We start from the raw sequence: 55522 nt of genomic DNA, 5'->3' as shown, positions 1-55522 counted from the left end.
AGCGCGATATAAATGGATATATGCCTAAAGGCGATATATAGGGGCGTGGATGAAAAAGAGATTGTTCCATAAAACTTATTTTTTTCACGGGATTATGCTGAAGAAAGTAAGTAAAGCCTAAAAAAGGCGAGTAGCCCTGCTGCGCCGATGGTACTGGTTCATCGGGGCGCACGGGTGAGGAGAGCCTGTCCCGTATCGGGATCGCCGCCACATTATTATAAAGCCTTTCAGGAAACTGAAAGGCTTTTGGCGTTTATAGGGGCAAGCCGGAGACAAAGTGCTTTCGAAGTTCATTATTCGATGTTCGCTATTTCAAAATTTCGAACAATAAATAATGAATCAAGAAGTTTTAGAAGCGAGTGACAGGAAGTGAAAAATAGAAAAGGTATCAGAAGACCCAAGGGCCTCGTAAATCGTAATATTAGAAGTGATAGATAAGAGAAATGGATGGAAGTGTAATATGGCCTTAATTATTTAATCAGGTAGAGCGAATGCCACATAGGCATCTCCAGACTTGGTTCCTTTACCTCCTCCACAAGCGATAACAACATATTGTTTTCCCTTGACTTCATAGATTGCAGGAGTAGCATGGCCTGCGGCAGGTAACTTGGCTTCCCAGAGTATTTTCCCTGTATCTTTATCAAAGGCTCTAATCTTTTCATCCTTGGTGGCTGCGATAAATACCAATCCTCCAGCAGTGGTTACAGGGCCTCCATAATTTTCAGTTCCTGTAGGAGCAAAACCTTTCTCACTTAATTCATCAAATTCCCCCAACACGGACTGCCACTTGATCCTACCAGTATTCATATTAATTGCAGTCAAAGTACCCCAGGGAGGTTGAATTCCTGGGTAACCATCCTCTGTTAAAAGCCTGGAGTACCCTTCCATATAGTATTTTGGATATAATTGTTCTGTTCCTCCTTCAAGTTCTTTTTTTTCCTGTTCCGCAGTTATTTCAGAACCCAACAAATAATCTGTCAACAATTTTCTCTCAGATTCAGAAATATGGGAAAATGCGGGCATAGCACCTTTCCCGTTTCTGATGATTTCATCCAAACCTTTCCAGTCGAATTTTTTATTGAGATTTTCTAATGATGGAAAAGCTGGCGGATTCCCCTTCCCGTCTATTCCATGGCAGTTTCCACAATAATTTACATAAATTTTTTGGCCTATATTGTCAAAACTTGGATTCAATTTCATTTTAATTATCCAGGGAATTTCATTTGCATTTACATAAAGTGTCTGTGTGAAGGGGTCAAAAGATGAACCTCCCCACTCAGCCCCTCCATCCATTCCTGGAAATAATACAATTCCATGCTTGTCACTGGGAGGTTCCCACATGTCACCATATTTTACATTTTCCAACTTACCTCTTATGTCCTTTTCCCATTCCGGAGTAAGATTCAATATTTCCTTTTCCGTGTAGGACATCCTCATGAATGGTTCTGGGAGGGTAGGATGTGGCTGGGTTGGCCAGCTTTTTTCTCCTTCCAGTTCTGACTGTGGTACAAAGAGTTCTTCCATGGGCCAAATAGGCTCTCCAGTCTCTCTGTTGAACACAAAAACAAAACCCTGCTTAGATGTTTGAGCTACTGCATCGATCCATTTACCTTCTTTTTTGATTCGGATTAAATTGGGGTTGGCAGGAAAGTCTCTGTCCCACATGTCATGGTGAACTCCCTGAAAATGCCAGATTCTTTCTCCTGTATTCGCATTTAGCGCTAAAAGTGTGTTCGCAAAAAGATTTTGTCCATGCCTGTAGCCTCCCCAAAAATCATAGGTTGCCGAACCCGTAGGAACAAAAACAATCCCTCTGTTTATATCCACTGTCATTCCTGCCCAATTGTTGGCTCCTCCGATTTTATCCCAATATTTTTCATCCCATGTGTCATGTCCGAATTCTCCAGGATGTGGAATGGTATGGAATATCCATTCCCTTTCGCCTGTGAGGACATTGTATGCTCTAATATGGCCTGGAGCTGCATCCAATCCTTCGGAAAGTCGCATTCCAATGATGATTTTATTTTCGAAAATCACTCCAGGACTATTGCTTATCAATAAAAAGTCTTCCAAATCTGTGTCTAAGTCTTTTTTTAAGTCTACCATTCCTTTTTCCCCAAAGGACTCAATGGGTGTTCCGGTTTCAGCATCCAAGGCGATGAGAAAATTACTCGCCGAAGTGAAAATCCTTTTATCATTACCATCCTCCCAATAAGTAAGTCCTCTATTCAAGCCTGCCCAAGAGTTCTCACCGCCTAGAATTTGAAATGGATTGAATCGCCAGACGGGTTTCCCAGTATCAGCTCTAAGGGCAAAAACATTAAGCTGTGGACTTACTCCAAATAGAATATCCTCGACAACAATGGGTTGGCTTTGGATTTGACTTCTTTCTGTAGCATCTCCAGTATTATAAGTCCAAACTACTTCCAGGTTTTTAACATTTTCTTTGTTTATATGACTTAAGGAGGAATACCTAGCGGCATCAGGACTTCCTCCAAAAAAACGCCACTCTGAATAGTTGGGTAAATTATACTCTGAATTTTCTGAACAGGATGCAAGAAAAATGAAGAGTAGAAATAGATTAATGATTGGTTTTAATCGCATAGCTATAATTTCAAAATGGTCCAAAAATCTTCCATAAAAGCAATATTGTCAATTTTTGAAAAAATCTTTATGGTAAATGTTTTGTTTTCAGGGGGGCTGTTTACCATTAGTGTTTCTGAGAATTCAGGAAGCAGGTAGGCCTGTACCAAAGCTAGATCCCACATAACCCTTGTTCTGTCTTGTGGGTTTTGCTCTCTCCATCGATCAGCAAGGATTTTTTCTATAGGGATGCTATCATCTGTTTTTTGATATGTCTCATCCCTATCAAATTTTAATGGAAGGGCTGTTTCTAAAGGCATTACAGTAAAATCCAGCTCTTTGAGGTCTAGTAAATAGTCAAAAGCATTGAGGTCATTTCGGATATTGAATTCATTTTTACTCCATGCCCGAGTATTTTGATCGTACTTTGCACCTAATGCATACACTCTTATTTTGGGGAGAATTTCAGGGGAAATGATGATCGCGGATGCTATATTAGTCAGGGCACCTAAGGTTAATATGTCAAGTTTTTCTCCTTCTGGAAGAGATTTGGCAATTTTGATAATTTCTTGAGCTGCCGGAGAGTCTCTAGGTTCGGAACCTCCCCAAGCTCTGCCTATTTGTCTGTCAGCACCTTTTGGATGCGGGATGCTTACCATCCCCATTGTTTTAAGGATAAGCTCATTGAGTCTTTGGGAGTCTTTCATGGTTTCAAGACCCTCTGTATTGTATGCGTTCCATTTTTCAAAAACCAATAGGTCAGGGTTATTGAAATGGGCTGAGCTGAGTCCGACAACATCGATGCTGGGGTCTTTTAATAATCTTACAATTGCATACAAGTCATCCATTTCATTTCCTGTGTCGGAATCCAGCCATACTTTTTGCTTTTGGGCAAGTGAGGAGTGTGCTGTGAAACTCATTATTGTTAAAATAATGGTTATAAATGACCATTTTTTGAATCTTTGGCTTCTATTCATTTGAATTTGACTTTTCTTAAATCTAATGAAAATCAAGTTCACTGCTTTATTTTTTTAGAGCATTTCTTTTAAATATCCTGTGTAAAATGAAAATAACCAAACCCAAACCCGTCCAAATAAAAGTATCCCAAACCTCTTCGGTCTGACTTCCTGAAAGTAGCCAAAGAGTAGCTATAATGCCAATAACAGCAAGGTAGTTTCCAAAAGGCACCTTGAAATGATTGCCTCCTGGTTCTTTTTTTCGCAGCTTGATTAACGATGCAGCTACCATAGCATAAAGGATTAACCTTGAAATCACGGATACAGCTAAAGAGCTCATAAACCCCCAAACTATCGCTACAAAAGCAACTAAGCTAGCAAAGAAAGCAATTGAAACTACAGGGGTAGCAAAATGAGGATGTACTTTAGAAAAAAATCTGGGCAACTGGTCTTCCAAGCTTAGGGCAAAAGGCAGCCTTGATCCACTTAGGATCTGCACATTCAATGTGCCCATGATTGATATGACAGCTCCTATGGTAATAAAGACACCACCCCACCAGCCCATAAATCCAGTTGCTGCATCTGCAATGGGTTTTTCTGAATTTGCAAGATCTGGTAATGTGCCAATTGAAACTACTTGTATAAGAATATAAAACCCTGCGATCACTCCAGCTGCTGTTAGAAGCCCAAAGGGCAGATTCTTTCTTGGATTGACAATTTCTCCGCTATTGACCAGCCCAGCTTCAAATCCTCCAAATGCAAAAATCAATAACAATGTAGAAGCAGAGAAGCTTTTTATAGTAGGGCTATCGCTTCCTTTGAATAAATCAAAATCTATAAAAAAGAGGCCTACTCCTATAAATACGATAAGTGGAAAAAGCTTTGCTACCGTCAGTACATTACTAACCTTCGCTGTATTTTTGACACCTATCCAATTAAAATAGGTAATCAATCCGGTAATGGCTAGAATCATACCTACCCGGACAGCTTCCAGAGTGAAAATATCTGAAAAAAACGACAGGTAGAGGACCATCAAGTTGATCAAGGTTGCATAACTGAATAGCCTTGTCAGCATGAGTAGCCAACCTATAATGAAAGCAGGAATGGGGCCAAAGGCTTCAAGAACATAGACATAAGGTCCCCCTGTTTTTTCAAATCTGGAACTGACTTCTGCAAAGACCAGAATCAATACAGCCATCACCATGGCGCAAGTGAAAAATGCAAGAATTGAATATGCTCCTGAAAGAGCAAACACCTTTGCAGGAAGGGCGAAAATTCCTGCTCCAATGACTGAATTGATAATCAGGAAAACAAGGTCCCAACGCTGTATGCCTCTTTTGAGTGATTTTTCAGGTACTTTCAAAAGTATTTTTTATTTAAAGGAAGTCCACATCCACACTGAATGGATATTTCATTAAATATTGTAAAGCCTCCTCTATTTTCAAATCTTCAAAAAGAACCTTATAAAGATTCTCTGTAATAGGGGCACGCATACCAGTTCCTTCCACGAAAGCTTTCATCAACCTAACCGTATTGATTCCCTCAGCCACTTCTTCCATAGTGTTTAGAATGTCTTGAAGTTTTTCTCCTCTTGCCAGCCTGTAACCTACAGTGTAATTTCTTGACAAGGTGGAATTACAGGTAGTTACTAGATCTCCTATTCCTGCCAAACCTATGAATGACTTTAAACTGCCTCCAAGTGCATTTCCTAAATATACCAGCTCTACCATTCCTCTTGAGATCAATAGACCCTTTGCATTTTCTCCTAGTCCTAGACCTGCCAAAGCTCCTGCTGCTATTGCTATTATATTTTTTAATACACCACTAAGTTCTACTCCCACTATATCTGAGTTCCCATAGACCTGAAATTTATCATTTCTCAATAGCCGCTGCCCCTCCAAAATAACTTCATTAAAGCGGCTCGCCACTACTGTAGCTGCCGGTTGCCCTAAATATAATTCTCTTGCAAGGTTTGGACCCGCGAGACATCCGACGCGTATGACCACCGTTTCCTTCAAGATGACTTCGCTCATAGTCAGGATGTTTTTCCTGGAGATTTTTTCCAAATCACCCAGAGATTTGCCTTGGGGAAGGTTCAGGCAAAGTCCCTTCGTGCCGTGTATTACGATGTGATAAGGGTAAAGGTAGGGAGCAAATGCTCGGATTACCTCCTGAAATGCAGCAGAAGGCACCATGAAAAAAATTGTTTCACAGGACTTGCAAAGTAATTCGGGATCTTGCGTTCCAACTATATCAAGGTGGATTTTAACACCATCTACGCTGTGTTTTTCATTGATCTCTTCTACTACTTCAGCTCTTCGGGCGTAAGCGATCACCTTGTTTTTGGTTGCAAGAATATTTGCTATTGCAGTTCCGAAACTGCCCATACCTACTACGCCTATGGGTTTTTCAGTTGAATTTTCTTTCAAGCTCATAGCCTAATAGTCTGTTATGGTAAAAATATAATAAGGATAAATCCTGGGTGACAATATTTCCGGATTCATTTTTAACCAATGGTCGCTTTGCATGATACATTCCTACATTTTCAAGTCCATGGTTGATTATAGCATTGATGTCATTTCGCATATGCGGAGCAACCTGTACCTTGCCTTCTGCCTCCAGTTCCAAGATGCACTGAAGGATCATTTCGCAGGTTGATTTGAATTCTCCATATGGAATTTCTATATCCTCCTCCGGTAGTCTAAGCAAACTGTAGAGGTCCATTTTTTTATTTTCTTTTTTGATCAGCTGAAATGCAACGAATGCAACAAAGTGCGAACTGAATACCCGGTTGATTTTGTGAAATTCCTCCACAATTCTTTTTCCAAGATGGTGAGTATATTCCTCTTCTCTTTGGGCATCTATTGTGATTTCCCCGTTCGAAATGAAATAATCACTGGTATTGATAATCCTGCCATGCTTGTCCAGACTTTGACCATCCTGATCCACATAATTGCCCAACACATCCATCGCTTTGCCAATTGAGACAGAAATATCAGATCCCTTGGTGAAAAACTTAACTAGGAATTTGGAGATCTTGTAGGAAGTGGAAAACTCATCCGACTCCTTATAATAGCGCTCTTGCCCAGTCATGGATAAATGCTCTTTGATCAGACTTGGGGCTTCCAATACGAAGTGATAATTGATTGTTACCGGTACGATAAAAATTTTTCCTGCTACATCTTTTACACCTTTTTGGAAATTGGCTCTTTGAGCTTCTACAGCAGTACTGAGCAACCCAAGTTTAAGCTTTTTCTCAATCATTCCAGACCTTGACCTAGTGCCTCCTGGAAAAAACAAACTGTGTACGCCAAACTGTATTGCCTCTGAGGAATAGGTTTTCAAAGTTTCCAGGTAGGGAAGGTTTTTCTTCCTTCTGTCTACTTTATATGCCCCTAGTGCATTCATGAAATAAGCAAAGATGCCTATGTTGAACAGATTTAAACCTGCACCATAAATAAAAGGAGGTAATCCCAAAACTGAAATTATCCAACCAATAAGAATACTGTCAAGGTTTGAAAAATGGGTAGGCACCATGACTATAGTTCCTTTTGAGGCCAGATTCCGTATTTGATCAGTTTCTCCTACAATTTGTATTTTGTCTTGTAAAGTGTACTGATTGCTGAAAATGGATTTAATGCCTTTCACTCTTGCTGCATTGAGCAAACGTGAAAATCCATAAGTCACCATTCTTCTGGTAAGTTTATAATGCGAGTGTATAAAGTTACTGGCGATCTCCTCTGCGTAACGCATGGTGATTTCATCCAGGATTTCCACGTAAGCTTTCTTTTTTTGGCTTTTGTTTTTGTTGCCTTCTGCACTTAATTGTACAAGCTTTGACCTTACACTTCTCCAAAATTCCTGTTCGTCGTCAGGGTCCACAGCCCAGGGGTTTTGTTTGATACGGAGTTTTTCTCTGTAAAGTGTCGTTTCCAACTCTTCTTTTAGTAGGTCTATATTATTGTTGGTGACCTGCAAAACAGATTTCTTACTTGCTTCAGCTACTTTTTTTACAAATTCCTTCCTGCTTTTACTAAGCTTTACAACGGGCCATTCATCCTTCTGAGGAAGGATAGGGTCATATTTATGTTTAATATAGGTCTCAGCCAAGATTCTCTAGGTTTAGCATAAAAGACAAAGATAATAAAAAACATGAGGGCAAATCGGATTAAGACTTAGACTTAAATTTACCTAATTGTATTCGAGTAAGCTTGGTTTTTAAAAAAGATAAAAGAAAAAAGCCAAACGATTTTCTGTATGCAGTGTTTCTTTATGGAATAATTGAAAATGCGTTTTGTCCTAGTACGAAAGCATTGTATTATTGTGTCCTAATTGTTTTATGAAGCCTGACCTCAAACAGATACAAGCACCCATTGCCACAGAGATGGAGGAATTCGAAAAGAAATTCCGTGACTTTATGAAAAGTAAAGTCAAACTGCTTGATCATATTACCAACTATATAGTCAAAAGAAAAGGAAAGCAAATGAGGCCAATGTTTGTTTTCCTGACGGCCGGGGTTAGTGGCGGTATTTCCGAGTCCTCCTACAGGGGGGCAGCCTTGATAGAACTCCTGCATACGGCTACGCTGGTCCATGATGACGTGGTCGATGATGCAAACTATAGAAGGGGTTTTTTTTCAGTCAATGCCCTTTGGAAAAATAAAATAGCGGTTTTAGTAGGAGATTATCTTCTTTCCAGAGGACTTTTATTGAGTGTAGACAACGGAGATTTTGAGCTTCTTCGAATTGTCTCACAGGCAGTAAGAGAAATGTCAGAAGGAGAACTGTTACAGATAGCTAAAGCTAGGAAACTAGATATAACAGAAGAAGTCTATTATAAAATCATCAGGCAAAAAACAGCAAGCCTAATAGCCTCTTGCTGCGCAGTTGGGGCAGCTACTTCGGGAGCTGATGCCGTTTTAGTGGAAAAAATGAGAGATTTTGGAGAAAAGGTGGGTATGGCTTTTCAAATAAAGGATGACTTGTTCGATTATGGAGAGGATGAAATCGGTAAACCTGTGGGAATTGATATCAAAGAAAAGAAAATGACTTTGCCTTTGATATATGCATTGAATAACGCCTCTTGGCTGGATAAGAAGCGGATTATTTATCTGATCAGAAATAAAAACGAAGATAAAAAAGCTGTCAATGAGGTGATTGATTTTGTGAAAAGCTCCGGGGGATTACAGTACGCCACAAAAGTGATGAATCAGTATTTTGAAGAAGCCTTGGAAATATTAAATACATTTCCTGAATCCACATACAAAAGCTCTTTGGAAGGTTTGGTAAGATATACGATTGAGAGAAAGAAATAATCTATACAAGATACTTACTCTGCGAGTAATTCTTTTATAAGTTGATTATGCTCGTCTACCCACCTTTCGTAGTAAACCCCTGTGCCAGGACCATTGAATCCTGTATGGATGTGCCTTACTTTTCCCTTTTTATCCAAATAAATAAGCGTAGGAAAAGCAATGACCTGATTCAGCGCTGGTAGTGCTTCAGAAGCTTTTTGTTTATTGCTTTCTCCTGCAATCAAAAATGTGTAGCTGGCATTGAGTTTCTCCATTGATTTCTTCACTCTACTGCTTGCGTAGTCAAAATCAGGTTTGCTTTCAAAGGCAAGCCCAATGATTTCTACGCCTGCATCTCTGTTTTTCTCATACCAAGGTCCAAGAAATTTTGTTTCGTCCATACAATTGGGGCACCAAGTTCCAAAAAGTTGCACCAAAACTACCTTGTTTTGAAATTGTGGGTCGGTTATAGAAACCTTGTTTCCATTGACGTCAGGAAAGGTAAATTCCAGTTTCTCATAACCTTCTTTCAGATAATTTAAAGAATAAGCATCTGGCAATTCAAAATTATCATTTCTCTCTGCAGAAAAGCTTTCTGTATATTTCGGACCACTTCGGAATCGACCTGTAATGCTGCCGTCCTGCTCCATTTTTCCTGTAAATAGAAAAGCATGGCTTCCATCAAATGCACTCATTTGGAAGGTGTTTCCACTTACATTGCCATCAAGAAATCGATAGTCCCCAAGTTTTGTCATGAATGTCCCTTGAATTTGATTTCCCTGTTGTGTAAATATGCCTATTGCATCGTAGCTGTCATCTTCAGTTTGAAAAAGAGTTTTCCATCTTCCAGAAAAATCAGCCTCCACTTCATCCGATACAGGGAATCTGCTGCCCCCGAAGCTTTCAGCTGTAAAGGGTACCTTGTAATTGTTGAGATAATTTTTGACAAAAAACCCATCCAATGAGCCATTCTTTAAGATCTTCGCTCTGAGCTCAGCATCAAATATTCCCAATGAAACTTTTAAAGAATCATCTTCAAAGTTGACTTCATCAAAAACAAGAACTTCTTCAGCATTATAAACCTCTGCATACCAATTTTCCCCACTTCTGATGATTGACATTTCAAAAGGAATAAATTCAGAGTCTACGGCGAGATTTACAAGATATTTATCTGGAAGTGTTGTTTTTTGAGGATTGCTTTGGCAGGAAAAGAATAAAACAAGCAAAGTAAGGAAAAAGAAGTTTTTCATCAGGAGAAATATATTTTGGGTGAAATAGTCAGGGACATGGACAATAGCCTATAATTTAGATAGGCTTAATTACAATAACTTCATTTAAGTTCCAATTTGTTTGAAAAAAGAAGTGATTAGCAAAAAAAAGCAATAATCATCAGTTGATTTTGTTCTCTTATTTGAGAATTATGGGAATTTCTCCCACTTCTTACCATCTTCGCCGATATTAGGTGAAAAACCTCTGATTTGATGTCCGTACTATTCTATTTTTCGATTTTTTTGGCCAAAATAAGCCGTTTTTTAATTGTTCTAATTGTTTTTCAACTACCTGATCTTCAAGTGAAATAATTATCATTTTTTTTTAAAAACATTGTGATATTTCAAACTTTTGGATAGTTTTATAAAAAAGTGGAGAAAAGTGGGGGGAAGTGGTGGGATGTGTAGAAGCTTTTCTTACTTTTGTGTTTATAGCAAACTCAAGATAAGCCCATGGGAATGTTCAACAGTCGGTACGAATGTAAGGTCGACGCCAAAGGTCGTCTGGCTTTGCCTGCCAAAATGAAGGCGGCAATCCCAGAGTCTAATGGGGTGGAGCTCATTCTTCGTCAAGGAGACGACGGCTGCCTGGCGCTTTATACCCAGATTGAGTTTAAAAAACTTTTACATAAGGTCTCTGCATTATCAGACAGGGATCCGGTACAAAGGCTTATCAAGAGGAGCTTTTTCGAAAGTATGACTGAAGTAGAATTGGACAGTGCGGGGCGTTTTTTGATCCCGAAGACTTTTAGCAGCTGGGCCGGAATAGAGAAGGATGCCATATTAATTGGTGTGGGAGGTTTTGTAGAGATATGGAGTCCTGAAAAATACCGTCAAAATATCGTAGCAGATCAGGCGGAGTTGTCAAAACTGATGGATCAATATCTCTCTTAACACATGGCAGCTTCTAATTACCATATCCCAGTAATGCTAGAACCTTGCATTGAAGGCTTGGCTATAAACCCCAATGGAGTCTATGTGGATCTGACATTTGGGGGAGGGGGACACTCCAAAGAAATATTGAAAAACCTTGAAGGAGGGCATTTATATGGTTTCGACCAAGACAGTGATGCAGAAGCCAATATTCCCAATGATGGCCGATTCACCTTTATACAGGCCAACTTCAGGGATTTCAAAAAATACCTGAGACTGTATGGAGTCTCCCAAGTTGACGGGATATTGGCAGACCTGGGGATTTCTTCCCATCAGATAGATGAACCCACAAGGGGTTTTTCAACAAGGTTTGACGGGGATCTGGATATGAGAATGAGTGATGCAATGAATGTTTCCGCCAAGGACATACTCAACACCTATGAGGAGTCCCAACTACACAAGGTGTTGGGGATTTATGGTGAAGTTAAAAATGCCAAAAGCCTGGCTCAGGCAATTACTTCTCAAAGAGCAGCGAAGCCATTCTCTACAACTACAGAGTTTAAGGAATTTCTCAAAGGTTATGCACCTAGGGGTAAGGACTTTAAATATTATGCTCAGGTTTTTCAGGCTTTGAGAATTGAAGTGAATGATGAAATGAAAGCCTTGGAAGAAATGCTTCTACAGACTGTAGAAGTGTTGAAGCCAGAGGGAAGACTAGTTATTATGAGTTATCATTCTCTCGAAGATAGGTTGGTGAAAAATTTCATCAACAAAGGTAAGTTTCAGGGTGAAGTAGAAAAGGATTTCTATGGGAATCTCTTGAGGCCTTTGGAACCGGTCAGCCGCAAAGCCATCACTGCAGGTGCGGAAGAAATAGAAAAGAACAATAGAGCACGTAGTGCAAAATTGAGGATAGCTAAGAAGAAATAGGATGCGCCAGAACACTTTCAAGAAAAAAATCAAGAAAGAGAACTCCTCCAAAGGGGTAGGCAAAAATCTGTTTACGCTGATTGAAGAAAAGCTCAGTATGACAGGTATCCTTGGCGATGGTATACCGGTCAAATTTGTGCCGCCTTTTTTATATGTGGCTCTTCTGGCTCTTATTTATATATGGAGTAATCACAGGGCGGAGAATATGATCCGGAAGATTGAAGTCATTCAACGTGAAGTGGAAGATATCCGTGCAGATGTGACCACACTGGAAGCGGACTATATGCTTAGCAGTAAACAGTCCGAAGTAGCTAAAAAGATAGCTCCTTTAGGAATAGAAGAAATCAACGAACCACCGATCAAGATCAAACTGAAAAAGTGAATATCAAACGTTCCATAGTGCTTAGAGTAAGGATAGCCTTTTTGGTAGTATTCCTTATAGCTGGGGCAATCTTTTATAAGGTTGTCCATTTGCAGTTTGTGGAAGGGGAGAAATGGGCTGCCAAGGCTGAGTCGCTCAATTTTCAATATAGACAGGTAAGTGCTACAAGAGGTAATATTTATGCAGCTGACGGAAGCCTGTTGGCTACTTCATTGCCATTTTACCGAGTGGTACTTGATCCAGTGGTAGCTAAAGAAAACATTTTCCATTCAGGGATAGACTCATTGAGCTATTTGCTCTCTTCTTATTACAAAGATCGCTCTGCCGCTTCCTACAAAAAACTTATTTCAGATGCTAGGACCCGTGGCAAGCGGTATGTGATTTTGAACAGAAAGCAGATAGGCTATCAAGACATGCAGAAAATGAGCAAGTGGCCTGTATTCAGAAATGGGAGAATGGGTGGTGGAGTTATTTTCGAAAAAGTAGAAAAAAGATACAGGCCTTTTAACAGCCTTGCCAGTAGAACTGTGGGTTTTGTTAACGAAGACAGATATGGGGCTGGAATTGAATATAGCTTCAATGATTATTTAGAAGGCAGAAATGGGCAGGCGTTGTTTCAACGAATTGCAGGGGGATCATGGAAGCCGGTTTTTGACGCAGAGGATGTCAAGCCTGATGATGGATATGATGTGTTGACCACTTTAGATGTCAATATTCAGGATGTTGCAGAGTCAGCTTTGCTAAAGCAATTGATAAATAAGGATGCTGAATTTGGGACGGTTATAGTCATGGAAGTGGAAACAGGCCATATCAAAGCCTTGGCAAATTTGCAAAAGAATAAAAGTGGTAGGGGGTATGGTGAAAACTACAATTTTGCTATCGGAGATCAAGGGCTTACAGAGCCTGGATCAACATTCAAATTGCTTTCCATGCTGGCATTATTGGAAGAGGGGCAAGTCAGTCTCAATGATGTAGTAGATACAGGGAATGGGGTTTTTCAGTTTTATGATCGCAAGATGACCGATGCCAAAACAGGAGGCTATGGGAAAATCACAGTCAAAGAAGTTTTTGAAAAATCCTCTAACATCGGTATTTCAAAGCTGGTAAGCCAAAGTTTCGGGCATAGCCCCAGTAAGTTTGTTAGTTATATTGAAAAGGTCGGATTGAATAAGCCTATGGATTTTCAATTGAAAGGCGAAGGAGCTCCATATTTCAAAAATCCAGGTGACAGGGACTGGTACGGCACCACTTTACCTTGGATGTCTATAGGTTATGAGTCCAAGCTTACACCGATTCACACGCTGATGCTTTACAATGCAGTTGCCAACAATGGGAAAATGGTTAAGCCTATGATTGTACAGGCTGTAGCAAAAGGCAATCATGTCAAAAAAAGTTACCAAACTGAGGTAATCCGTAAAAAAATTGCTTCTGAAAAAAGCATCAAACTTCTTCAGGAACTATTGGAAGGGGTAGTGAAAAACGGAACTGCCAAAAATGTGCACAATGAACAATATAGAATAGCAGGAAAGACAGGTACTGCTCAAAAACTGGAAGATGGAAGATATACCAAAAAGTACTACACTTCATTTGTAGGATATTTTCCGGCTGATAATCCTAAGTATTCGGCGATTGTAGTCATTGACAGTCCTAAAGGCTTCAATGCTTATGGAGGGGATATTTCCGCCCCTGTTTTCAAAGATATTGCTGATAAGATTCATGCGCAGGATCTCAAGCTCAATAAGAGAACTCCAACTGATATTTATATGGCTCAAAAAGATGTGGATTTCCCCTATATCCAAGCTGGTAAGTTTGATGAGCTACAACTGATCTGTAACAAACTAGGTCTTTCAAATCATTCCGATGGTATTTCTGATGGTTATGTCAAATCCAGGGCTTTGGATAAATCTATTCAATGGCAGGCCAATCAGGTGGAATCACCTGTAGTACCGGATGTTAGTGGGATGCCTTTGAGAGATGCGCTTTATGTTTTGGAGAACAAAGGACTTAGAGTAATCTATCAAGGAAAGGGAAGGGTTAAAAACCAATCCATAGTGCCTGGTTCTCCGATTCAACAAAACCACGTGATTAATTTGATTTTAGGATAAATGAAGGTGTTAAAAGACATATTATATAAAGTTTCACTTACCTCAACCGTGGGAGACATGGAGAGGAATGTCAGTGAAATAGTCTTTGACAGCCGAAAAGCCAATAAGAACGCAGCTTTTGTAGCCATCAAAGGCACACAGGTAGATGGACATCAGTTCATTCAAGTTGCGATAGAAAATGGAGCCGACACCATCGTGTGTGAAGAGCTTCCGGAAAATCTTGACAAAGAAGTGACCTATGTTCAGGTTCAGAACGCTTCCTTGGCATTGGGAAGAATGGCTTCCAATTATTACGAAAATCCATCTGAAAGGCTGAAGCTAGTGGCGGTTACTGGTACCAATGGAAAGACCAGTACCGTCACGCTTCTGTTTCAGTTGTTTATGGAGTTGGGTTACCAAGTAGGGTTAATATCTACTGTTGAAAACAAGGTTAACGACGAAGTAATCCCCTCCACCCATACCACCCCAGACGCTCTTACTATTCAATCACTTTTGAAAAAGATGGTTGAAAAGGGGTGTACACATTGCTTTATGGAGGCTTCTTCACACGCCATTGTGCAAGGAAGAACCTCAGGTTTGGTATTTTCCGGAGCAGTTTTTACAAATATTACCCATGACCACTTGGACTACCATGGCACTTTTGATGAGTACATCAGGGCAAAAAAAATGCTTTTTGACCAGTTGCCGAAAGATTCATTTGCGCTGGTCAATGCAGATGATAAGAGGGGAATGGTCATGCTACAAAACTGTAAAGCCGTACACCAGACTTTTGGACTGAGATATCCATCAGACTTTAAGGCAAAGGTGCTTTCTAATACCATAGAGGGTCTTGAACTGGATATCAACAATAAACAGATTTGGTTTAGGATGATCGGTGAGTTCAATGCCTACAACTTGCTGGCTGTATTTGGAACTGCGGTCCTCTTAGGAGAGGAGGAAGAAGAGGTCTTGATGCAGCTTTCCAAAGTTAAAGGAGCTCAGGGTCGTTTTGATAAAATCTCCTTGTTTGGAGTGACTGCTATAGTAGACTACGCTCACACACCAGATGCTTTGGAAAATGTTCTGAAAACCATTTCAGGTGTAAGAACTGGGGGAGAACAAGTGATCACAGTAGTAGGGTGCGGAGGGAACAGAGACAAAGCTAAAAGGCCAATTATGGCAAAAATTGCTGCCAAGTACAGTGATAAGGTGATTTTGACTTCTGATAATCCCAGAGATGAAGAACCGATGGACATTTTGAGAGAAATGGAAGCTGGTGTCAATCCTGTGGATTTCAAAAAAACCGTAATTATCGAAGACCGAAGGGAAGCAATCAAGACTGCCGGCATCATGGCGAAAAAGGGAGATATCATTTTGGTAGCTGGAAAAGGACATGAAACCTATCAGGAAGTCAAAGGGGTAAAACATCCTTTTGATGATAGGCAGATAGTAAAGGAAATGCTCAATCTATTGAATAAAGAATAAAGTATGTTATACCCGATTTTTGATTATTTGGACAGTGTGATGGATGTACCTGGAACAGGCGTATTCCGCTATATCTCCTTTAGGGCAGGTATGGCAGCACTCTTGTCTCTGATAATTACGGTTACTTTTGGAAAAAATATCATAGACTGGATTAGAGCTAAGCAAATTGGTGAGACTGTTAGAGATTTAGGCCTTGCAGGTCAGACAGAGAAGAAAGGTACCCCGACAATGGGTGGGCTTATGATCATTGCAGGTATCGTCATACCGACTCTTCTTTTTGCCAATGTCAACAATATATACATTATTCTCTTGCTGATCACTACTGTTTGGTTAGGAGCGATTGGCTTTTTAGATGATTATATAAAGGTTTTCAAAAAGAACAAAGAAGGACTTGCTGGGAGGTTTAAAATAGTAGGACAGATCACTATTGGAATAATCGTTGGCGCTACACTTTACTTTCATGAAGGAGTTGTGGTGAGAGAATTTACCAACCCGGTTTCGATTGAAGAGGGAGTGGTAGAAACGCCTGCTTTTAGGGACGTGAAAGTAGCGAAAACCACAATCCCATTTATGAAAAATAATGAACTCAATTATGAGAATTTCTTGGGTTTTTTAGGGGAAAGTGTAACTCCTGTTTTATACATCCTTTTGGTGATTTTTATCATTACAGCAGTATCCAACGGGGCCAATATTACAGATGGTATTGATGGACTGGCGGCAGGAACATCGGCCATTATCGGACTGGCAATAGCTATTTTCGCTTACATCTCAGGTAATGCCATTTTTTCACAGTATCTGAATGTATTCTTTATTCCCAACTCAGGAGAGTTGGTGATATTCTGTGCGGCTTTTGTAGGTGCCTGTGTAGGGTTTCTTTGGTATAACGCATTTCCAGCCCAGGTATTTATGGGAGATACAGGAAGCTTAATGCTAGGGGGAGTGATTGCAGTACTGTCTCTAACCTTAAGAAAAGAATTATTAATTCCCGTACTCTGTGGTGTTTTTGTAATTGAAAATGTATCTGTGATCATGCAGGTCAGCTATTTCAAATACACAAAGAGAAAATATGGAGAAGGCAGAAGGATATTTCTCATGTCACCTCTGCATCATCATTATCAAAAGAAAAATATCCACGAGTCCAAGATTGTAGTCAGATTTTGGATTGTGGGAATACTTTTGGCAATCATCACATTGGCCACATTGAAATTGAGATAAATGGAGAAAAGGGTAGTCATATTGGGAGCTGGAGAAAGCGGAGTAGGGGCAGCGATGCTGGCTAAGCAGAAGGGCTATGCGGTATGGGTATCTGATTTGGGATTGATCAATGAGGATAAAAAAGAACTTCTAAGGTCCAACGGGATACCTTTTGAAGAGGGGGAACATTCCGACTCTGAAATACTGAATGCCTCAGAGATCATAAAAAGTCCTGGTATTCCATTGACTGCTTCGATAGTGCAGAAAGCCATCTCAAAAGGCATCAAAATTATTGATGAATTGGAATTTGCAAGTAGGTACTCAAAGGGAAATATTATTGGTATTACCGGTACCAATGGAAAAACAACCACCACGCTTTTGACCTATCACTTGCTTAAAAAAGGAGGATTTGATGTGGGATTAGCAGGGAATGTAGGACAAAGCTGGTCCGGTCAACTAACTGTGGGAGACAAGAACTGGTGGGTAATAGAAATGAGCAGCTTTCAGTTAGATGGTCTTTACTCCTTGAAACCTAAAATAGCAATATTGACAAATATTACTCCTGACCATCTGGACAGGTATGGATACCAAATTGAAAATTATATCGCATCAAAAGTCTCTATTTTCAAAAATATGAAAACCGAGGATTCAGCAATATTCTATGCTGATGATCAATTGATCGGTAAAGGTTTAGAAACTGTCGATTTAACGGCAACTCCATATCCTGTGTCTCTAAAAGCAGCACAAAAAAGAGGAGGGTACTATTCCTCAAAAAGCATGGATTTAAGGGTTTCTGGCAAAAGACTTGAAATTGATCCAAAAGCTGTAGCTGTAAAAGGCAAGCATAATGCAATCAATACAATGATGGCATCACTGGCGGCCCTCTTGGCTGGAGTAGATGAAAAAGCCATCAAAGCAGGTCTGTCTGATTTTCAAAATGCATCCCATAGAATGGAAGAGGTTTCCGAAATAGAGGGAGTAAGATTTGTCAATGATAGTAAAGGAACTAATGTAGATGCCACAAAGTATGCTTTGGAGGCATTTGATGGCCCTTTGATCTGGATTGCCGGAGGGGTGGATAAAGGAAATGATTATTCTGTAATAGAACCGTTGATCAGCGGGCGTATCGAAGCCTTGATCTGTTTGGGCAAGGACAATATGAAACTCAGGGAGGCTTTTGTAGGAAAAATTGAAATCATTAAAGAAACACAAGAAATCGCACAGGCGGTTAGATGGGGTTTGGAATTGGGCAGAAGTGGAGCAGTGGTCTTACTTTCTCCCGCATGTGCGAGTTTTGACCTTTTCAAGAATTATGAAGATAGAGGAGAGCAGTTCAAAAAAGCTGTTCAAGAATTAAAAACAGCAGCCATATGATAGTATCACTCAAGGCTTGGATAGATAGAAATCTAAAAGGAGACCCCATGATTTGGGGGATCGTGATCATGCTTTCTATCATCAGTATTCTTGTGGTCTATTCAGCTACAGGTTCCTTGGCTTACAAGTACACAGGAGGAAATACTGAGAAATACCTTTTGGATCACTCCATGATGGTTTTTGCAGGTCTGTTTGTCATGTGGGCCGCGCATAAGATTCCTTATAAATGGTTCGGCCTGATCGGTAGGTTACTGCTAATGGCCTCAATTCCTTTGTTGGTCATCACTTTCATTTTTGGTTCTACAGTCAATGAAGCCAACAGGTGGTTGACTATACCTTTTATCAACAAGGCATTCCAACCTTCAGACATTGCCAAATTGGCTTTGATAGCCACCTTAGCAAGTCTTTTGGCCAAGCGGCAAAAAAATATCGATGAACTCAAAAAGTCCTTTTTGCCCATGATTTTGGTCATTGGATTTATATGCATGCTTATAGGGCTAGCTAACATGTCAACTGCTTTACTCCTGCTCTTTACCTGTCTTTTATTGATGTTTATTGGAAGGGTTCCTATGAAGTACATTTTCATGTTCATTCTTTTTGGAGGATTGTTCATTTCAGCATCAGTATTATTAGGACAGCGTGGATCTACTTTCTATGGCAGAATAGACAGGTTTATTTCAGGTTCTGAAGTACCATTTCAGGCAGAGCAATCTTTTATTGCCATATCTACAGGAGGAATCACAGGAAAAGGTCCCGGGAAGTCTGAGCAAAGAAACACACTACCCCATCCCTATTCGGATTTCATTTACGCAATTATCATAGAAGAGTATGGATTGGTAGGTGGAGCTACAGTTTTGTTTCTCTATCTGGCATTGCTTTACAGGGGAATGAGAATAGTAGCATCTTCAACCAAACCTTTTGGAGGGCTCCTCTCAGCAGGGCTGAGTTTTGCCCTGGTCCTACAGGCTATGGTGAATATGGGGGTTGCAGTTGGTCTGGGTCCAATCACTGGATTACCCTTGCCACTGCTCAGTATGGGAGGGACATCTTTGATATTCACAGGATTTTCGCTGGGAATTATTCTTAGTGTAAGTAGAGGTGATCATGCAGATGAAATAGAAAATATAGGAGAAGGAAATAAACCGAGAAGGGCATTTCAAGCAGCTTAAAAGTGAATAAAGGAAAAAGAACATATAGAATCATGATCAGTGGAGGAGGTACAGGAGGCCATATCTATCCAGCTATTGCGATCGCAAATGCATGGAGAGAAAAGTATCCTGATGCTGAGATTTTATTTGTAGGAGCTGAAGGTAAAATGGAAATGCAGAAGGTTCCCGAAGCTGGATATATAATTGAAGGGCTTCCGGTAGCTGGACTTCAAAGAAGTCTGAGTCTTTCCAACCTGAGCTTTCCCTTCAAGCTTTTTAAAAGTCTCAGGAAATCCAAAAAACTCGTCAAAGAGTTCAATCCAGAAGCTGTAGTGGGTGTTGGGGGATATGCCAGTGGGCCGTTATTGAGGGTTGCGCAGGCAAAAGGAATTCCTACACTGCTTCAAGAGCAGAATTCTTATGCGGGATTGACCAATAAGTTGCTTGCTAAAAAGGCCAAGGTCATTTGTGTGGCCTATCCTGGAATGGAAAAGTTCTTTCCCCTGGAAAGAATAAAATACACAGGTAACCCTGTGCGAAAGGATATTCTTCAATTGGAAGGTAAGCAGGAAGTAGGGCTTAAGTATTTTGGGCTGGAAACAGGCAAAAAGGTTTTGCTGGTATTAGGTGGAAGTCTGGGAGCTAGGACCATTAATCATGGGATTCTAGCAGACATGGAAGCTTTAGAAAAAGGAGGATATCAAATACTCTGGCAATGTGGAAAGTTTTATTTCCGGGAAATGAGTGCAAAAGTAAAGGAGTCTGGATTAAAGCATATTCATGTCTTGGAATTTATAAAAGAAATGGACTTGGCCTATGCTGTTGCAGATGTGGTGGTTTCCAGAGCTGGTGCACTTTCTGTTTCCGAATTAAGTCTGGTTGGAAAGCCGGTGGTATTTATCCCTTCGCCTAATGTAGCAGAAGACCATCAGACAAAAAATGCCTTGGCATATGTCAATGAAAATGCAGCATTGTTGCTTAAAGACGATGAAGCTGTTGGAAAAATAAAGGAAACCTTGGATGGCCTATTCGCTGAAGAAGGAAAAGCAGAGAAGCTTTCAAAAAACATCTTAAAATTGGCTAAGCCTGATGCAGCAGAAAAAATTGTAGAAGCCTTGGAGGAAATTATAGCATGAAGTTGAAGGAATTACATAGCGTCCATTTCCTAGGTATTGGAGGTATAGGCATGAGTGCCCTTGCGAGGTGGTTCAATCACGTCGGGGTAGCTGTGTCAGGCTATGATAAAACCCCTTCGTCTCTCACTAAAGCTTTGGAGGAAGAGGGTATGCAGATTTCATTTTCGGATGATATTGAAAGTATTCCAAATAAAGTCAAAGAAGACTCTTCCAAATCTTTGATTGTATGGACCCCGGCTATACCCAAGGATACTGTGCAGTTGAGGTATTTTCAACAGGAAGGATATCGCCTTGAAAAAAGAGCAGCTGTTTTAGGTTTGATTACAGCTGACATGCCGACTATTGCAGTGGCCGGAACCCATGGAAAGACAACTACCTCATCCATGATAGCTCATCTGCTCAAGCATGCAGGGAAAAACGTTGCAGCCTTTTTAGGCGGAATCACTCAAAATTATCAAAGTAACCTCATTCTCCATGATGAGGGGAAAAAAGGTGCTACCGTAGTAGTAGAAGCAGACGAGTTTGATAGGTCGTTTTTGCATCTACATCCTAATGTGGCTGTCTTGACCAGTGCTGATCCAGATCACTTGGATATTTATGGAGATGATGAGCATATGGTGGAAGGTTTTAGGGCTTTTGTAGACCTTCTACCATCAGGTGGGCAGCTCTATGTACAAGCTAATGCATTTAGTAAAATAGGACTTCCCAAAAAAGCTGTAAAAGTCATGCAGTACGGAATCAATGCCGGGGAAGTCAGGGCTGAAAACATTAGACCAAAAGTAGCCTCTTTCGCTTTTGACTTTGTGTCCAAAGATTACAAGATCAAAGAACTTGAGATCAAGATACCAGGGTATCATAATGTGGAAAATGTACTGCCCGCTATTTCAATTGCTTTGCAGATGGGGATCAGTCCTGCGGAAATCAAAGCTGGGCTTGAAAGTTACAAAGGGGTAAAAAGGAGATTTGAAATTTGGGTACAGGAAGATGGGAAAGTATTCATTGATGACTATGCACACCATCCCGAGGAAATCAGAGCTTTCCTGAGCTCGGTCAAAGCTATGTACCCCCAAAATAAGTTGACGGCTATTTTTCAGCCACACTTATACACAAGGACAAGAGATTTTGCCAAAGGCTTTTCTGAAAGCTTGTCCTTGGCGGATGAAGTAGTGCTCTTGGATATTTATCCAGCAAGGGAACTTCCCATAGAGGGCGTTAGTGCCTCCATGCTTCTGGCGGGTATTCAAGTGACCAAAAAGTCGCTGCAGACAAAAGATGGTTTGTTGGATTACCTAAATGCTAGCAAACCTGAAGTCTTGGTGACTATAGGTGCAGGTGATATAGATAGGCTTGTTGAACCCATTGCAAATTGGATGAAAAATCATGAAAACTAACCTGAAAAAATCCATAGGCTTTGGCTTGCTGCTACTCATTTTGGTGGCATTTATTGGCTTTGTTGAGAAAAGGCATTCTGAAAGAACATTCGCGGGAATCGAAGTGCTGGTAAAAGGTGTAGCTGATGTTTACTTCGTGGATGAGAAAGAAATTCTTACCAGTATAGAGGCAGAGTTTCCGCTTTTGAAGCCAGGCGTAGCTTTGTCTGAAATCAATCTCAACCATTTGGAGAAAAAGGTAGAAAAGCAGCCTTTTGTAAAGAATGCAGAGGTTTTCTCGGACCAAAAGGGAAATGTCAGGATTGAAATTGAGCAGCATGTTCCGATGGCCAGAATTGTGAGACCAAGAGCAGCCGATGGCTACATCTCTAAAGAGGGCTTGATTCTGCCGACCTCCCCTACTTACACTACTAGGGTGATCGTATTGCATGGACGTTTTGCAGAGTCATTATTGGATCAAAAGGAACTGATTGAAGAAAATCCGGAATTGCTAAGCCTGATCCGATACATACATGAGGATGAATTTTGGAACGCTCAGATTACAGAATTAGAGATAGATAAATTAACAGATATAAAGATGCATCAGCAGGTTGGGAGGCAAGTGATTGAGTTTGGGGATGCATCTGATTTTATAGAGAAGTTTAAAAAAATCAACCTGTTTTATGAAGAAATCCTGCCGGCCAAAGGATGGAATGCATATGACAAAGTGAATGTAAAATATAAGGGCCAGATTGTTTGTGAATAATTGATGATGCTATGGAAAACGACAAATTTATTGTAGGACTGGATATTGGAACCACCAAAATCTGTGCGATTGTAGGACGGAAAAATGAGTTCAACAAACTGGAGGTTTTGGGAGTGGGGAAAGCTGTTTCAGATGGAGTTATAAGAGGAATTGTGACCAATATCGATAAAACTGTAAATGCCATTCAGAAGGCTGTAACAGATGCTTCTGACATGGCGGAAGTGGATATTGCCAACGTTATTGTTGGGATTGCCGGGCAGCATATCAGAAGTTCTATCCACCATGGGAGTATCATGTGCAACCCACAACAGGGTGAAATTACCATAGAGGATGTCAGAAGACTCTCCAACGATATGGAAAATATTGTTGTGCCTCCTGGCAACACCATCATTCATGTTATGCCACAGGATTATACTGTGGATTATGAAGACGGTATCAAGGATCCGGTTGGAATGTCCGGATGCAAATTAGAAGCAGATTTCCATATCATCACTGCACAGTCTACAGCCATCAGTAACATCAACCGTTGCATCAAGCGCGCTGACCTTATTTCCAAAGATCTTATACTGGAGCCTTTAGCGAGCTCACTTTCTGTCCTTAGTGAGGAAGATAAAGAGGCTGGGGTTTGTCTGGTTGATATAGGTGGAGGTACCACAGACATAGCCATATTTTACGACAATATCATCAGGCATACTGCTGTGATTCCTTTGGGAGGAAATATTATCACTACAGACATCAAAGAAGGATGTATGGTACTTTATCATCAGGCTGAACTCCTCAAAACGAAATTTGGTAAGGCCATTTCTGAGGAGGCCAATCCAAATGAGATTGTTTCTATTCCTGGATTGAGAAATAGACCACCAAAAGAAATATCGATTAAAAACCTTGCTTCAATCATACAAGCCAGGATGGAAGAAATCATCGAGCATGTTCAGAATGAACTAGTGGCAAGCGGCCATTACAAGAAGTTGGCAGGAGGCATAGTTCTCACAGGAGGAGGCTCCTTATTGTCCGGCGTGGCCCAGCTTTTCGAATATATGACAGGCTTGGATACGAGGATTGGCTATCCAAATGAGCACTTAGGAAAGTGTAAAGTTGACGAAATCAAGAGTCCCATGTATGCCACTTCCGTTGGGCTTGTTTTGGCAGGGTTCAAATCATTTGATGAAAGAGAGGAGAATTATAAACTCAGGTATCAAAAAGTTGATGGAAGACCAACACAGAAAGTTCTTAAAGGGGATTTTGGTACCAGCATCTTTACAAATATCAAAAACAGATTAAAAGATATCATTTCAGATGATATTCATGAAGATAATAATTACTAGGGCTTATCATATTGGGGGAGGTGAAGGGTCTTGCCTTTCATTTCCCTAAAAATTTAAACATTGAAAATAATTATTCACCAACATACACAAATAAATGTCAGATAACATGAAAGATTACAAGTTTGATCTTCCAAAAAACCACAAATCCATCATTAAGGTGATCGGAGTAGGAGGTGGCGGTTCCAATGCCGTTAACCACATGTATAATCAAGGTATCAAGGACGTGGAGTTCGTGGTCGTCAATACTGATGCCCAGGCACTCAAAAGCAGTCCTGTGCCATTGAGGCTACAATTGGGAGCTAACCTTACCGAAGGACTTGGAGCCGGAGCAAATCCTGAGAAAGGAAAAAATGCTGCCCTGGAAAGCAAGGAAGATATCAGAGAGCTGCTTTCTGATAAGACCAAAATGGTCTTTATTACAGCTGGAATGGGTGGAGGAACCGGTACGGGTGCCGCTCCTGTAATTGCCAAGATAGCAAAGGACATGGATATCCTTACTGTAGGGATAGTGACTGCACCTTTTGTTTTTGAAGGAAGGAAGAAAATGCAGGCTGCACAGACTGGTATTGAGTCGTTGAGGGAAAACTGCGACACAGTCCTTGTTATCCTCAATGATAAATTGAGGGAGATTTACGGTAACCTGGCCATTCGTTCAGCTTTTGCAAAGGCTGACAATGTTCTGACTACTGCAGCCAAGTCAATTGCCGAAATCATTACTGTGCATCAAGATGTCAATGTGGATTTTGAAGATGTCAAAACAGTGATGAAAGATGCGGGAGCTGCAGTAATGGGCTCTGCCAGTGAAGAAGGAGAAGGAAGAGCAATCCGTGCCGCTGAGAAGGCTATTGCTTCGCCTTTATTGAATAACGTAGACATCAGAGGAGCGCAAAAAATCCTGCTTTCAATCATGTCAGGAGAGGATGATGAGCTTTCTATGGACGAATTGAGTGAGATTACGGAATACATCCAAGAGAGAGCCGGAGAAGATGCAGAAGTGATATTTGGTCAAGGAATTGATCCTGATCTAGGAAAAGGTATCAGAGTAACTGTGATTGCCACAGGTTTTGAAATGGATAAGCTGACAACAGCTTCCCCTAGTTCAAAGGCAGTGAAACCTACTGCTGTTGTGACTGAAGCTGAGGAGGAAGAGGAGAAAACCATTAAAGTCATAGACCTTGAGTCTGGCAAGTCCTCAAAAGTTGCTGAAACAGCTTCTCCAGGAGAATCATATACTTTTACCTTTCAAAGACCGATTCAAAAAGCCAATGAGCCTAAGCCAACAATGGATACTCCAAAGGCTGTGGAAACTGAACAAAAGACTGAGGTGAAGCAAGTGGAAATCGAAGAGGTGGAAGAGCAAGATGAGTTTGTGTTTGAAGACGCTGATAAATCTTCTGAAAAATCAAAAGTAGTTTTTGAACTGGAAAGCGAGGAGGAAAAAGAGCCCCAGCTTCCGGTAAACCAAAAAGAAGAGGAAGAAGAAGCTAAGCCTACTGTTTTTGGAAATGATTACTATGAGGAAGTCAGGCAAAAAGCAATTCAAAAAGCTTACGAGAGATTTGAAAAGTTGAAAAACATGCGAAGCACTTTTAACCAGAACACGGAGGATTTTAAAGAAAAATTAGAGACTCCGGCCTTTGTAAGAAAGCAGGTTAAGTTATCTGATGTGCAGCACAGTTCTGAAAGAAGTCTTTCCAGATTTAATCTAACAGACGAAAATGAGTTTTTGAAAAACAATAAGTTTCTGCATGATAATGTTGATTGACTTCTAAAAGTCAATCAACATTTCAGCCTGTGATTGAAGTAATTCCATGTACAGCCTGTTGGTGAGCAGGTTATCTGACATGTTGTCTTCTATTTTGGCCAATTTTGGTTTGAAGGCAAGTACATGCATTCCCAGGTAATGGAAGATGTCGGTGAGGTGGCTCAAAGCGATGCCACCCCCGCCTATTCCTGATGATAGTCCTACTAAGGCACATTTTTTATTTCTAAAACTATTTGGGTACGTCATTCCGTCAATAAAGGATTTCAGTATTCCTGGAAAAGAACCATTGTATTCAGGTACGATAAAAACAAATTTTTTCCCTTCCTTTACTTTCTGGTGAAAGTTATTGAACAGATTGTTTTTTCCATTGTTCTCATATAGGGCCGAAAACACAAAATCATGGGGCAAATCCTGTAAATTTAAAATCTCAGCATCTTTGCCCATTTTCTTTAAATTTTCCAGATAGATTAGTGCCAATTTATTGGACAGAGAGTTTTGTCGGTTGGTGCCTACGATTATCTTTATCATTGAATAGAATTTCTAAAATTAATGCAGCTAATCTACAATCAAGACTGCTTTTAAGTTTCGTATGTGAGTTAAATTATTTGTAAAATCGAAATTTGTACCTTCAATCCAAACTACCAAAATGAGAATAGAGCCCACAATTAGCTACAGCCAACAGATACAACATGCAGTTGATGATATTTTAGGAAAATATGATCATGCGATTGATTTGGGTATCATCCTAGGTACAGGGTTGGGACAGCTTATTCAACATATCCAGATAGAAAAGGAGATCCCCTATGAAGAAATCCCGTTTTTTCCGGTTTCCACAGTAGAAAGTCATAAAGGCAAGTTGATTTTTGGGAAGCTGTCAGGCAAATCCGTGGTAGCCATGCAAGGGAGATTCCATTACTACGAGGGATACTCCATGAAAGAAGTGACTTTTCCAGTTAGGGTGATGAAAAAACTTGGTATCAAACACCTGTTTGTTTCAAATGCAGCAGGAGGGCTAAATCCAGAATATAAAATCGGTGAATTGATGATCATCAATGATCATATTGACCTGTTTCCCGAAAATCCTTTAAGAGGAAAGAATTTAGAAGAATTCGGAGTCCGATTCCCTGATATGTCAGAACCCTATGATCAGTCTTTGATTACTTCTGCCTTGGATATTGCCAAAAGGGATTCAATGAATGTTCATCAAGGCGTTTATGCTGCCGTTCAGGGCCCAAATCTGGAAACCAAAGCAGAATACAAATATTTGAGGACAATTGGAGCTGATGCTATAGGAATGAGTACGATTCCTGAAGTAATTGTTGCCAGACATATGGAGTTGCCGGTATTTGCTATTTCAGCAATCACTGATCTTTGTTCGCCTGGAAATATCAAAAAAGTAAAGATAGAGGAAGTATTGGTGGCTGCTGCAAAGGCAGAGCCAGGGATGGGATTGATCATCAAAGAGTTGATTGCTAAACTTTAATTATAGAGATTGAATCTTTGATAGTGATATGGATACTTTTGAAAATAGTATTAATGCTGCTTTTTTATTTTTATCAAAACGGCTCAAACATCCCTGTGATACAGGGATAATACTGGGCTCGGGATTAGGAAGCCTTTTACAGGAAATGAAACTCATTCAAGAGTTCCCTTATGCAGAGATTCCACATTTTCCAATCTCAACTGTGGAGGGTCATTCCGGAAAACTGATTCTCGGCGAACTTGAAGGAAAGATGGTTTTAGCAATGAGTGGGCGATTTCATTTTTATGAAAATTATGGAATGAAGGCAGTAACTTTCCCTTTAAGGGTTCTTAGAACATTGGGAGTTGAAAAGCTTGTCATCACCAATGCGGCGGGAGGTCTTAACCCTGATTTTCAAGCAGGAGACCTGATGCTTATTGAGGATATTATCAGTCTTTTTCCTGATAATCCACTTAGAGGTAAAAATTTGGGCGATTATGGCCCCAGATTTCCTGATATGTCAGAATCCTTGGATTCTGAATGGATGAAATTAGCCTTAGATGAAGCGGTCGATCTAAGAATTGATTTGAAAAAAGGGATTTATGCTGGGGTCCCAGGCCCAAAACTCGAAACCAAGGCAGAAGTACGGTTTTTGCGTATAATCGGGGCTGATGCTGTAGGTATGAGTACGGTGCCGGAAATTATCATAGCCCGGCATATGGGTTTGAAAACTATAGCATTCTCTGTTATCACCAATGAAAGTATTCCAAAAGTCCGCAAGGAGTTTACCCATGCAGATGTAGTTGAAGTTGCAGATAGAGCAGGTAAGCAGCTTGCCCTTTTAGTCAAGAGGATTTTGTAGTGGAAAAAAAAAAGGTTACCAATTCAATTGGCAACCTTTTAAGTCTTTTGTGATTGATCAAACAGTCATGATTTCTGCTTCTTTTTTCACCAATAGCTCATCAATTTTTGAGGAATACTGATCTGTTAATTTTTGGACATTATCTTCCGCTCTTTTGACTTCATCTTCCGCAACCCCGTCTTTTTGGAGCTTTTTTAGGGATTCATTGGTGTCTTTACGGATAGTTCTGACTGAGATTTTACCAGACTCACACTCTTGTTTGGCTTGTTTTACCAAAAGCTTTCTTCTTTCCTCAGTAAGTGGAGGAATTGTTAGGATGATGATCTCTCCGTTATTTTGTGGCGCAAGACCAAGGTCAGAATTGATAATTGCTTTTTCAATTTCGCCTATAAGGTTTTTTTCCCAAGGCTTAATGGTTAAGGTCCTAGCGTCAGGAGTAGTCACAGAGGCTACTTGTTGTAAAGGCGTAGGAGCGCCATAATAGTTCACCATTATTCCGTCAAGCAGATTAGGCATAGCCTTTCCGGCTCTGATTTTAACCAATTCGGAAGCAGTATGATCTACTGCTTTTTGCATGAGTTCTTTTGCTTCTTCCAGGTAAAGTTGAATTTCTTCCATGTCTAAATAATTCTGGATTAAATTGAAGTAATTAAAGTTCCTATATCTTCGCCGGAAACTATTTTTTCAAGGTTTCCGGGTTTGTTCATGTCGAATACCACTATGGGCAGATTATTTTCTTGACATAGAGTAAACGCAGTCATGTCCATGATGTTGAGGTTTTTCTGGTACGCCTCTTGGAATGAGAGTGTTGTATATTTTGTTGCGTTTTTGTCTTTTTCTGGGTCAGCAGTGTATACACCATCCACTCTAGTGCCCTTGAGTACTACATCGGCTTCAATTTCAATGGCTCTTAAGCTGGCAGTAGAATCGGTAGTAAAGTATGGGTTGCCAATTCCTGCCCCAAATATCACAATTCTTCCTTTTTCCAAATGTCTGATAGCTCTTCTTCTGATAAAAGGCTCACATACGCTTTCAACTTTAATACCGGACATTAACCTGGTGTACATGCCACCTTGTTCTAAGGCACTTTGAAGGGCCATGGCGTTGATCAACGTGGCAAGCATACCCATGTAATCCCCCTGAACCCTGTCTATCCCTGTCTTTTCCGCCTGTACTCCTCTAAAGATATTACCTCCTCCAATTACAATAGCCACTTCTACACCCATATCCCTGACTTTGCGGATTTCCTGTGCGTATTGTTCAAGTCTATTTGAGTCAATTCCGTAATTCTTTTCGCCCATTAGGGCTTCTCCGCTAAGCTTCAGTAAGATCCTATTGTATTTCATTTTTCGGTAATTGGGAAATGGTACTTTTTAATTTCTATGGTTTAAACCCGACAAATATAAAGCCTTAATGTAGAAAACTAAACTAAGACCATTTTAAAATTGGATCAATACCTGATTTTTCTCCACGCTTTGGCCTTTTTTGATTTTGATGGATTTGACAGTACCATCTCCAGGCGACTTCAGAATATTTTCCATTTTCATGGCTTCCAAAATCAAGACAGGATCACCTTTTTTGACTTCATCTCCTTCTTTGACCTTGATATCAAAAATCAATCCCGGCATTGGAGCCTTTACTTCTTTGGCTGCATTGGGAACAGCCATGTTCATGCCTAATTTTTCCAAGAGCAGGTCAAACTTGTCTTTGAGTTTTATCTCACAGGGTTTGTTATTGAGTTTCAGAGTTATGGTTTTAGTTTCTTCCTCAATCTGCACTAGTTCAAGGTTAAAAGACTGATTTTGATAGAGAACATTGAAATGATGCTCACCTGTCTTAGTGATATCCCAGTCAAGAATCTGTTCATTCACTTTGATTGAATCTTTCGGTTTCTCGACTTCAAAAACTGAATTTTTTATACTAACTGAATACATTTCGTTTATTTTGCGCCTAATATACGATTTATCTTTAAAAACCCTTTTTATGAAATTGGATAAAACCAGACCCATTTTAGCCATTGTGTTTGTCCTGTTTTGGTCTTGCCAGACTGCTAATATTACTGTAGAAGAAGGCAGTGAACAAAATAATGTAGCTGTTGATCAGCAGGATTTAAAGGATCATGAAAAATCCGAAAAGGTTAGGAAGTTGGAAAGTGAAATTTCAGAATACCGCAGCTCCAACCAAAGGGATTTTGATTTGATTCATACAGCTCTGGATCTTTCTTTTGATTTTGAAAATGAATTGGTTTTTGGAGAAGCAAAGCTTTTGATCAAACCTTATTTTTTCCCCCAGAGTGCTTTAGTTCTAGATGCCAAAGACTTTGATATTCATAATATTTGGCTTGTGGAGGATGGAAAAGAAGATGTTTTAAATTTCAGATACAATACTCAGAAAGCTACAATTTATTTACCCAGGGAGTATACAAATAAGGATACGCTTCAGGTTAAAATCAAATATACTGCAATGCCCAATGAGAATTCCGGTCAAGGGAGTGTTGCAATAACTGATAGGAAAGGACTATACTTTATCAATACCCAAGGGAATGAAAATAAGCCTATTCAAATCTGGACGCAAGGGGAGACAGAGCACAACTCTAAATGGTTTCCAACCATTGATTCGCCCAATGAAAGAACTACACAAGAAATCAGACTTACAGTACCTGAGCAGTTTAGGACAATCAGTAACGGCACCCTGATTTCCAGTACTACCCAAGCTGATGGTAATCGCACCGACCATTGGCAGATGGATTTACCCCATGCCCCATATCTGGCAGCAATAGTGGTGGGTGATTTTGTAGAAATCAAAGATGAATGGGAGGGATTGCAGGTTAATTATTATGTTGAAAAAGAATTTGAAGAAGGGGCAAAAACGGTTTTTAAAAACACGCCGGAAATGATCGGTTTCTTTTCAGAGATATTGGGAGTGAGGTACCCTTGGCAGAAATATGACCAAGTTGTGGTCAGGGATTTTGTTTCTGGGGCTATGGAAAATACCACGGTTTCTGTTTTCATGGAAGAGCTAAATCTTGATGAGAGAGAGGCAATTGATTCAGAGTGGGATGGAATAATAGCCCATGAATTATTTCATCAGTGGTTTGGAAATTATGTCACTAATGAGTCATGGTCAAACCTGACTTTAAACGAAGCTTTTGCCAATTATTCTGAATACCTCTGGTATGACTATAAGGAGGGCCGTGATGAGGCTGACCTTCATCATGTATCCGAATTGGAGCAATATTTAAGTGAGGCAAAAAGGAAGCAGGTGGATTTGATCAGGTTTTATTATGATGATCCAGAGGATATGTTTGACAATCACTCCTATGCTAAAGGAGGCAGAATTCTTCACATGTTGCGTGATTATCTTGGAGATGATGCGTTTTTCAGTTCCCTTCAACATTATTTAACGAAGCATGCCTTCCGAAGTGTGGAAGTCCATGATTTAAGGTTGGCTTTTGAAGAGGTTACAGGGATAGATCTCAATTGGTTTTTCAATCAGTGGTTTTTAGATTCAGGTCATCCAGTATTGGAATACGAGGTAGACTATTCACAGCCTGAAAACCTTTTATTGACAGTTTCCCAAAGACAGGATTTTGAAAACACACCGCTTTATAAGTTACCTTTCAAGGTAAGTTGGTATAGCGGTGGGGAGCGTTTTGTGAAAGAATATATTTTGGATAAAGCATGGCAACAATTTGCAATTGAAAATGAGGTTCCGATCACCGAGCTTTATTTTGATGAGAGTCAGCAACTTTTGGCTGAAAAAAAATCTTACAGGGGAAAGGCTCATTTTATTAACCAATTCAAGGAATCTACTTTTGGGGTATCAAGGTATGAGGCATTGGACAGTTTAAGTTCTGATTATTCAAATGATCCGGAGGTGACTTCTGTGATTGAAAGGGCACTGCAGGATCCTTTTTGGGCAATCCGAGAAATGGCTGTCATGAAAATCTCTCAAAATCCGGATTGGATTTCTCAAATAGAGAATATTGAGGAAAAGCTGTTCGAAATTGCAGAGAATGACCAAAAAAATACAGTGAGGCTAGGTGCTATTGAGTTATTAAGTTTGATTGATGGGGGGAAATATTCACCGGCATTCCTGCGATGGATGAATGATCCCTCATATTACGTAGCTGGAACAGCTTTGCAGGCTTACCTGGAAAATGACAGTAATACCAATAGAGATGAGATAGCAGAAAGGTTCAGAGAAAGCCGGAACATCAGGATAATTGTTGCACTTGCAGATTATTTCATTTCGGAGGAGCATGCTGAAGAGTCAGACTGGTTTCATAAGAAGCTTGAAAATCTAGGTGGTCAGTCACTTTATTATTTTGTAGGCTATTATGCTGACTATTTCTCCAAAATTAGGGGGGGGAATTCAGAATTGGCGGTAAACAACTTGGTAAAACTAGCTTCTGAACACAGGGCATCTTATGTTAGAATAGCAGCTTTTATGGGTATTTTTGGTTTTGTAGATGAACCAGGAGTAGTGGATCAAGCCAAGAGGATTTTTGCTGAAGAAAAGGATCAAATGGCAAAAGATTATATGGAATTTTTTCTTTCTCCTTATCTAGAGGAAAATTAATCTGTTGATTTTTATAGGGTTAAATAGAGCGTCATAAAAATAGTCGGAAAAATTTTACCATTATTTTGAATGTTTACGAAAAGGGTATAATTTTGCCATCCGTTAAGACATCGAAAAGCTTCAAAGTATCAATGTTTTAGCGAAAATTCAGTTGGGGGAATACCAAAGCGGCCAACTGGGACGGACTGTAAATCCGTTGACTTATGTCTTCACAGGTTCGAATCCTGTTTCCCCCACAAAATTGAAATGCAAAATATTTTAGTAGTTTTGCATTAGGTTTTAAAAAGCGGGAGTAGCTCAGTTGGTAGAGCGGCAGCCTTCCAAGCTGCAGGTCGCGGGTTCGAGCCTCGTCTCCCGCTCTATGCTTTTTATAGCATATAAATGTTATCAGCCGACGTAGCTCAGGGGTAGAGTACTTCCTTGGTAAGGAAGGGGTCACGGGTTCAAATCCCGTCGTTGGCTCAGAAGCATTAATAGAATTTAAAAATTATATCTTTAACTAAAACAGAGGATTTTCACGCATGGCAAAAGCAACCTTTGACCGTTCCAAACCGCACGTTAATATCGGTACGATTGGTCACGTAGACCATGGAAAGACAACTTTGACTGCTGCCATTACCACAGTTTTGGCTTCTAAGGGTCTTTCCGAATTAAGAGATTTCTCTTCTATCGACAACGCTCCAGAAGAAAAAGAAAGAGGTATCACCATTAACACTTCTCACGTTGAGTATCAGACAAACGCAAGACACTACGCTCACGTAGATTGTCCTGGTCACGCTGATTACGTGAAGAACATGGTAACTGGTGCTGCCCAGATGGATGGCGCTATCCTAGTGGTAGCTGCAACTGATGGACCTATGCCACAGACAAGAGAGCACATTCTTTTGGCTCGTCAGGTAGGTGTACCAGCGCTAGTAGTATTTTTGAACAAAGTTGACATGGTCGATGACCCTGAACTTCTTGAATTAGTTGAAATGGAAGTTAGAGAATTGCTTTCTTTCTACGAATTTGACGGTGACAATATCCCAGTTATCGCTGGTTCTGCACTTGGTGCTTTGAACGGTGAAGAAAAGTGGGTTAACACTGTAATGGAGTTAATGGATGCAGTTGACAATCATATTCCGCTTCCTGAGCGTTTGATCGACAAAGACTTCTTAATGCCTGTTGAAGACGTATTCTCGATCACTGGTCGTGGTACAGTTGCTACTGGTAGAATTGAAAGAGGTGTAATTAACTCTGGTGATCCGGTAGATATTATCGGTATGGGAGCGCAAGGCCTTAAGTCTACCGTGACTGGTGTTGAGATGTTCCGTAAGATTCTTGATAGAGGTGAAGCGGGTGATAACGTAGGTCTTTTGTTGAGAGGTATTGAAAAGTCTCAAATCAAGAGAGGTATGATTATCTGTAAGCCAGGATCTGTTACTCCTCACGCTCACTTCAAAGCAGAAGTTTACGTTCTTTCCAAAGAAGAGGGTGGACGTCACACTCCATTCTTCAACAAGTATCGTCCTCAGTTCTACTTAAGAACTACTGATGTTACTGGAGAGATCAAACTTCCTGAGAACGTTGAAATGGTAATGCCAGGTGATAACGTTACAATCGAAGTTAACTTATTGAATGCAGTTGCTTTGGAAAAAGGTCTTCGTTTTGCTATCAGAGAAGGTGGTAGAACTGTAGGAGCTGGTCAGGTAACAGAAATTCTTGACTAATTTTCCAAATTGATTATAAAATTCAAATGCGATCCTGAATTATTTTTCGGGATCGCATTTGTTTCTTGTTCCAATTGTAACTACTTTTGCGTTCCCTTTTGGGGAACCAAATATTCTACGGGCATAGTTCAATGGTAGAATAGCGGTCTCCAAAACCGTTGATGGGAGTTCGAATCTCTCTGCCCGTGCAAAATTATAGTAGACCATGAATATTAAAAATTTTGTAGTTGAATCCATAGACGAAATGAAGAACAAGGTGACTTGGCCTTCTTATTCGTTTTTGCAAAACAGCGCTGTATTGGTGATAGTAGCATCTATCATTTTTGCACTGGTGATAGGCCTCATTGATTTGGGATTCGAGAATTTGATGAAGTGGTTCTACGATTTATTCTAATCTGAATATCAATTACTGATGGCTGAACATAAGTGGTATGTACTTAGGGTGGTAGCAGGGCAAGAGAAAAAAGCCAAGACTTACTTGGATAATGAAATTGTCCGTCAAAAACTTGAGGATTATATTCCTGAAGTCTTGATACCCTCCGAAAAAGTTTACGAAATGCGTAACGGCAAAAAGCGTGTGAGGGAAAGAAATTTTTTTCCTGGCTATGTGCTTATCAATGCCGACCTATCACATGGTGAAGCTAATCATGTAATTACAAGTATACCGGGAGTAATCGGTTTCTTAGGGTCAAACCAAGGGGGGGCTTCCAAAACCCCTGAGCCATTACGTCAATCAGAAGTTAACAGGATCTTAGGTCGTGTTGAAGAGATTGATGAGTTTGCAGAGAAATTGGATACACCATTTATAGTTGGAGAGACCGTAAAAGTAATGGACGGTCCTTTCAGTGGTTTCTCGGGAACAATAGAAGAGGTGTTTGAAGACAAGAAGAAATTGAATGTTATGGTCAAGATCTTCGGTCGAAACACACCTGTTGAATTAAACTTTATACAAGTAGAAAAACAAGACTAGGAAATGGCTAAGGAAATCACTGGTTATGTGAAATTACAGGTGAAAGGTGGCCAGGCAAATCCATCACCTCCGGTTGGTCCGGCTCTTGGTTCCAAGGGTTTGAACATCATGGAGTTCTGTAAGCAGTTCAATGCCAGAACCCAAGACAAAATGGGACAGGTATTACCTGTTTTGATTACTGTTTTCTCTGACAAGTCTTTTGAATTCGTAGTAAAGACACCTCCTGCAGCTAACATGCTGATTGAGGCGGCGAAAATAAAGGGTGGGTCAGCAGAGCCAAACAGGAAAAAAGTAGGTTCTGTCACTTGGGATCAGGTTAAAGAAATTGCAGAGGTAAAAATGCCTGACTTAAACGCTTTCAAAGTAGAATCTGCCATGAAAATGATTGCAGGTACTGCTAGAAGTATGGGTATCACTGTTTCTGGTAAAGCCCCCTGGGAGGATTAATTAAACAAACTATGGCTAAGTTAACAAAAAAGCAAAAAGAAGCTCTTTCTAAGTACGACCCAAGCCAGCAGTACTCCCTAGAGGAAGCTTCTTCCATTGTAAAGGAAATCACCAATGCCAAATTTGATGCTTCTGTTGATCTTGACATCCGTTTGGGTGTAGATCCAAGAAAAGCAGATCAAATGGTAAGAGGTGTGGTAGCATTGCCACACGGAACTGGTAGAGAGGTAAAAGTACTTGTACTTTGTACTCCTGACAAGGAAGAAGAAGCTAGAGAAGCTGGTGCAGATTATGTAGGTCTAGATGACTATATTGCTAAAATTGAAGGTGGATGGACTGACGTAGATGTCATCATCACTATGCCTAATGTTATGGCTAAAGTCGGTAGATTAGGTAGGGTTTTAGGTCCAAGAGGACTTATGCCAAACCCAAAATCCGGAACGGTTACCTTAGAGGTAGGAAAAGCTGTAAAAGAAGTGAAAGCTGGTAAAATTGATTTCAAGGTAGATAAGTTTGGAATCATTCATGCCAGTGTAGGAAGAGTTTCTTTTGGTCCTGATAAAATCCAGGACAACGCAAAAGAACTTATCAACACAATTTCTAAGCTAAAGCCTGCGTCCTCAAAAGGTACTTATTTTAGGAGCATTCACTTGTCAAGCACAATGTCTCCGGGCATCAAAATAGATAAAGGAAGTATTCAAGGAATTTAATCATGACTAGAGAAGAAAAATTAGAAATAATCGAAGGTCTTACCGAGAAATTCAAAGAAAACCCTTATTTCTATATCACAGATGCATCGGGTTTTAGTGTTGCAAAGGTAAATGCCTTCAGAAGAACCTGTTTTGAAAAAGGTGTTGAATACAAAGTGTACAAAAATACTTTGATCAAAAAGGCGCTTGAGAATTTAGAAGGAGATTATGAAGAGCTATCTTCTGTCGCTCTTAAAGGATTTTCCGGCATCATCTTTTCAAAAGAAGTAGGAAATCTTCCTGCTAAGGTCCTTTTGGACTTCAGAAAGAAACAAGGTAAGAAGGAAACTAAGCCAATCTTTAAAGGAGCATCCATAGATTCAGATGTATTTACCGGAGAAGATCAATTAGAAATGCTTTCTAATCTGAAATCTAAACAAGAACTTCTTGGAGACGTCATTGCACTTCTTCAATCTCCTGCCAAAAATCTTATTTCTGCGCTTCAAAGCGGACAGAATACTTTGGCTGGACTTGTTCAGACCCTTTCTGAGAAAGAATAATCAATATCATAATCATTAAGTTAAAAAATCAACAATTTAAATATTAATACAATGGCAGATCTTAATCAACTTGCTGAACAGTTAGTAAACTTGACTGTAAAAGAAGTAAAAGAATTGGCTGATATACTAAAAGACAACTACGGAATCGAACCAGCTGCTGCTGCAGTTGCAGTTGCAGGTCCTGGAGCTGGTGCCGGTGCAGGTGCTGCTGAAGCTGAAGAAAAAACTTCCTTCGACGTTGTTTTAAAAGCAGCTGGTGGTCAGAAATTGGCTGTAGTTAAGCTTGTTAAAGAATTGACTGGTCTTGGCTTGAAAGAAGCTAAAGAATTGGTTGACAGTGCTCCTAAAGCAGTAAAAGAAGGTATTGCGAAAGACGAAGCTGAAGCTTTGAAAAAGTCTCTTGAAGAGGCGGGTGCTGAAGTAGAGATCAAGTAATTTGACTGGCCTTTCCTCCTTAGGATAAGGTTAAAGGTATAGACCTGACTAATATATAAGTCAGGTCTTTTCCTGTTTGTGCACAGGAATTAAATTGCACTATTTCAAGCGAAAATTGTCGCTTTCCATTAATAATTTTCACTAAAAACATATACTGCCTTGGCTATCCAGAATCAAACCGTAAGGAAAAGTTTCTCATCTATAAAGGTAGTCAAAGACTATCCGGATTTCTTAGACATCCAGCTTCAATCCTTTAAGGACTTCTTTCAATTGGATACTCCTGCTGAAAGAAGAAGACAAGATGGTCTTTTCAAGGTGTTTTCAGAAAATTTCCCAATCTCTGATTCCAGGGAAAATTTCACCCTTGAGTTTATTGACTACACAGTAGACCCTCCAAAATACAGTGTTGGAGAATGTATCGATAGAGGTCTCACCTATTCGGTTCCCCTTAAAGCTAAACTTCGCTTGCTTTGTCATGACGAAGATAATGAGGATTTTGAAACCATTGAACAGGAAGTTTTCCTAGGAAACCTTCCATATATGACTGAAAAAGGTTCATTTGTGATTAATGGTGCCGAGCGGGTCATAGTGTCGCAGTTACACAGGTCTCCAGGAGTATTTTTTGCCCAAAGTAAGCACACTAACGGAACTAAGCTTTATTCGGCCAGGATCATCCCTTTCAAAGGTAGTTGGATTGAATTTGCAACTGACATCAATAATGTGATGTACGCCTATATCGATAGGAAAAAGAAATTCCCTGTAACTACCCTTTTAAGAGCCATAGGTTATGGATCAGATAAGCAAATTCTCGATTTATTCGGACTTTCTGAAGAAATTGATGCTACCAAATCTAATCTCAAAAAGATCACCGGCAGAAAACTTGCTGCACGTGTTCTTAAAACTTGGGTTGAGGACTTTGTTGATGAAGATACAGGCGAAGTAGTTTCAATCGATAGAAATGAAGTACTTCTTGAAAGAGACTCTATCCTTACGGAAGAAGATATTGAGTTGATCTTGGACTCTGGTTCTAAATCAATTATTCTTCATAGAGAAGATGTCAATGTAGCAGATTACTCTATTATTTATAATACGCTTCAAAAAGATAATTCCAACTCCGAAAAAGAAGCTGTAGAGGTAATATATAGACAATTAAGAAATACAGAAGCTCCTGATGAGTCTACTGCCAGAGAAGTAATTCATGGATTATTCTTCTCTGACAAGAGGTATGATTTGGGGGAAGTTGGTAGATATAGAATTAATAAGAAGTTAGGTCTTGAAATTGATTCTGAGAAGATCGTTTTGACTACAGAAGATATTATCAGTATTGTGAAGTACCTAATTGGTTTGATCAATTCTAAGGCTGTAGTTGATGATATTGATCACTTGAGTAATAGAAGAGTTAGGACAGTAGGAGAGCAGCTTTACAGTCAGTTTGGTGTTGGTCTTGCAAGAATGGCAAGGACAATCCGAGAAAGAATGAATGTAAGGGACAATGAAGATTTCAAACCTGTTGATTTGATCAACGCGAGAACATTGTCATCAGTCATCAATTCCTTCTTTGGGACAAACCAGCTTTCTCAATTTATGGATCAAACCAACCCGCTAGCTGAATTGACTCACAAGAGAAGATTGTCAGCATTGGGACCTGGAGGTCTATCTAGAGAAAGAGCAGGATTTGAAGTACGTGACGTTCACTATACTCACTATGGCCGACTTTGTACCATTGAAACACCTGAAGGTCCTAACATTGGTCTTATTTCTTCTTTGTGTGTACATGCCAAGGTAAACTCAATGGGATTCCTTGAGACTCCTTACCGAAAAGTAAAAGAAGGGAAGGTCAGCATGGACAAGAAAGACATTGTTTTCTTGACCGCAGAAGAAGAGGATGATAACAATATTGCTCAAGCGAATGCACCGTTGGACGATAGCGGTAAATTTGTCAACGAAAAGGTGAAAGCAAGATTTGAAGGTGATTTCCCGGTTCTTGAACCACATGAAATCAGCTACATGGATATCGCTCCAAACCAGATTGTATCTGTTGCAGCCTCTTTAATTCCGTTCTTGGAGCATGATGATGCGAACAGGGCCTTGATGGGTTCAAACATGCAGCGTCAAGCAGTTCCTTTGTTGAAGCCAGAGTCACCAATTGTTGGGACTGGCCTTGAAGGAAAAGCAGCTATTGACAGTAGATCATTGGTTCTTGCAGAGGCTGATGGTGTTGTGGATTACGTAGATGCAACCAAGATCACCATCAAATATGATCTTTCTGATGATGAACTATTGGTGAATTTTAGTGACCAATATAAGACGTATGACTTGATCAAGTTCAGAAGAACAAATCAGGATACGACTATCAACCTGACTCCACTTGTTCTTAAAGGGGATAAAATTGTTAAGGGGCAAGTGTTGGTTGAAGGTTATTCAACCAATCAAGGTGAACTAGCTTTAGGTAAAAACCTGAAAGTCGCTTACATGCCATGGCAAGGATACAACTTTGAGGATGCAATTGTAATCTCAGAAAGAGTTGTAAGAGAGGATATCTTTACTTCTATCCATATAGAAGAATTCCAACTTGAAGTAAGAGATACCAAAAGGGGAGAGGAAGAACTAACATCCGAAATCCCTAATGTCTCTGAAGAAGCTGTCAAAAATCTTGATGAGAATGGAATCATAAGAATTGGTGCAGAGGTCAAAGAAGGAGATATAATTATAGGTAAAATCACACCAAAAGGTGAAACAGATCCAACTCCTGAAGAAAAACTTCTTAGAGCTATCTTCGGAGATAAAGCAGGTGATGTCAAAGATGCTTCTTTGAAAGCTTCCCCTTCACTCAATGGTGTTGTGATTGAAACCAAGTTGTTCTCTAGACCTAAAAAAGACAAGGACCTTAGAGCAAAGGCTAAGGCTGAAGTTGAAAAACTTAAAGGACAGTATGCCAAAGATCTTTTAGGTATCAGAGCCAAAATGATCAATAAATTGATTTCCTTACTAGATGGGAAGACATCTCAGGGAGTTAAGCACAAATTTGGAGATGAGATTATCAGCAAGGGCGTGAAGTTCAATGCGAAGAATATTGAGCAGAATCTTTTCCCTGCAAAAAACCCTTACAGAGATGAGTCTAACTACAATGTGCCTGAGGAAGCTAATCTGATTTCAGATATCATTCTTGATGACTGGTGTGAAGATGCACATGTAAATAGTCTTATTCAGCAGCTTGTCAAAAATTATGTAAATGCTAGAAATGAAATCTCCGGTAGATTCAAGAGAGAGAAATTTACTCTTGAAGTGGGAGATGAGTTGCCAGCAGGAATCGTTCAGTTAGCTAAAGTTTACATTGCCAAGAAAAGAAAACTTAAGGTAGGTGATAAAATGGCCGGTCGTCATGGTAATAAAGGTATTGTTGCCCGAATTGTTAGAGATGAAGACATGCCATTCTTGGAAGATGGTACTCCTATGGATATTGTGTTGAACCCTCTGGGTGTACCTTCAAGGATGAACATTGGCCAGATTTACGAGACTGTTCTAGCTTGGGCAGGATTGAAATTGGGTAAAAAGTATGCCACACCTATATTTGATGGTGCCACTATGGAAGAGGTTTCTGCCGAACTCGATGCAGCTGGACTTCCGGCATATGGGCGAACTTACTTGTATGACGGTTTGAGCGGTAAGAGATTCGAACAACCAGTTACCGTAGGGATCACCTACATGCTGAAACTAGGTCACTTGGTAGATGATAAAATGCACGCGAGGTCTATTGGTCCATATTCTTTGATTACACAACAGCCATTGGGTGGTAAAGCTCAATTTGGTGGTCAGAGATTTGGCGAAATGGAAGTGTGGGCGCTTGAAGCTTTCGGTGCATCCCATGTCCTTCAGGAGATTCTGACAGTGAAATCTGATGACGTGGTGGGTAGGGCCAAAGCTTACGAAGCAATTGTAAAAGGAGAAAATCTCCCTAAACCAAACATTCCGGAATCTTTCAATGTATTGGTACATGAGCTTAGAGGCTTGGCACTTGAAATTACCCTTGACTAATTTAAATTAAATGGGCCGGAAGGCCCTTAACATACTCTTCAACAATTATGGCGTTCAGAAAAAACAAAAAACTAAACAACGACTTCTCAAGAGTCACTATTAGTTTGGCCTCTCCAGAATCCATTCTGGATAGTTCACATGGTGAAGTGACGCAGCCCGAAACTATCAATTATAGGACTTATAAGCCTGAAATGGGCGGTTTGTTCTGTGAGAGAATTTTCGGTCCTGTAAAAGATTGGGAATGTCATTGTGGAAAATATAAGCGCATAAGATATAAAGGTATCATCTGTGACAGGTGTGGTGTTGAAGTGACTGAAAAGAAAGTCAGAAGAGAGCGAATGGGGCACATCGAATTGGTGGTTCCGGTTGCACATATCTGGTATTTTAAGTCTCTTCCAAACAAGATAGGTTACCTTTTGGGGCTTCCTACCAAAAAACTTGATCAGATTGTTTACTACGAAAGATATGCTGTCATCCAAGCTGGTATCAAAGCCGAGGACGGAATACAGTATCTTGACTTTTTGACTGAAGATGAGTATTTGGATATCATGGATAAGCTTCCAAAAGAAAACCAAATGCTTGATGATGATGATCCTAATAAGTTCATCGCAAAAATGGGTGCTGAGGCAATTGAGATGTTATTGGCAAGATTGGATCTTGACGACCTTTCTTATAGTTTGAGACACCAGGCAGCTACTGATACATCCCAACAAAGAAAAGCTGAAGCTTTGAAAAGGTTGAAAGTTGTTGAAGCTTTTAGAGATGCCAGGACAAGGATTGAAAACCGTCCCGAATGGATGGTTGTAAGGATGGTTCCTGTAATTCCGCCGGAATTGAGACCTCTCGTACCTTTGGATGGTGGTAGATTTGCCACTTCTGATTTGAATGATCTTTACAGGAGAGTAATTATTAGAAACAACCGTCTGAAGAGGTTGATTGATATCAAAGCTCCTGAGGTAATTTTAAGAAACGAAAAGAGAATGCTTCAGGAAGCTGTTGATTCACTTTTCGATAATTCAAGAAAAGTCAATGCAGTAAGATCTGATGGAAACAGAGCTTTGAAATCCCTTTCTGATATGTTGAAAGGTAAGCAGGGTAGATTCCGTCAAAACCTACTTGGTAAAAGGGTCGATTATTCAGGTCGTTCAGTTATCGTGGTAGGTCCTGAATTGAAACTTCATGAATGTGGGCTGCCAAAAAATATGGCTGCTGAGCTTTTCAAACCTTTTATCATCAGGAAACTGATTGAGAGAGGGATTGTAAAAACAGTGAAGTCTGCTAAGAAGATTGTAGATAGAAAAGACCCTGTTGTATGGGATATCCTTGAAAATGTATTGAAAGGACATCCAGTATTGCTTAACAGAGCTCCGACACTTCACAGGCTAGGTATTCAGGCTTTCCAACCAAAATTGATTGAAGGAAAGGCAATTCAGCTTCACCCATTGGTATGTACGGCATTCAATGCTGACTTTGACGGCGACCAAATGGCTGTTCATGTACCACTTGGCCATGAGGCTATATTGGAAGCTTCGACTTTGATGCTTTCTTCACACAATATTCTTAACCCAGCCAATGGTGCGCCAATTACTGTTCCTTCTCAGGATATGGTTCTTGGTTTGTACTACGTTACCAAAGGTAAAAAGTCAACCCCTGAAGAGCCTGTATTGGGTGAGGGTTTAACTTTCTATGGCGAAGAAGAAGTAATTATTGCCTTGAATGAAGGAAGAATATCCCAACATGCACATATCAAATGTAAAGTTAAGGTAAGAGGAGAAGACGGAGAGCTTTCTGAGAAAATTATTGAAACTATCGCTGGAAGATTAATTTTCAACCAGTTTGTTCCAGAGGAAGTAGGTTTTGTCAATGAGCTTTTAACTAAGAAAAAGCTACAACACATTATTTCCGAAGTTGTGAAGATATGTGGCGTAGCTCGAACTGCCCAGTTCCTTGATGACATCAAACACTTAGGTTTCCAAATGGCTTACACTGGTGGTCTTTCTATGGGATTGAACGATGTTATCATTCCTGAAGAAAAAGATCACTTGATTGTTAAAGCTAAGGAAGAGGTAGATCAAGTAGTGAGTAACTACCAGATGGGTCTGATTACGGATAACGAAAGATATAACCAGGTTATTGATATCTGGACTAGAACCAACTCTAATTTGACGAATATTCTTATGCGTCAAATGGAGGAAGATAAGCAAGGGTTCAATGCCATCTACATGATGATGCACTCTGGAGCCAGAGGGTCCAGAGAACAGATCAGACAGCTGGGTGGTATGAGAGGTTTGATGGCAAAGCCACAAAAAAACCTTCAAGGATCTGTAGGTGAAATCATCGAAAACCCAATTCTTTCAAACTTTAAAGAAGGATTGGATGTGTTAGAATACTTTATCTCCACTCACGGAGCCCGTAAGGGTCTTGCTGATACAGCTCTGAAAACAGCTGATGCAGGTTATTTGACCAGGAGATTAGTTGATGTAGCTCAGGATATGATTGTTTCTGAAGAAGACTGTGGTACACTAAGAGGCTTGGTCGTGTCAGCGTTGAAAGACAATGATGAGATTGTTGAGCCACTTTCTGAAAGAATCTTGGGTAGGGTATCTGTCCATGATGTCTATGATCCGATCACTGAGGAGTTGATCGTAACTTCAGGAGTTGAAATTACTGAGGAGATTGCCAGAAAAGTAGATGAGTCTACTATTGAGGAAGTCGAAATCAGATCTGTCTTGACCTGTGAAACCAGAAGAGGAGTTTGTGGCAAATGTTACGGACGAAACCTGGCGACAGGGGGAATGGTACAGAGTGGTGAGGCCGTAGGTGTTATTGCTGCCCAGTCCATTGGTGAGCCAGGTACACAGCTTACCTTGAGAACTTTCCACGTTGGTGGTACAGCATCCAATATCTCTGTAGAAGCAAGCATTAATGCTAAATTTGACGGTATTGTTGAGTTTGAGGAAGAGTTGAGATGGATTGAAACCACTAATAAAGAAGGGGAGCCGGTATCTATTGTCATGGGTAGATCTGGAGAAATCAAAATAAATGACGCTAAGTCCGGTAAAACTTTGGTTTCAAACCACGTTCCTTACGGTGCCAATCTGAACGTAAAAGATGGTCAGAAAATAGCCAAAGGAGATTCTTTATGTACTTGGGATCCATACAATGCAGTCATTCTTTCCGAATTTGATGGAGAAGTGGATTTCGACTCCATCATTGAGGGTATTACTTTCAAGGAGGTAGCTGATGATCAGACGGGTTACAGAGAAAAAGTAATCATAGATACCAAAGATAAGACTAAGAATCCTGCTGTAATTGTAAATTACGGAGAGGAATCCAAGTCATATAACATTCCAGTTGGAGCTCACCTTGCAGTTGAACAAGGAGAAAAGGTTAGAGCAGGACAGATTTTGGTAAAAATTCCTAGATCTGTTGGTAAAACGAGAGATATCACTGGTGGTCTTCCAAGAGTGACAGAGTTGTTTGAAGCAAGAAACCCATCCAATCCGGCTGTTGTTTCTGAAATAGACGGCGTTGTAACTTATGGTGGTATTAAGAGAGGTAACAGAGAAATTTTCATTGAGTCTAAGGACGGTGTGAAGAAAAGATACATGGTTTCCCTTTCTAAGCATATCCTGGTTCAGGAAAACGATTTTATCAGAGCAGGAGAGCCACTTTCTGACGGAGCTATCACTCCAAGTGATATTCTTTCCATCAAAGGGCCAACAGCTGTTCAGGAATATTTGGTAAATGAAATCCAAGAGGTTTACCGACTACAGGGTGTGAAAATCAATGATAAGCATATTGAGGTGATTGTGAGCCAGATGATGCAAAAAGTTGAAATCCTTGATGCTGGTGATACCGGGTTCCTTCAGGGACAGATTGTTGATAAGTGGGCCTTCAGAGAAGAAAATGACAATATCCTAGACAAAAAAGTTGTTATGGATGCTGGAGACTCTTCCACACTGAAACCTGGCATGATCATTACTGCAAGAAGGTTGAGAGACGAAAACTCAAGTTTAAAGCGCAGAGACCTTAAGCTAGTTCAAGTGAGAGATGCAGAGACAGCTGTTTCACAACCTACCTTGCAAGGTATCACAGCTGCTTCTTTGGGTACTGAAAGCTTTATATCTGCAGCTTCCTTCCAAGAGACAACCAAGGTATTGAGTGAGGCAGCGATCAGAGGAAAGCGAGATGAATTGTTGGGTCTTAAAGAAAATGTGATTGTAGGCCATTTGATTCCTGCAGGTACTGGACAGAGAAAGATTCTCAATATTCTAGTGGGTTCGCAGGAAGAGTATGATAGACTTTCAGGAGAAAAAGAAAGATCTATCAAGAAGGCTAAAGAGTCGATCAAATAATTGGAAGTAAAATATAAATAAAAAGGCCTGTAAATGCAGGCCTTTTTTTATCTAAACAATATTACTATGGACGACGGAAAAGGGCAAAACCCCAATCAGGACCAACAGATCAATGTTGAACTCTCAGAAGAAGTTGCAGAAGGAATTTATTCCAACCTGGCTATGATAGCTCACTCCAATTCTGAATTTGTTATAGATTTTATCCGGTTAATGCCTGGTGTGCCAAAGGCGAAAGTGAAATCCCGTATAATCATGACTCCGGATCATGCCAAAAGATTATTGGCTGCTTTGAAGGACAACATCGGAAAATATGAGCAGGCTTTCGGCAAAATAGAAGGCGGTTCAGAGGGGCCTAGTTTTCCAATGAACTTTGGGGGGACTTTTGGGGAGGCTTGAAACAGCTACCGAATTAGAAAATTATTCTTGGATTATAGAATTAATATTAGCCAAAACCGAATCGCTGCAATTTAACGAAAATACAACAGCTTAATTTTGTTTGTTTTACGTATTTGCATACCTTTGCAGTCCAAAATTCACAAGTTTAAGGAAGTAAAATAAATTTTATCTATTAAATGCCTACTATACAACAGTTAGTAAGAAAAGGTAGAACCACTCTTGAGACCAAGTCTAAGTCCAGAGCTTTGGATGCTTGTCCTCAAAGAAGAGGTGTATGTACCAGGGTGTACACTACCACTCCAAAGAAGCCTAACTCCGCTATGAGAAAAGTAGCAAGGGTAAGGTTGACAAATGGTAAAGAGGTGAACGCCTATATACCAGGTGAAGGTCACAATTTGCAAGAGCACTCTATCGTCCTGATCAGAGGTGGTCGTGTTAAAGATCTTCCAGGTGTACGTTACCACATTATCAGAGGTGCACTTGATACAGCAGGAGTTAAAGACCGTAAGCAAGGTCGCTCTAAGTACGGTGCTAAGCGTCCCAAAGCGGCCGCAGCAAAAAAATAATTGATTAAAACATTACAAAAAAATGAGAAAAGCGAAACCAAAGAAGAGATATATTCTTCCTGATCCAAAGTTCAACGACACTTTGGTAACGAAGTTCGTTAACTGCCTGATGGTGGACGGTAAGAAGAGTATTGCTTACAAAATCTTCTACGATGCAGTCGAGAAGGTTGAAGAGAAAGTAGGTGAGAACGGTCTTGAGGTTTGGAAAAAAGCGCTTAACAATATTACTCCAGCTGTAGAGGTGAAGAGTCGTAGGGTTGGTGGTGCTACGTTCCAGGTTCCGATGGAAGTTAGACCCGAAAGAAAATTGTCCCTAGGGATCAAGTGGATGATCACTTATGCCAGAAAAAGGGGTGAGAAGACCATGATGGATAGACTTGCAGGTGAAATCATCTCCGCATCCAAAGGAGAAGGTGCAGCTGTTAAGAAGAAAGACGATACCCATAGAATGGCAGAAGCAAACAAAGCATTCTCACACTTTAGATTTTAATTAAAAGATGGCAAGAGATTTAAGATATACCAGGAACATTGGAATTGCGGCACACATTGACGCAGGAAAAACGACCACTACAGAGAGGATCCTTTTTTACTCTGGGGTCAGTCATAAGATTGGGGAGGTCCATGATGGAGCTGCTACAATGGACTGGATGGCGCAAGAGCAGGAGAGAGGTATCACTATTACTTCTGCGGCTACCACAGTTTTTTGGAATTACAGAGATCAGAAATACCAAATCAACATCATCGATACTCCAGGTCACGTTGACTTCACTGTTGAAGTAAATAGATCCCTTAGAGTATTAGATGGTCTTGTCTTTCTTTTTAGTGCAGTTGATGGAGTAGAGCCTCAGTCTGAGACTAACTGGAGATTGGCAGATAATTATAAAGTAGCCCGTATCGGATTCGTAAATAAAATGGACCGTGCCGGTGCTAACTTCCTTGAAGTTTGTAAGCAAGTGAAAGAAATGCTTGGGAGCTATGCTGTTCCTTTGCAACTTCCAATCGGAGCTGAAGATAAATTCAGAGGTGTAGTTGATTTGATCAACAACAGAGCTATCGTTTGGAATGAAGAGGATATGGGGATGACTTTTGAAGAAGTTCCTATTCCTGAAGACATGCAGGATGAAGTGACAGAGTATAGAGAGCATCTATTGGAAGCTGTAGCTGATTATGATGAATCATTGATGGAGAAATTCTTCGATGATCCAGACTCAATCACTGAAGCTGAAATTTTGAAAGCTTTGAGAGCTGCTACTATTGACATGAAAATTGTCCCCATGGTATGTGGATCTTCTTTCAAAAATAAAGGTGTGCAGACTATGCTTGATCTTGTGATGGAATTATTGCCTTCTCCATTGGATAAGGATGATATTTTTGCGCATGGGCTTGATAGTGAAGAAAGAGATGTAAGAATTTCTCCAAATGAAAGTGAGCCATTTACTGGCCTTGCATTCAAAATTGCTACTGACCCATTTGTAGGACGACTTTGTTTTGTAAGAGCATACTCTGGAGTTCTAGAGTCTGGTTCTTATGTCTACAATAGCCGTTCTGGAAACAAAGAGCGTATTTCTAGGGTGTTCCAAATGCACGCTAACAAGCAAAATCAAATCCCAAGACTTCAGGCCGGTGATATTGGTGCTGTTGTTGGGTTTAAAGATATCAAAACAGGTGATACGCTTTGTGACGAAAGTCGTAAAGTAGTGTTAGAGTCAATGATTTTCCCAGAACCAGTTATCGGATATGCTATTGAGCCAAAAACTCAGGCTGATGTTGATAAATTAGGTATGGCAATTGCAAAACTTGTTGAAGAAGATCCAACTCTACAAGTTAATACTGACCATGAAACTGGTCAGACTATACTTAGAGGTATGGGGGAATTGCACTTGGATATCATCATTGACAGATTGAAAAGAGAATTTAAAGTTGAAATCAACCAAGGTGCTCCTCAGGTTGCTTACAAAGAGGCTCTGTTCGGTTCTGTTGAACATAAAGAGGTTTACAAAAAACAAACCGGAGGTAAAGGTAAGTTTGCGGACATCGTATTCGAACTTGGACCAAAAGATCCAGATCCTGAAACTGGCGAAATTAAGCCAGGATTAGACTTCGTCAATGGTATTGTAGGTGGTGTGATTCCTAAAGAATTTATTCCAGCCATTCAAAAGGGTTTTGCTGAAGCTATGAAAAATGGTCCTTTGGCAGGATATCCAATAGAATCCATGAAAGTAAGACTTTTCCATGGTTCCTTCCACGATGTCGATTCAGATGCACTTTCTTTTGAACTTGCAGCAAGAATAGGTTTCAAAGAAGCTGCGAAAAAAGCCAGGCCACAGTTGCTTGAGCCGATTATGGCAGTAGACGTTGTAACCCCAGATGAGTACACAGGTCCAATTACCGGTGATCTCAACAGGAGAAGAGGTTTGATGAAAGGTATGGATACTAAAGGCACTTCCTCCGTGATCAAGGCTTCTGTTCCTTTGTCAGAATTGTTTGGTTATGTGACTGATCTCAGGACCATATCCTCAGGTAGAGCCACAGCATCTTTGACTTTCTCTCATTATGAGTCAGTACCGTCAAATATTGCTGAGACTGTGATTGCTAAAGTTAAAGGTGAAAAAGCCTAAACCCCAGAAGAAAATGAATCAGAAAATCAGAATAAAACTAAAATCATACGATCATAGTCTGGTGGATAAGTCATCAGAAAAGATCGTCAAAGCAGTGAAATCAACAGGAGCCATAGTTGTGGGTCCGATTCCATTGCCAACAAAGAAAGAAAAGTTCACTGTGCTTAAATCACCTCATGTGAATAAAAAAGCCAGAGACCAATACCAGCTTTGTACTTACAAGAGACTGGTTGACATTTACAGCAATAGTTCAAAAACTGTAGACGCCTTGATGAAGATCGAGCTTCCAAGTGGAGTAGATGTAGAAATCAAAGTCTGACAGAATTGATCTTAAGCAAATTAAAAACCTGTCCGCTCCGGTGGATGGGTTTTTCTTTTGTCTTCTGCTCAATTAATTTATTAATATGATTGTGAGGTTTGGTTTAGCTCCTAAAATCCAAATTTATTTTCGTAAATATTTGAAAATATTAAAGTTGGGGTTTGTTAGCTGAATATTAATTTCTAACTTTGCAGTCCTTAAAAAGGGCCCTTTTGCGTAAGCACTTGGGATTCAAGATTATTATACAACAGAAGATGTCTGGAATAATAGGAAAAAAAGTAGGTATGACTAGCATTTTCAGTGCCGATGGACGTAACGTCGCATGCACGCTAATAGAAGCTGGTCCTTGCGTAGTGACGCAAGTAAAAAATTTAGAAACAGACGGGTACAACGCTGTTCAATTGGCATATGGTGAGCGTAAGGAGAAGAACACTCCTAAGCCACTTATCGGGCATTTCAAAAAGGCCGGTACTACGCCAAAGCAGAAAGTTGTTGAATTCAGAGACTTTAGGGTCGAATTCGAAGGTCAGGTTGATCTTGGGAAAACTTTGGAAGCTGGGCAGATATTTATCGAAGGAGACTTCGTGGATGCTATCGGAACTTCAAAAGGTAAAGGTTTCCAAGGTGTAGTAAAAAGACATGGATTTGCTGGTGTAGGTGGTCAAACACACGGTCAGCATAACAGACAAAGACACCCTGGATCTATCGGTGCTTGTTCTTGGCCTTCAAGAGTATTTAAAGGTATGAGAATGGCAGGAAGAACCGGTGGTGACAGAGTTAAGGTGATTAACCTTAAGGTTTTGAAAATCTATCCAGAAAAGAACTTGCTATTGGTTAGTGGCTCTGTTCCTGGTCCAAAAAATTCTTTCGTTATCCTAGAGAAGTAAGCATATGGAATTAGCAGTATTAAAACAAAACGGAGAAGACACAGGTAGGAAGATTAGTCTTTCTGATGACATTTTCGCCATTGAGCCTAATGATCATGCGATCTATCTGGATGTAAAACAATATTTGGCTAACCAGAGACAAGGTACTCATAAAGCCAAAGAAAGAAATGAAATTGCGGGTTCTACCAAGAAGATCAAGAAGCAAAAAGGGACCGGTGGTGCCAGAGCTGGATCTATCAAATCTCCTTTGTTCAAAGGTGGAGGTAGAGTATTCGGTCCAAGACCAAGGGATTACTCCTTTAAGCTGAATAAAAAATTGAAGCAATTGGCAAGAAAGTCTGCTTTAACATATAAAGCAAAAGAGAATAGTTTGACAGTCCTTGAGAACGTTTCTTTTGAAACTTCTAAGACAAAAAACTACATCACTTTTTTGAATGGGCTTTCTTTATCAGATAAGAAGACTTTATTGGTTCTTCCAGAAAATGACAAGCACGTTTATTTGTCCAGCAGAAATTTACCTAAAGCAAAGGTGGTTACTGTTGATAGCATCAATACTTATGAGTTGCTTAATGCAGACAATTTAGTATTGTGTGAAGGTTCAGTAAGCAAGTTGGAAACCCTTTTATTGAAGTAAAAAATGGATATACTAAAAAAACCTTTGATTACGGAAAAGATTTCTGCGATGAACGAACAAGGGGTTTACGGATTCATTGTTGAGAAGAAAGCTTCTAAGCCAGAGATCAAAAGAGCCGTAGAGAAAATGTATGATGTCAAAGTGGTGGATGTGCGTACAATGAGGTATGCAGGTAAGCCGAAGACGAGATATACAAAGACCAAAATCGTATCCGGTTTCAGCAATGCCTTCAAAAAGGCTATCGTACAGGTAGCAGAAGGTGATATAATTGATTTTTACGGAGAAATTTAATTGAATCATAATCATGGCAGTTAAAAAATTAAAGCCTGTAACCCCAGGAACCAGATTTAGAGTCGCTCCGGCATTTGATGAGATTACCAAATCATCGCCAGAGAAATCTCTTTTGGCTCCTAAGTCAAAATCAGGTGGTAGAAATAATTCAGGTAAAATGACTTCCCGATACATAGGTGGAGGTCATAAGCAAAGATATAGAGTCATTGATTTCAAAAGAAATAAGTTTGGAGTACCAGCAGTTGTTAAAGCTGTAGAATACGATCCAAACAGGACTGCAAGGATTGCACTTCTATATTATGTAGATGGTGCAAAGGCCTATATTATCGCTCCGGAAGGATTGGAAATTGGTCAGACAGTAGTTTCTGGAGAAATAGTTGCTCCTGAAGTGGGCAATGCAATGAAATTGAAGAGTGTTCCACTTGGTACTATTGTCCATAACATTGAGCTTAAGCCTGGAAAAGGTGCAGCTTTGGCAAGAAGTGCTGGTGGATATGGTCAAGTAGTAGCTAGAGATGGTAAGTACGTAACAGTAAAATTACCTTCAGGTGAAATGAGGCTTGTTCTGGGCGAATGTATGGCCACTGTTGGTACAGTATCGAACGGTGACCACATGAATGTTGTGCTTGGTAAGGCTGGTAGAAATCGTTGGTTAGGAAAGAGACCAAGAACTAGAGGTGTTGCAATGAACCCTGTAGATCACCCAATGGGTGGTGGTGAAGGGCGCTCCTCAGGAGGTCATCCGAGATCAAGAACTGGATTACTCGCTAAGGGTAAGAAAACCAGATCTCGTAAAAAGTATTCTAACAAATTCATCATCAGTAAAAGAACCAAATAATTATGGCACGTTCATTAAAAAAAGGTCCTTATATAGAGCATCACTTGGCGAAAAAAGTAGATGTAATGAACGAATCCGGGAAAAAGTCCGTGATCAAAACATGGTCAAGGAGATCTATGATATCTCCGGATTTCGTTGGACATACCTTTGCTGTGCATAATGGGAATAAATTTATTCCTGTGTTTGTAACAGATAACATGGTAGGTCATAAGCTAGGAGAATTTGCACCTACTAGAAACTTTAGAGGTCACATCGCCAAAAAAGATAAAGGAAAGAGATAATCATGGAAGCAATAGCAAGATTAAATAATGTTCCTACTTCTACACGCAAAATGCGTTTGGTAGCTGACCTTGTTAGAGGTAAAAGAGTAGGAGATGCGCTAAGTATTTTGAAGTTTACTCCAAATCATGGTGCAATCAAGCTGGAGAAACTTTTACTTTCTGCAGTTGCCAACTGGCAGGCTAAAAACCCTGACGAGAAGCTTGAGGAAGCTGACCTATATGTGAAGACTATCTTCGTTGATGGTGGACGTATGTTGAAAAGGTTGAGACCGGCTCCACAGGGTAGAGCTCATAGAATCCGTAAAAGATCAAATCATGTAACCCTTGTAGTAGATGCAATCAACTATGACGAAGTTACCGCTGATGTAGTAGAAACAACTGAAAAATCTAATTAAAATCAGACTATGGGACAAAAAGTAAACCCTATTGGTTTTAGGCTTGGTGTTATCAAAGGTTGGGAATCCAATTGGTACGGAGGTAAAGACTTTGCTGAGAAGTTGTATGAAGACCAGCAAATCAGAAAGTATGTCCTTGCCAGAATTCCAAAAGGAGGAATCTCTAAGGTAATCATTGAAAGAACACTTAAAAGAATCACCCTTACCATACACACGGCTCGTCCGGGAGTTGTTATCGGGAAAGGTGGAGCTGAAGTTGATAAACTGAAAGAAGAACTCAAAAAATTGACTAACAAAGATGTTCAGATCAATATTTTTGAAATTAAAAGACCTGAACTTGATGCCAAATTGGTAGGTGAGTCCATCGCACAACAATTACAGGCCCGAATTTCATTTAGAAGAGCAATGAAGCAATCCATTGCAGCTACAATGAGAGTAGGTGCTGAAGGGATTAAAATCAAGCTTTCAGGAAGACTTGGAGGTGCAGAAATGGCAAGATCTGAAATGTACAAAGAGGGTAGAATTCCTTTGCATACACTTAGAGCTGATATTGATTATGCTATTTCTGAAGCTAACACTGTATACGGAATCATTGGAATCAAAGTGTGGATTTTCAAGGGAGAAGTTTATGGTAAAAGAGATCTTTCCCCTAACGTAGGTGCTGCTAATGAACCGAAAGGTAGTGGTAACGCCAGAGGAAAGAGAAGAGAAGGCGGACCAAAGAGAAGAAAGAGAAATAACTAATTTCACCTTATAAGTGAGAAATCATGTTACAGCCAAAAAGAACTAAATATAGAAAAATGCACAAGGGCAGAGTCAAAGGTTTGGCTCAAAGGGGACATACGCTCTCCTTTGGCAACTTTGGTATCAAGTCCCTTGAGGCAGGTTGGATTACTTCTCGTCAGATCGAGGCAGCTCGTATCGCAATGACGAGAGCTATGAAGAGAGAAGGACAAGTATGGATTAGAATATTCCCTGACAAACCTATCACTAAAAAGCCTGCAGAGGTTCGTATGGGTAAAGGTAAAGGTGCTCCAGAATACTGGGTTGCTGTAATTAAACCAGGAACTATCCTTTTTGAAGCTACAGGTGTAAGTTTGGAAGTTGCTCAAGAAGCTTTAAGATTAGCGCAGCAAAAACTTCCAGTAAGTACAAAATTCGTAGTACGTAGGGATTACGTTGGATAAATAAGACTATGAAAAACTCAGAAATCAGATCACTTTCCGAAAGTGAAATCATTGAGAGAATAGCCGCTGAGAAGGAAAACTTGACCAAGTTAAGATTCGCTCATGCCATCTCTCCTATTGAGAATCCGAACAAATTAAAGGAATCCAAGCGCTTGATCGCAAGATTGATGACGACTTTGACTTCAAAAAAACTAGCTAAATAATACTAGAATGGCTACTACTGAGAGAAATCTTCGAAAAGAAAGAATAGGAAAGGTAGTCAGCAACAAGATGGATAAATCCATTACGGTTGCCGTTGAAAGAAGGGTTAAGCACCCAATTTACGGTAAGTTCGTTGCTAAGACTACAAAATTTATGGCTCATGATGAGACAAATGATGCTAAAGAAGGCGATATCGTCAAAATTAGCGAAACTCGTCCGCTGAGTAAGAACAAGCGTTGGAGATTAGTTGAAATAATTGAAAGAGCTAAGTAATTATGATACAACAAGAATCGAGACTAGGTGTAGCGGACAACTCCGGTGCTAAAGAAGTACTAGTGATCCGCGTTTTGGGAGGTACAAGAAAAAGGTATGCTTCCATAGGCGATAAGGTTGTAGTAACTGTAAAATCAGCTCTATCTTCCTCCAATATGAAAAAAGGTACCGTTTCAAAAGCGGTTATCGTGAGAACGAAGAAGGAAATCAGAAGAAAAGACGGTTCATACATCAGATTTGAAGATAATGCTGCCGTACTTTTGAATAACAATGACGAGCCAAGAGGTACTCGTATTTTCGGCCCTGTGGCTAGAGAATTGAGAGACAAGCAGTTTATGAAAATCGTATCTTTGGCCCCAGAAGTATTGTAATTATGGAAAGGAAATTTAATAAACAGCCCAAGCTACATGTTAAAACCGGAGATACTGTAAAGGTATTGTCGGGTGATGACAAAGGCAAAACGGGAAAAATACTCTCTGTAGATCTTACCAAAAAAAGAGCTTTCGTTGAAGGCTTGAACATGGTAACCAAGCACGTAAAACCAACTGCAAATAATCCGCAGGGTGGCATCGAAAAAAGAGAAGCTTCAATCCATA

The 55522-nt window shown here is 40.1% G+C and carries 53 protein-coding genes and 4 tRNA genes (1 of these 57 running past the window's edge); 47 read left to right on the top strand and 10 right to left on the bottom strand.

The window, feature by feature from the left end; genetic code table 11:
* Window positions 1-474: 474 nt before the first annotated feature.
* The 5 genes from A33Q_RS02450 to A33Q_RS02430 all read right to left on the bottom strand — a co-directional run bounded on the left by A33Q_RS02450 (window position 475) and on the right by A33Q_RS02430 (window position 7649).
* Window positions 475-2604: an outer membrane protein assembly factor BamB family protein gene (locus A33Q_RS02450; protein ID WP_009034257.1), complete on the bottom strand. Its 2130-nt coding sequence runs from the start codon at window positions 2602-2604 to the stop codon at window positions 475-477.
* 2 nt (window positions 2605-2606) lie between these two features.
* Complete coding sequence (locus tag A33Q_RS02445; RefSeq protein WP_009034256.1) at window positions 2607-3503, bottom strand: nucleoside hydrolase; 897 nt, start codon at window positions 3501-3503, stop codon at window positions 2607-2609.
* A gap of 103 nt (window positions 3504-3606) precedes the next feature.
* Complete coding sequence (locus A33Q_RS02440; protein ID WP_009034255.1) at window positions 3607-4902, bottom strand: APC family permease; 1296 nt, start codon at window positions 4900-4902, stop codon at window positions 3607-3609.
* 13 nt (window positions 4903-4915) lie between these two features.
* Window positions 4916-5974: an NAD(P)H-dependent glycerol-3-phosphate dehydrogenase gene (locus A33Q_RS02435; protein WP_009034254.1), complete on the bottom strand. Its 1059-nt coding sequence runs from the start codon at window positions 5972-5974 to the stop codon at window positions 4916-4918.
* Window positions 5949-7649, bottom strand: a complete 1701-nt coding sequence (locus A33Q_RS02430) for a 1-acyl-sn-glycerol-3-phosphate acyltransferase (protein ID WP_016254525.1) — start codon at window positions 7647-7649, stop codon at window positions 5949-5951. Before A33Q_RS02430 ends, A33Q_RS02435 begins: the two co-directional genes overlap by 26 nt.
* A 229-nt stretch (window positions 7650-7878) precedes the next feature.
* Between A33Q_RS02430 and A33Q_RS02425 the strand changes: the two genes are divergently transcribed.
* The gene (locus A33Q_RS02425) at window positions 7879-8853 is read left to right on the top strand and encodes a polyprenyl synthetase family protein (RefSeq protein WP_009034253.1); all 975 of its coding nucleotides are present in this window, start codon (window positions 7879-7881) and stop codon (window positions 8851-8853) included.
* Between the two features lie 14 nt (window positions 8854-8867).
* Here the strand turns inward: A33Q_RS02425 and A33Q_RS02420 are convergent, their stop codons facing one another.
* A complete protein-coding gene (locus A33Q_RS02420; RefSeq protein WP_009034252.1) occupies window positions 8868-10082 on the bottom strand; it encodes a TlpA disulfide reductase family protein in 1215 nt (404 codons plus the stop codon).
* Between the two features lie 471 nt (window positions 10083-10553).
* Between A33Q_RS02420 and mraZ the strand changes: the two genes are divergently transcribed.
* The 13 genes from mraZ (at window position 10554) to ftsZ (ending at window position 25932) form a co-directional block, all read left to right on the top strand.
* Entirely contained in the window at window positions 10554-10994 is a 441-nt protein-coding gene (gene mraZ, locus A33Q_RS02415; protein WP_009034251.1) for a division/cell wall cluster transcriptional repressor MraZ, read from the top strand.
* Window positions 10995-10997: 3 nt separating this feature from the next.
* Window positions 10998-11903 carry a 16S rRNA (cytosine(1402)-N(4))-methyltransferase RsmH gene (gene rsmH, locus A33Q_RS02410; RefSeq protein ID WP_009034250.1) on the top strand — a complete coding sequence of 302 codons (906 nt, stop codon included), beginning with the start codon at window positions 10998-11000 and terminating at the stop codon, window positions 11901-11903.
* Between the two features lies 1 nt (window position 11904).
* Window positions 11905-12285 (top strand): FtsL-like putative cell division protein, encoded by a 381-nt coding sequence (locus A33Q_RS02405; protein WP_009034249.1) that lies wholly within the window; start codon window positions 11905-11907, stop codon window positions 12283-12285.
* On the top strand, window positions 12282-14390 hold the full coding sequence (locus A33Q_RS02400; protein ID WP_009034248.1) for a penicillin-binding protein: 2109 nt from the start codon (window positions 12282-12284) through the stop codon (window positions 14388-14390). The genes A33Q_RS02405 and A33Q_RS02400 overlap by 4 nt, the downstream gene beginning before the upstream one ends.
* Entirely contained in the window at window positions 14391-15854 is a 1464-nt protein-coding gene (locus A33Q_RS02395) for a UDP-N-acetylmuramoyl-L-alanyl-D-glutamate--2,6-diaminopimelate ligase (RefSeq protein WP_040489684.1), read from the top strand. It begins immediately after the preceding gene.
* 3 nt (window positions 15855-15857) lie between these two features.
* Window positions 15858-17069 carry a phospho-N-acetylmuramoyl-pentapeptide-transferase gene (mraY, locus tag A33Q_RS02390; RefSeq protein ID WP_009034246.1) on the top strand — a complete coding sequence of 404 codons (1212 nt, stop codon included), beginning with the start codon at window positions 15858-15860 and terminating at the stop codon, window positions 17067-17069.
* On the top strand, window positions 17070-18422 hold the full coding sequence (gene murD, locus A33Q_RS02385) for a UDP-N-acetylmuramoyl-L-alanine--D-glutamate ligase (protein ID WP_009034245.1): 1353 nt from the start codon (window positions 17070-17072) through the stop codon (window positions 18420-18422). It abuts the gene before it with no gap.
* Complete coding sequence (locus A33Q_RS02380) at window positions 18419-19591, top strand: FtsW/RodA/SpoVE family cell cycle protein (protein ID WP_009034244.1); 1173 nt, start codon at window positions 18419-18421, stop codon at window positions 19589-19591. The genes murD and A33Q_RS02380 overlap by 4 nt, the downstream gene beginning before the upstream one ends.
* A 32-nt stretch (window positions 19592-19623) precedes the next feature.
* Window positions 19624-20706, top strand: a complete 1083-nt coding sequence (murG, locus tag A33Q_RS02375; protein WP_040489712.1) for an undecaprenyldiphospho-muramoylpentapeptide beta-N-acetylglucosaminyltransferase — start codon at window positions 19624-19626, stop codon at window positions 20704-20706.
* Window positions 20703-22097 (top strand): UDP-N-acetylmuramate--L-alanine ligase, encoded by a 1395-nt coding sequence (gene murC / locus A33Q_RS02370; protein ID WP_009034242.1) that lies wholly within the window; start codon window positions 20703-20705, stop codon window positions 22095-22097. The genes murG and murC overlap by 4 nt, the downstream gene beginning before the upstream one ends.
* Window positions 22087-22842 (top strand): cell division protein FtsQ/DivIB, encoded by a 756-nt coding sequence (locus tag A33Q_RS02365; protein ID WP_009034241.1) that lies wholly within the window; start codon window positions 22087-22089, stop codon window positions 22840-22842. The genes murC and A33Q_RS02365 overlap by 11 nt, the downstream gene beginning before the upstream one ends.
* Window positions 22843-22853: 11 nt before the next feature.
* Window positions 22854-24167, top strand: coding sequence for a cell division protein FtsA (gene ftsA, locus A33Q_RS02360; protein WP_009034240.1), 1314 nt, complete (start codon window positions 22854-22856; stop codon window positions 24165-24167).
* Between the two features lie 106 nt (window positions 24168-24273).
* Window positions 24274-25932 (top strand): cell division protein FtsZ, encoded by a 1659-nt coding sequence (gene ftsZ, locus A33Q_RS02355; protein ID WP_016254522.1) that lies wholly within the window; start codon window positions 24274-24276, stop codon window positions 25930-25932.
* A 3-nt stretch (window positions 25933-25935) separates the two neighbouring features.
* Here ftsZ and A33Q_RS02350 read toward each other — a convergent pair whose 3' ends face one another.
* The gene (locus A33Q_RS02350; RefSeq protein WP_009034238.1) at window positions 25936-26460 is read right to left on the bottom strand and encodes an NADPH-dependent FMN reductase; all 525 of its coding nucleotides are present in this window, start codon (window positions 26458-26460) and stop codon (window positions 25936-25938) included.
* Window positions 26461-26578: 118 nt separating this feature from the next.
* On the opposite strand from A33Q_RS02350, the gene A33Q_RS02345 reads away from it, so the two are divergent.
* Both A33Q_RS02345 and A33Q_RS02340 read left to right on the top strand, forming a co-directional pair.
* Window positions 26579-27415 (top strand): purine-nucleoside phosphorylase, encoded by an 837-nt coding sequence (locus tag A33Q_RS02345; protein ID WP_009034237.1) that lies wholly within the window; start codon window positions 26579-26581, stop codon window positions 27413-27415.
* A 28-nt stretch (window positions 27416-27443) separates the two neighbouring features.
* Window positions 27444-28256 carry a purine-nucleoside phosphorylase gene (locus A33Q_RS02340; protein WP_009034236.1) on the top strand — a complete coding sequence of 271 codons (813 nt, stop codon included), beginning with the start codon at window positions 27444-27446 and terminating at the stop codon, window positions 28254-28256.
* 57 nt (window positions 28257-28313) lie between these two features.
* Here the strand turns inward: A33Q_RS02340 and frr are convergent, their stop codons facing one another.
* The 3 genes from frr to A33Q_RS02325 form a co-directional block, all read right to left on the bottom strand.
* The gene (gene frr, locus A33Q_RS02335) at window positions 28314-28874 is read right to left on the bottom strand and encodes a ribosome recycling factor (RefSeq protein WP_009034235.1); all 561 of its coding nucleotides are present in this window, start codon (window positions 28872-28874) and stop codon (window positions 28314-28316) included.
* 17 nt (window positions 28875-28891) lie between these two features.
* Complete coding sequence (pyrH, locus tag A33Q_RS02330) at window positions 28892-29602, bottom strand: UMP kinase (protein WP_009034234.1); 711 nt, start codon at window positions 29600-29602, stop codon at window positions 28892-28894.
* 93 nt (window positions 29603-29695) lie between these two features.
* Window positions 29696-30190 carry an acetyl-CoA carboxylase biotin carboxyl carrier protein subunit gene (locus A33Q_RS02325; protein ID WP_009034233.1) on the bottom strand — a complete coding sequence of 165 codons (495 nt, stop codon included), beginning with the start codon at window positions 30188-30190 and terminating at the stop codon, window positions 29696-29698.
* Between the two features lie 49 nt (window positions 30191-30239).
* Between A33Q_RS02325 and A33Q_RS02320 the strand changes: the two genes are divergently transcribed.
* From A33Q_RS02320 to rplX, 31 genes are all read left to right on the top strand, one after another.
* Window positions 30240-32837, top strand: a complete 2598-nt coding sequence (locus tag A33Q_RS02320; RefSeq protein ID WP_009034232.1) for a M1 family metallopeptidase — start codon at window positions 30240-30242, stop codon at window positions 32835-32837.
* 153 nt (window positions 32838-32990) lie between these two features.
* Window positions 32991-33073 (top strand) — tRNA-Tyr (locus A33Q_RS02315).
* Window positions 33074-33123: 50 nt separating this feature from the next.
* Window positions 33124-33196: transfer RNA gene (locus tag A33Q_RS02310), tRNA-Gly, on the top strand.
* 31 nt (window positions 33197-33227) lie between these two features.
* Window positions 33228-33299, top strand: a tRNA-Thr gene (locus A33Q_RS02305).
* A gap of 59 nt (window positions 33300-33358) precedes the next feature.
* Window positions 33359-34546 (top strand): elongation factor Tu, encoded by a 1188-nt coding sequence (gene tuf / locus A33Q_RS02300; protein WP_009034231.1) that lies wholly within the window; start codon window positions 33359-33361, stop codon window positions 34544-34546.
* A 117-nt stretch (window positions 34547-34663) separates the two neighbouring features.
* Window positions 34664-34734: transfer RNA gene (locus A33Q_RS02295), tRNA-Trp, on the top strand.
* Window positions 34735-34751: 17 nt separating this feature from the next.
* A complete protein-coding gene (gene secE / locus A33Q_RS02290; RefSeq protein ID WP_009034230.1) occupies window positions 34752-34940 on the top strand; it encodes a preprotein translocase subunit SecE in 189 nt (62 codons plus the stop codon).
* 18 nt (window positions 34941-34958) lie between these two features.
* Window positions 34959-35516 (top strand): transcription termination/antitermination protein NusG, encoded by a 558-nt coding sequence (nusG, locus tag A33Q_RS02285; RefSeq protein WP_009034229.1) that lies wholly within the window; start codon window positions 34959-34961, stop codon window positions 35514-35516.
* Window positions 35517-35519: 3 nt separating this feature from the next.
* Window positions 35520-35963 (top strand): 50S ribosomal protein L11, encoded by a 444-nt coding sequence (rplK, locus tag A33Q_RS02280; RefSeq protein WP_009034228.1) that lies wholly within the window; start codon window positions 35520-35522, stop codon window positions 35961-35963.
* A gap of 11 nt (window positions 35964-35974) precedes the next feature.
* Window positions 35975-36673 carry a 50S ribosomal protein L1 gene (gene rplA, locus A33Q_RS02275; RefSeq protein WP_009034227.1) on the top strand — a complete coding sequence of 233 codons (699 nt, stop codon included), beginning with the start codon at window positions 35975-35977 and terminating at the stop codon, window positions 36671-36673.
* 2 nt (window positions 36674-36675) lie between these two features.
* Entirely contained in the window at window positions 36676-37212 is a 537-nt protein-coding gene (gene rplJ / locus A33Q_RS02270) for a 50S ribosomal protein L10 (protein ID WP_009034226.1), read from the top strand.
* Window positions 37213-37263: 51 nt separating this feature from the next.
* Complete coding sequence (rplL, locus tag A33Q_RS02265; RefSeq protein ID WP_009034225.1) at window positions 37264-37647, top strand: 50S ribosomal protein L7/L12; 384 nt, start codon at window positions 37264-37266, stop codon at window positions 37645-37647.
* 159 nt (window positions 37648-37806) lie between these two features.
* Window positions 37807-41682, top strand: a complete 3876-nt coding sequence (gene rpoB, locus A33Q_RS02260) for a DNA-directed RNA polymerase subunit beta (protein ID WP_009034224.1) — start codon at window positions 37807-37809, stop codon at window positions 41680-41682.
* Between the two features lie 47 nt (window positions 41683-41729).
* On the top strand, window positions 41730-46040 hold the full coding sequence (rpoC, locus tag A33Q_RS02255; RefSeq protein ID WP_009034223.1) for a DNA-directed RNA polymerase subunit beta': 4311 nt from the start codon (window positions 41730-41732) through the stop codon (window positions 46038-46040).
* Between the two features lie 66 nt (window positions 46041-46106).
* Window positions 46107-46436 carry a DUF3467 domain-containing protein gene (locus tag A33Q_RS02250; protein WP_016254519.1) on the top strand — a complete coding sequence of 110 codons (330 nt, stop codon included), beginning with the start codon at window positions 46107-46109 and terminating at the stop codon, window positions 46434-46436.
* A 176-nt stretch (window positions 46437-46612) separates the two neighbouring features.
* Window positions 46613-47002, top strand: coding sequence for a 30S ribosomal protein S12 (rpsL, locus tag A33Q_RS02245; RefSeq protein WP_009034221.1), 390 nt, complete (start codon window positions 46613-46615; stop codon window positions 47000-47002).
* Window positions 47003-47024: 22 nt separating this feature from the next.
* Window positions 47025-47492, top strand: a complete 468-nt coding sequence (gene rpsG / locus A33Q_RS02240) for a 30S ribosomal protein S7 (RefSeq protein WP_009034220.1) — start codon at window positions 47025-47027, stop codon at window positions 47490-47492.
* A 7-nt stretch (window positions 47493-47499) separates the two neighbouring features.
* Window positions 47500-49620 carry an elongation factor G gene (gene fusA, locus A33Q_RS02235; RefSeq protein WP_009034219.1) on the top strand — a complete coding sequence of 707 codons (2121 nt, stop codon included), beginning with the start codon at window positions 47500-47502 and terminating at the stop codon, window positions 49618-49620.
* A 13-nt stretch (window positions 49621-49633) separates the two neighbouring features.
* Window positions 49634-49939 carry a 30S ribosomal protein S10 gene (gene rpsJ / locus A33Q_RS02230; protein WP_009034218.1) on the top strand — a complete coding sequence of 102 codons (306 nt, stop codon included), beginning with the start codon at window positions 49634-49636 and terminating at the stop codon, window positions 49937-49939.
* A gap of 254 nt (window positions 49940-50193) precedes the next feature.
* On the top strand, window positions 50194-50826 hold the full coding sequence (rplC, locus tag A33Q_RS02225; RefSeq protein WP_009034217.1) for a 50S ribosomal protein L3: 633 nt from the start codon (window positions 50194-50196) through the stop codon (window positions 50824-50826).
* 4 nt (window positions 50827-50830) lie between these two features.
* Window positions 50831-51460, top strand: a complete 630-nt coding sequence (gene rplD / locus A33Q_RS02220; protein ID WP_009034216.1) for a 50S ribosomal protein L4 — start codon at window positions 50831-50833, stop codon at window positions 51458-51460.
* A 3-nt stretch (window positions 51461-51463) separates the two neighbouring features.
* A complete protein-coding gene (gene rplW / locus A33Q_RS02215) occupies window positions 51464-51751 on the top strand; it encodes a 50S ribosomal protein L23 (RefSeq protein WP_009034215.1) in 288 nt (95 codons plus the stop codon).
* A gap of 13 nt (window positions 51752-51764) precedes the next feature.
* Complete coding sequence (gene rplB, locus A33Q_RS02210) at window positions 51765-52589, top strand: 50S ribosomal protein L2 (protein WP_009034214.1); 825 nt, start codon at window positions 51765-51767, stop codon at window positions 52587-52589.
* A 2-nt stretch (window positions 52590-52591) separates the two neighbouring features.
* Window positions 52592-52870, top strand: coding sequence for a 30S ribosomal protein S19 (gene rpsS / locus A33Q_RS02205; protein WP_009034213.1), 279 nt, complete (start codon window positions 52592-52594; stop codon window positions 52868-52870).
* Between the two features lie 2 nt (window positions 52871-52872).
* Window positions 52873-53265 carry a 50S ribosomal protein L22 gene (rplV, locus tag A33Q_RS02200; RefSeq protein WP_009034212.1) on the top strand — a complete coding sequence of 131 codons (393 nt, stop codon included), beginning with the start codon at window positions 52873-52875 and terminating at the stop codon, window positions 53263-53265.
* 9 nt (window positions 53266-53274) lie between these two features.
* Complete coding sequence (gene rpsC / locus A33Q_RS02195; protein WP_009034211.1) at window positions 53275-54009, top strand: 30S ribosomal protein S3; 735 nt, start codon at window positions 53275-53277, stop codon at window positions 54007-54009.
* Between the two features lie 23 nt (window positions 54010-54032).
* A complete protein-coding gene (gene rplP, locus A33Q_RS02190; protein WP_009034210.1) occupies window positions 54033-54452 on the top strand; it encodes a 50S ribosomal protein L16 in 420 nt (139 codons plus the stop codon).
* An 8-nt stretch (window positions 54453-54460) separates the two neighbouring features.
* A complete protein-coding gene (gene rpmC, locus A33Q_RS02185; protein WP_009034209.1) occupies window positions 54461-54655 on the top strand; it encodes a 50S ribosomal protein L29 in 195 nt (64 codons plus the stop codon).
* Window positions 54656-54662: 7 nt separating this feature from the next.
* Window positions 54663-54926: a 30S ribosomal protein S17 gene (gene rpsQ / locus A33Q_RS02180; RefSeq protein ID WP_009034208.1), complete on the top strand. Its 264-nt coding sequence runs from the start codon at window positions 54663-54665 to the stop codon at window positions 54924-54926.
* A 2-nt stretch (window positions 54927-54928) separates the two neighbouring features.
* Window positions 54929-55297, top strand: a complete 369-nt coding sequence (rplN, locus tag A33Q_RS02175) for a 50S ribosomal protein L14 (protein ID WP_009034207.1) — start codon at window positions 54929-54931, stop codon at window positions 55295-55297.
* A 2-nt stretch (window positions 55298-55299) separates the two neighbouring features.
* On the top strand, window positions 55300-55522 hold the 5' portion of the coding sequence (gene rplX / locus A33Q_RS02170) for a 50S ribosomal protein L24 (RefSeq protein WP_009034206.1). The gene runs 122 nt beyond the window's last position; only the first 223 of its 345 coding nucleotides appear in the window; the start codon lies at window positions 55300-55302; its stop codon lies off the right edge, out of view.

The sequence above is a fragment of the Indibacter alkaliphilus LW1 genome (assembly GCF_000295935.2).
GTDB lineage: Bacteria > Bacteroidota > Bacteroidia > Cytophagales > Cyclobacteriaceae > Indibacter > Indibacter alkaliphilus.
This window is presented reverse-complemented; position numbering and strand designations above follow the sequence as displayed.

Coding starts and splice junctions, on each gene's coding strand:
- A33Q_RS02450 (WP_009034257.1), bottom strand. CDS start 2,604: ATGCGATTAAAACCAATCATTAATCTATTTCTACTCTTCATTTTTCTT.
- A33Q_RS02445 (WP_009034256.1), bottom strand. CDS start 3,503: ATGAGTTTCACAGCACACTCCTCACTTGCCCAAAAGCAAAAAGTATGG.
- A33Q_RS02435 (WP_009034254.1), bottom strand. CDS start 5,974: ATGAGCTTGAAAGAAAATTCAACTGAAAAACCCATAGGCGTAGTAGGT.
- A33Q_RS02425 (WP_009034253.1), top strand. CDS start 7,879: ATGAAGCCTGACCTCAAACAGATACAAGCACCCATTGCCACAGAGATG.
- A33Q_RS02420 (WP_009034252.1), bottom strand. CDS start 10,082: ATGAAAAACTTCTTTTTCCTTACTTTGCTTGTTTTATTCTTTTCCTGC.
- mraZ (WP_009034251.1), top strand. CDS start 10,554: ATGGGAATGTTCAACAGTCGGTACGAATGTAAGGTCGACGCCAAAGGT.
- rsmH (WP_009034250.1), top strand. CDS start 10,998: ATGGCAGCTTCTAATTACCATATCCCAGTAATGCTAGAACCTTGCATT.
- A33Q_RS02405 (WP_009034249.1), top strand. CDS start 11,905: ATGCGCCAGAACACTTTCAAGAAAAAAATCAAGAAAGAGAACTCCTCC.
- A33Q_RS02395 (WP_040489684.1), top strand. CDS start 14,391: ATGAAGGTGTTAAAAGACATATTATATAAAGTTTCACTTACCTCAACC.
- mraY (WP_009034246.1), top strand. CDS start 15,858: ATGTTATACCCGATTTTTGATTATTTGGACAGTGTGATGGATGTACCT.
- murD (WP_009034245.1), top strand. CDS start 17,070: ATGGAGAAAAGGGTAGTCATATTGGGAGCTGGAGAAAGCGGAGTAGGG.
- A33Q_RS02380 (WP_009034244.1), top strand. CDS start 18,419: ATGATAGTATCACTCAAGGCTTGGATAGATAGAAATCTAAAAGGAGAC.
- murG (WP_040489712.1), top strand. CDS start 19,624: ATGATCAGTGGAGGAGGTACAGGAGGCCATATCTATCCAGCTATTGCG.
- murC (WP_009034242.1), top strand. CDS start 20,703: ATGAAGTTGAAGGAATTACATAGCGTCCATTTCCTAGGTATTGGAGGT.
- A33Q_RS02365 (WP_009034241.1), top strand. CDS start 22,087: ATGAAAACTAACCTGAAAAAATCCATAGGCTTTGGCTTGCTGCTACTC.
- ftsA (WP_009034240.1), top strand. CDS start 22,854: ATGGAAAACGACAAATTTATTGTAGGACTGGATATTGGAACCACCAAA.
- ftsZ (WP_016254522.1), top strand. CDS start 24,274: ATGAAAGATTACAAGTTTGATCTTCCAAAAAACCACAAATCCATCATT.
- A33Q_RS02350 (WP_009034238.1), bottom strand. CDS start 26,460: ATGATAAAGATAATCGTAGGCACCAACCGACAAAACTCTCTGTCCAAT.
- A33Q_RS02345 (WP_009034237.1), top strand. CDS start 26,579: ATGAGAATAGAGCCCACAATTAGCTACAGCCAACAGATACAACATGCA.
- A33Q_RS02340 (WP_009034236.1), top strand. CDS start 27,444: ATGGATACTTTTGAAAATAGTATTAATGCTGCTTTTTTATTTTTATCA.
- frr (WP_009034235.1), bottom strand. CDS start 28,874: ATGGAAGAAATTCAACTTTACCTGGAAGAAGCAAAAGAACTCATGCAA.
- pyrH (WP_009034234.1), bottom strand. CDS start 29,602: ATGAAATACAATAGGATCTTACTGAAGCTTAGCGGAGAAGCCCTAATG.
- A33Q_RS02325 (WP_009034233.1), bottom strand. CDS start 30,190: ATGTATTCAGTTAGTATAAAAAATTCAGTTTTTGAAGTCGAGAAACCG.
- A33Q_RS02320 (WP_009034232.1), top strand. CDS start 30,240: ATGAAATTGGATAAAACCAGACCCATTTTAGCCATTGTGTTTGTCCTG.
- tuf (WP_009034231.1), top strand. CDS start 33,359: ATGGCAAAAGCAACCTTTGACCGTTCCAAACCGCACGTTAATATCGGT.
- secE (WP_009034230.1), top strand. CDS start 34,752: ATGAATATTAAAAATTTTGTAGTTGAATCCATAGACGAAATGAAGAAC.
- nusG (WP_009034229.1), top strand. CDS start 34,959: ATGGCTGAACATAAGTGGTATGTACTTAGGGTGGTAGCAGGGCAAGAG.
- rplK (WP_009034228.1), top strand. CDS start 35,520: ATGGCTAAGGAAATCACTGGTTATGTGAAATTACAGGTGAAAGGTGGC.
- rplA (WP_009034227.1), top strand. CDS start 35,975: ATGGCTAAGTTAACAAAAAAGCAAAAAGAAGCTCTTTCTAAGTACGAC.
- rplJ (WP_009034226.1), top strand. CDS start 36,676: ATGACTAGAGAAGAAAAATTAGAAATAATCGAAGGTCTTACCGAGAAA.
- rplL (WP_009034225.1), top strand. CDS start 37,264: ATGGCAGATCTTAATCAACTTGCTGAACAGTTAGTAAACTTGACTGTA.
- rpoC (WP_009034223.1), top strand. CDS start 41,730: ATGGCGTTCAGAAAAAACAAAAAACTAAACAACGACTTCTCAAGAGTC.
- A33Q_RS02250 (WP_016254519.1), top strand. CDS start 46,107: ATGGACGACGGAAAAGGGCAAAACCCCAATCAGGACCAACAGATCAAT.
- rpsL (WP_009034221.1), top strand. CDS start 46,613: ATGCCTACTATACAACAGTTAGTAAGAAAAGGTAGAACCACTCTTGAG.
- rpsG (WP_009034220.1), top strand. CDS start 47,025: ATGAGAAAAGCGAAACCAAAGAAGAGATATATTCTTCCTGATCCAAAG.
- fusA (WP_009034219.1), top strand. CDS start 47,500: ATGGCAAGAGATTTAAGATATACCAGGAACATTGGAATTGCGGCACAC.
- rpsJ (WP_009034218.1), top strand. CDS start 49,634: ATGAATCAGAAAATCAGAATAAAACTAAAATCATACGATCATAGTCTG.
- rplC (WP_009034217.1), top strand. CDS start 50,194: ATGTCTGGAATAATAGGAAAAAAAGTAGGTATGACTAGCATTTTCAGT.
- rplD (WP_009034216.1), top strand. CDS start 50,831: ATGGAATTAGCAGTATTAAAACAAAACGGAGAAGACACAGGTAGGAAG.
- rplW (WP_009034215.1), top strand. CDS start 51,464: ATGGATATACTAAAAAAACCTTTGATTACGGAAAAGATTTCTGCGATG.
- rplB (WP_009034214.1), top strand. CDS start 51,765: ATGGCAGTTAAAAAATTAAAGCCTGTAACCCCAGGAACCAGATTTAGA.
- rpsS (WP_009034213.1), top strand. CDS start 52,592: ATGGCACGTTCATTAAAAAAAGGTCCTTATATAGAGCATCACTTGGCG.
- rplV (WP_009034212.1), top strand. CDS start 52,873: ATGGAAGCAATAGCAAGATTAAATAATGTTCCTACTTCTACACGCAAA.
- rpsC (WP_009034211.1), top strand. CDS start 53,275: ATGGGACAAAAAGTAAACCCTATTGGTTTTAGGCTTGGTGTTATCAAA.
- rplP (WP_009034210.1), top strand. CDS start 54,033: ATGTTACAGCCAAAAAGAACTAAATATAGAAAAATGCACAAGGGCAGA.
- rpmC (WP_009034209.1), top strand. CDS start 54,461: ATGAAAAACTCAGAAATCAGATCACTTTCCGAAAGTGAAATCATTGAG.
- rpsQ (WP_009034208.1), top strand. CDS start 54,663: ATGGCTACTACTGAGAGAAATCTTCGAAAAGAAAGAATAGGAAAGGTA.
- rplN (WP_009034207.1), top strand. CDS start 54,929: ATGATACAACAAGAATCGAGACTAGGTGTAGCGGACAACTCCGGTGCT.